The sequence below is a fragment of the Vibrio sp. 10N.286.48.C11 genome (assembly GCF_041469805.1).
Classification (GTDB): domain Bacteria; phylum Pseudomonadota; class Gammaproteobacteria; order Enterobacterales; family Vibrionaceae; genus Vibrio; species Vibrio crassostreae_C.
Map to the genome: position 1 here is coordinate 1 of NZ_JBFRLK010000088.1, position 44,536 is coordinate 44,536.

General features: G+C 44.7%; 37 protein-coding genes, 1 tRNA gene and 1 riboswitch. Of the genes, 16 read left to right on the forward strand and 22 right to left on the reverse strand.

The window, feature by feature from the left end:
* Positions 1-25: 25 nt before the first annotated feature.
* Together AB4209_RS19270 and AB4209_RS19275 are read right to left on the reverse strand one after the other, a co-directional pair.
* Positions 26-412 (reverse strand): hypothetical protein, encoded by a 387-nt coding sequence (locus AB4209_RS19270; protein WP_372056943.1) that lies wholly within the window; start codon positions 410-412, stop codon positions 26-28.
* Entirely contained in the window at positions 399-575 is a 177-nt protein-coding gene (locus AB4209_RS19275) for a hypothetical protein (protein ID WP_157937556.1), read from the reverse strand. Before AB4209_RS19275 ends, AB4209_RS19270 begins: the two co-directional genes overlap by 14 nt.
* Before the next feature lie 61 nt (positions 576-636).
* Here AB4209_RS19275 and AB4209_RS19280 point away from each other — a divergent pair, with 61 nt between their 5' ends.
* Positions 637-969, forward strand: a complete 333-nt coding sequence (locus AB4209_RS19280) for a hypothetical protein (RefSeq protein WP_372056945.1) — start codon at positions 637-639, stop codon at positions 967-969.
* A 114-nt stretch (positions 970-1,083) separates the two neighbouring features.
* Here the strand turns inward: AB4209_RS19280 and AB4209_RS19285 are convergent, their stop codons facing one another.
* From AB4209_RS19285 to AB4209_RS19370, 18 genes are all read right to left on the reverse strand, one after another.
* A complete protein-coding gene (locus tag AB4209_RS19285) occupies positions 1,084-3,246 on the reverse strand; it encodes an AAA family ATPase (protein WP_372056947.1) in 2,163 nt (720 codons plus the stop codon).
* Positions 3,243-3,662 (reverse strand): VPA1267 family protein, encoded by a 420-nt coding sequence (locus tag AB4209_RS19290; RefSeq protein ID WP_372056948.1) that lies wholly within the window; start codon positions 3,660-3,662, stop codon positions 3,243-3,245. Before AB4209_RS19290 ends, AB4209_RS19285 begins: the two co-directional genes overlap by 4 nt.
* A 9-nt stretch (positions 3,663-3,671) precedes the next feature.
* Positions 3,672-4,229, reverse strand: a complete 558-nt coding sequence (locus tag AB4209_RS19295; RefSeq protein ID WP_372056950.1) for a recombinase family protein — start codon at positions 4,227-4,229, stop codon at positions 3,672-3,674.
* Between the two features lie 142 nt (positions 4,230-4,371).
* Complete coding sequence (locus AB4209_RS19300) at positions 4,372-4,797, reverse strand: hypothetical protein (RefSeq protein WP_372056952.1); 426 nt, start codon at positions 4,795-4,797, stop codon at positions 4,372-4,374.
* Between the two features lie 10 nt (positions 4,798-4,807).
* Positions 4,808-7,126: a hypothetical protein gene (locus tag AB4209_RS19305; RefSeq protein ID WP_372056954.1), complete on the reverse strand. Its 2,319-nt coding sequence runs from the start codon at positions 7,124-7,126 to the stop codon at positions 4,808-4,810.
* Positions 7,123-8,769: a hypothetical protein gene (locus AB4209_RS19310; RefSeq protein WP_372056956.1), complete on the reverse strand. Its 1,647-nt coding sequence runs from the start codon at positions 8,767-8,769 to the stop codon at positions 7,123-7,125. The genes AB4209_RS19305 and AB4209_RS19310 overlap by 4 nt, the downstream gene beginning before the upstream one ends.
* The gene (locus tag AB4209_RS19315; RefSeq protein ID WP_372056958.1) at positions 8,766-10,109 is read right to left on the reverse strand and encodes a site-specific integrase; all 1,344 of its coding nucleotides are present in this window, start codon (positions 10,107-10,109) and stop codon (positions 8,766-8,768) included. The genes AB4209_RS19310 and AB4209_RS19315 overlap by 4 nt, the downstream gene beginning before the upstream one ends.
* A 99-nt stretch (positions 10,110-10,208) precedes the next feature.
* Complete coding sequence (gene nth / locus AB4209_RS19320; protein ID WP_372056960.1) at positions 10,209-10,844, reverse strand: endonuclease III; 636 nt, start codon at positions 10,842-10,844, stop codon at positions 10,209-10,211.
* 164 nt (positions 10,845-11,008) lie between these two features.
* Complete coding sequence (locus AB4209_RS19325) at positions 11,009-11,701, reverse strand: electron transport complex subunit E (protein WP_012603531.1); 693 nt, start codon at positions 11,699-11,701, stop codon at positions 11,009-11,011.
* Positions 11,701-12,330 (reverse strand): electron transport complex subunit RsxG, encoded by a 630-nt coding sequence (rsxG, locus tag AB4209_RS19330; RefSeq protein ID WP_372056961.1) that lies wholly within the window; start codon positions 12,328-12,330, stop codon positions 11,701-11,703. The genes AB4209_RS19325 and rsxG overlap by 1 nt, the downstream gene beginning before the upstream one ends.
* A gap of 13 nt (positions 12,331-12,343) precedes the next feature.
* Positions 12,344-13,390: an electron transport complex subunit RsxD gene (rsxD, locus tag AB4209_RS19335; RefSeq protein WP_017063459.1), complete on the reverse strand. Its 1,047-nt coding sequence runs from the start codon at positions 13,388-13,390 to the stop codon at positions 12,344-12,346.
* On the reverse strand, positions 13,390-16,149 hold the full coding sequence (gene rsxC, locus AB4209_RS19340) for an electron transport complex subunit RsxC (RefSeq protein ID WP_372056963.1): 2,760 nt from the start codon (positions 16,147-16,149) through the stop codon (positions 13,390-13,392). Before rsxC ends, rsxD begins: the two co-directional genes overlap by 1 nt.
* A 7-nt stretch (positions 16,150-16,156) precedes the next feature.
* Positions 16,157-16,750, reverse strand: coding sequence for an electron transport complex subunit RsxB (gene rsxB, locus AB4209_RS19345; RefSeq protein WP_004734040.1), 594 nt, complete (start codon positions 16,748-16,750; stop codon positions 16,157-16,159).
* Positions 16,751-16,752: 2 nt separating this feature from the next.
* On the reverse strand, positions 16,753-17,331 hold the full coding sequence (rsxA, locus tag AB4209_RS19350; protein WP_004734039.1) for an electron transport complex subunit RsxA: 579 nt from the start codon (positions 17,329-17,331) through the stop codon (positions 16,753-16,755).
* Positions 17,332-17,600: 269 nt separating this feature from the next.
* Complete coding sequence (locus AB4209_RS19355; protein ID WP_136973536.1) at positions 17,601-18,605, reverse strand: substrate-binding domain-containing protein; 1,005 nt, start codon at positions 18,603-18,605, stop codon at positions 17,601-17,603.
* Between the two features lie 299 nt (positions 18,606-18,904).
* Positions 18,905-22,006, reverse strand: coding sequence for a beta-galactosidase (locus AB4209_RS19360; RefSeq protein ID WP_372056965.1), 3,102 nt, complete (start codon positions 22,004-22,006; stop codon positions 18,905-18,907).
* A 121-nt stretch (positions 22,007-22,127) separates the two neighbouring features.
* Positions 22,128-23,030: a MalM family protein gene (locus AB4209_RS19365; RefSeq protein ID WP_372056967.1), complete on the reverse strand. Its 903-nt coding sequence runs from the start codon at positions 23,028-23,030 to the stop codon at positions 22,128-22,130.
* 107 nt (positions 23,031-23,137) lie between these two features.
* Positions 23,138-24,382, reverse strand: a complete 1,245-nt coding sequence (locus tag AB4209_RS19370; RefSeq protein WP_136973539.1) for a carbohydrate porin — start codon at positions 24,380-24,382, stop codon at positions 23,138-23,140.
* 831 nt (positions 24,383-25,213) lie between these two features.
* On the opposite strand from AB4209_RS19370, the gene AB4209_RS19375 reads away from it, so the two are divergent.
* Together AB4209_RS19375 and melB are read left to right on the forward strand one after the other, a co-directional pair.
* Positions 25,214-27,331, forward strand: a complete 2,118-nt coding sequence (locus AB4209_RS19375) for an alpha-galactosidase (RefSeq protein ID WP_102321133.1) — start codon at positions 25,214-25,216, stop codon at positions 27,329-27,331.
* 475 nt (positions 27,332-27,806) lie between these two features.
* A complete protein-coding gene (gene melB, locus AB4209_RS19380) occupies positions 27,807-29,180 on the forward strand; it encodes a melibiose:sodium transporter MelB (protein ID WP_102394332.1) in 1,374 nt (457 codons plus the stop codon).
* Between the two features lie 289 nt (positions 29,181-29,469).
* Here melB and AB4209_RS19385 read toward each other — a convergent pair.
* Positions 29,470-29,545: transfer RNA gene (locus AB4209_RS19385), tRNA-Asn, on the reverse strand.
* A 508-nt stretch (positions 29,546-30,053) separates the two neighbouring features.
* On the opposite strand from AB4209_RS19385, the gene uvrB reads away from it, so the two are divergent.
* The 3 genes from uvrB (at position 30,054) to luxU (ending at position 34,146) form a co-directional block, all read left to right on the forward strand.
* Positions 30,054-32,084: an excinuclease ABC subunit UvrB gene (gene uvrB, locus AB4209_RS19390; protein WP_017062180.1), complete on the forward strand. Its 2,031-nt coding sequence runs from the start codon at positions 30,054-30,056 to the stop codon at positions 32,082-32,084.
* 304 nt (positions 32,085-32,388) lie between these two features.
* Positions 32,389-33,777, forward strand: a complete 1,389-nt coding sequence (luxO, locus tag AB4209_RS19395) for a quorum-sensing sigma-54 dependent transcriptional regulator LuxO (protein WP_004734031.1) — start codon at positions 32,389-32,391, stop codon at positions 33,775-33,777.
* A gap of 24 nt (positions 33,778-33,801) precedes the next feature.
* On the forward strand, positions 33,802-34,146 hold the full coding sequence (gene luxU / locus AB4209_RS19400) for a quorum-sensing phosphorelay protein LuxU (protein ID WP_017062179.1): 345 nt from the start codon (positions 33,802-33,804) through the stop codon (positions 34,144-34,146).
* Positions 34,147-34,220: 74 nt separating this feature from the next.
* Here luxU and AB4209_RS19405 read toward each other — a convergent pair whose 3' ends face one another.
* Positions 34,221-35,108, reverse strand: a complete 888-nt coding sequence (locus AB4209_RS19405) for a YvcK family protein (protein WP_017062178.1) — start codon at positions 35,106-35,108, stop codon at positions 34,221-34,223.
* Between the two features lie 194 nt (positions 35,109-35,302).
* A riboswitch (molybdenum cofactor riboswitch) is annotated at positions 35,303-35,455 on the forward strand.
* Here AB4209_RS19405 and moaA point away from each other — a divergent pair.
* The 10 genes from moaA to oppF all read left to right on the forward strand — a co-directional run bounded on the left by moaA (position 35,444) and on the right by oppF (position 44,456).
* Complete coding sequence (moaA, locus tag AB4209_RS19410; protein WP_009848642.1) at positions 35,444-36,433, forward strand: GTP 3',8-cyclase MoaA; 990 nt, start codon at positions 35,444-35,446, stop codon at positions 36,431-36,433. Its footprint overlaps the riboswitch before it by 12 nt.
* An 86-nt stretch (positions 36,434-36,519) precedes the next feature.
* Positions 36,520-37,032: a molybdenum cofactor biosynthesis protein B gene (moaB, locus tag AB4209_RS19415; RefSeq protein ID WP_004734027.1), complete on the forward strand. Its 513-nt coding sequence runs from the start codon at positions 36,520-36,522 to the stop codon at positions 37,030-37,032.
* 12 nt (positions 37,033-37,044) lie between these two features.
* On the forward strand, positions 37,045-37,524 hold the full coding sequence (gene moaC, locus AB4209_RS19420) for a cyclic pyranopterin monophosphate synthase MoaC (protein ID WP_004734026.1): 480 nt from the start codon (positions 37,045-37,047) through the stop codon (positions 37,522-37,524).
* Entirely contained in the window at positions 37,521-37,766 is a 246-nt protein-coding gene (gene moaD / locus AB4209_RS19425) for a molybdopterin synthase sulfur carrier subunit (protein ID WP_055319720.1), read from the forward strand. Before moaC ends, moaD begins: the two co-directional genes overlap by 4 nt.
* A 2-nt stretch (positions 37,767-37,768) precedes the next feature.
* On the forward strand, positions 37,769-38,224 hold the full coding sequence (gene moaE, locus AB4209_RS19430; protein ID WP_102321131.1) for a molybdopterin synthase catalytic subunit MoaE: 456 nt from the start codon (positions 37,769-37,771) through the stop codon (positions 38,222-38,224).
* A gap of 652 nt (positions 38,225-38,876) precedes the next feature.
* On the forward strand, positions 38,877-40,508 hold the full coding sequence (locus AB4209_RS19435) for an ABC transporter substrate-binding protein (protein WP_017063466.1): 1,632 nt from the start codon (positions 38,877-38,879) through the stop codon (positions 40,506-40,508).
* 112 nt (positions 40,509-40,620) lie between these two features.
* On the forward strand, positions 40,621-41,541 hold the full coding sequence (gene oppB, locus AB4209_RS19440) for an oligopeptide ABC transporter permease OppB (protein ID WP_017062174.1): 921 nt from the start codon (positions 40,621-40,623) through the stop codon (positions 41,539-41,541).
* Positions 41,542-41,556: 15 nt separating this feature from the next.
* Positions 41,557-42,459 carry an oligopeptide ABC transporter permease OppC gene (gene oppC, locus AB4209_RS19445; RefSeq protein WP_065676819.1) on the forward strand — a complete coding sequence of 301 codons (903 nt, stop codon included), beginning with the start codon at positions 41,557-41,559 and terminating at the stop codon, positions 42,457-42,459.
* Positions 42,460-42,501: 42 nt separating this feature from the next.
* Positions 42,502-43,473, forward strand: a complete 972-nt coding sequence (locus AB4209_RS19450) for an ABC transporter ATP-binding protein (protein WP_012603544.1) — start codon at positions 42,502-42,504, stop codon at positions 43,471-43,473.
* The gene (gene oppF / locus AB4209_RS19455) at positions 43,470-44,456 is read left to right on the forward strand and encodes a murein tripeptide/oligopeptide ABC transporter ATP binding protein OppF (RefSeq protein ID WP_009848634.1); all 987 of its coding nucleotides are present in this window, start codon (positions 43,470-43,472) and stop codon (positions 44,454-44,456) included. Before AB4209_RS19450 ends, oppF begins: the two co-directional genes overlap by 4 nt.
* Positions 44,457-44,536: the final 80 nt, after the last annotated feature.

A 44,536-nucleotide genomic window follows, 5' to 3' on the forward strand; every position in this document is an offset into this window, starting at 1 on the left:
CTCTTTCTACCATAGCGAGGTTTATTCACTCGCTGAGAGCTTCAACGAGCACACTGTTTTCTAGCGCAGCGTCAAAGTTCTTGTATCGCTCACACCATGCCTGATACTTTCCTGCCAAATCTTGGGTAGCGCGAGTCAGCGCTTTGTCTCTTGTGATCAAAATAACGCGAGCTCCCTTTTCTTTGCTAGTGAGTTCAGTCGCAAGGCGAGCAATCATCACGAAGTCTGCGCTGTTGTTGTAAATTTCTACAACCTCCCCGTGCCTTTGTCCCCCTGCGTTAGTTGGTAACTTATAGATGTCGTTCGAAACAGCAATGACAGTTACCCAGCTTTTCGATAGAAGTGCTGATAAGTCGAGGTTCAAACGCGTGTTATCGCAGTCTAGTAGCAGTATTAGATTACTCATCTGCATATTCAAAATCCTCCTTCGACAATGCTAGCAACACTGAAGTCTCATCATCGTCATCGCCCAAATCACCCTGTACGAACCTCATCGCTATAGCATTAAGTATCGCTTCCTTGCTTATTTTAAGGCTTATAGACTTTGCATTAAGTAAATAATCAAAAGTGTTCATGTTAAGCTCCTTAAATGCTGTACACTCATACAGTATAGTCGTATTTTTCAGAGGCGATGCTATGACTGCGATTAGATATCGTCACAACTATCGGTTGGTGACTTTGAACGAAGCAGGGGTAGTTGGCAAACTTTCAGTTGTTGGTGACACTATCCCCGCCCTTTTGAAATCTGGAAAGCTTCACTTTGCGAAATTCGCAGGCTCAATAGACGCAAAGATGAGCGGAGATATGCAAAAGGTGAAGCTGATAAATATTGAGGGATGGTCGGCTTCAGATGGTGTGGACGGAAGTTGGTTCGAAATCCGCAAAGGTCACTATGTGGCTGGAGTGTACTTCAATAGTTGCTACTACATTGTGCTAGAAGACAACGCGCCAGTGACGTTTGAGCTGTGATTTATTTTACTAACTAAGGTTTAGTGACTAAGGTTTAGTGACTAAGGTTTAGTGGTGTGCTAAGAGACAATGGTGAGAGCTGTTGCTTCAATTGCACATCAAACCTTCAGAGTTTTAAGCATTGATCAGATTGGAAAGATACACATTTCTTCTGCTTGCTTTGGTCTCTGAAACTATGGCATCAGCAAAGGATTTCTTGCAACCTATGAAGGTCATTTTGTCTGTCGCTCTTGTGATAGCCGTATAGATCCACGACTTATCCATTAGTCTGTTGGTAAAAATAGGGGCGACTACCGTTGAAAATTGACTACCTTGAGCTTTGTGTAGAGTGATTGCATACGATAACTCAATAGTATCAAGCAGATCGTAATTCACCTCTACGATGCGACCAGTATCAATCTCTACTCTTGCAAGAATCTTGTTGTCTGTATTGTCCCGTAGTCCAACCACAGTTCCAAGAGTGCCGTTTTGTATATCTTCACGATAGTTGTTCTTTGTGAAAATAATTGGATCACCCAGCCTAATCCCAACATCCTCACACTCTCCTTGAGGGTTGACCAGAAGTAGCTTTTTGCCATAGGGGTTTGCTACCGCCTGACAAAGCTCATTTACCTCTTTTGCTATCTTGCGAGTAGGAGAGATTATCTGTACCTCTCCATCAAGCTCCATGTATAAGTCAACCATCTCACTGACAATATTCTTTTTCAATGAGGTGATAAATTGAACATTTTTGTAGGTAAGCTCTTTGGGTACAACCCCTTGGCGGATCTCGTTTGAATAAACAGGAATACCTGTCTCTTCCGATTGTCTTCTCACTATGTCTAAGTGAACTCTAGGAACGCTACCTGAACTGATTAATTCACTAAGAACCAAGCCTGCTCCGATAGGAGGCAATTGCTCATCATCACCTGTGAAAATAATCCTAGCGTGCTTGGGAAGCTTCATTATCAGCTTGTAAAGGGAAGGGATATCGACCATTGAAGCTTCATCAATAACCAGCAAGATGGAACTGTATTCACATACATCTTCGTCTTTAAGCATCAGGAATCGTTGAATAGTTTGTGTTTCAATGAGTATTGATTCTTGTAGTCGTTTAGCAGCTCTTCCACTCAAAGCCACACCAAAGACTTTAAAGCCTAATTGAGTGTATGAGTCGACAATGGCCCTCATAACTGTTGTCTTGCCTGTACCCGCACCGCCTGTCAGCGTAAAAACGTGATGCTCAAGACTTCGGATTATCGCCTCTCCCTGCTTTTCAGTTAGCGGGAATTCAAATTGAGCCACAGACTTACTGTAAGCCTCATCTGCACCAACACACCAACCGTTTTTTAAACTCAAGAGATGCTGGATGCGCTTCGCAATCACCCCCTCCATAATGTACAAACCTGTAGAGTGAATTAGCCCAGAATCCTCGTTGTAGTAGACAGATAGCGAACTATGCGCATTTACAATAGACTCTTCTGCTAGATACTCATCCCCATCAGCACCATCTACCACTAGGTTCCACAGATCATCAATAGGGCAAACCGTATGTCCATCCTTGCAATATTGTTGCATGGCAGATTCGACAAGCGCATTCATTCTTCGAGGATCATAGGGGTCAACAGCAAACTTATTAACAGCTAACGTGTCTACGTCTTTGAACGAGCAGCCAAAGTGTTGAAGGATATAGGGATTTTTCTTAATTTCCTGTACGGATTCTGCTTTGTGAAACTTAAATAATTTCTGCTGAACAACAGGTGGGATACCCATATCAGCAAAGAAAACAGCATGTTGGAGGTTTTCATATTTGCGGAATCCCTCAACTAGTTTTTGCGCTGTCACTGCGGTGAACTTGGATGCTAGCTCCTCCATTTCGCCTCGCGCCAACAGCTCAAATACTCTCAACCCAAAAGTCTCAAAAATCTTTCTAGCTTTGACTTCACCAATCCCCTCGAAGTCTGGCTCCTTTGCTACAAATTGAATAAACTCTTCCGCTGTCTCAGGTAAAATCATTTTTCCGATGGGATCGGCAAAAGCATATTGGGTCGACTCAAATCCATTATGCTCTGTGATCTTAATGTCTGGGCTACCCAATAGTTCCCAGATTTGTCCCACTCTAGGCTCTGCATTGATATGTGACTCAGAAATCTCAACGGTAGCGTAAGACTTTGCTGATACGCGATTTACGTGGTCTTCTCTACGGACAAACATAGCGTTGAATCGATAAAGCCCTCGTCGCAAGCCGTACGTCGTGGTGACTCGGATGTAATAACGTAAAACAGTGGAAGCAGTCATAAAATATTCCCCAAAGCACTGACAACTTCTTCGAGTTCCGAGTAGCGCGAAAGCTTAGCTTTTAGCTCTAGAACCTCAGCTCTCAACTTATTGTTTTCCCGCTCAAGTATTCTTACTTTGCTGGCGTTCATATCTCTCATAGGAGGGGCTTTGTCGGAAGCTTGGCTGGTCGATTGCTTAGACACTTTAGGTAGAATGTCACATTCTCTCAGGTAGGTTTCCAGATCCTCTAAGGCTTCTGCCAATGCTGGATTTTGGTTAAACGCAGACTTGCCAATCCCTGTTTGCTTTGCAAGCTCAGTTCGATGCAGCTTTCCTCGGTAAACCATATTTTTGTAATCATCGTCAGACTTGGTTGCCTTCCAAGCTTCAAACTTATTCAGGTTTTCCTGAGCCACCTGTTGTCCATTTGCCATATAAGCCCCTTAGAGTTCCTTTAACACGCGATAAACAGTCTGTCTTGACACTTCACACTCACTCGCAATCTGTGCTTTAGGAGTGCCTTGAGAAGCTTTTTGACGTATCACTTTAATTACTTCATCGGATAAAGGAGGGCGCCCAACGTGCTTTCCTGCTGCCTTGGCTGCCATCATCCCTTCTCGTTGGCGGATATTGATTAGTTTTCTTTCGAACTCAGCAAACGCACCTAGCATCTGCATTGTCAATTGAGCAAACGGGTCTTCTTTACTTGAAAACTCCAAAGATTCACTCACGAAAATCACAGAAGCACCCTTCGCATTAACTTTATCTATAATGCTTTGTAAATCGAGTAGGTTGCGAGCTAAGCGGTCGATGGAATGCACATACAGTTCATCACCTTGCCGTAGGTAATCAATGCAGTCGTTGAGGATAGGGCGGTTTCGTGTCGATTTGGCTGACATCGATTCTACAAATGTTTTATCAAGTGGCAAGCCAGCAAGTTGTCTATCTACATTTTGCTCAGAACTTGAGACTCTAACGTAACCTACTTTCTGTGTTGTCATTCCCTGACTACCTGTTCGGATATGCAGTAACTTTAACGATAGACCTTTTGTTACTTGGTGTCAATAAAATGATTTAGACCTTTTATTACATGAAAAAACAGCACCCGCAGGGGTGCTGTTGTCGTGTAACAAAAGTATAGGTTTATTTACTTACACCACCTTTAACGCTCTGCATGGTCTTTTGAAACACATCCATGACGCTTGGGTTCGTCTTGGCAATGCTGGATAACTTTTGAATGAAAGCCTGAAGCTTACCAATCTCTGACTGTGCTACCGCAAGTTGCGCCTCCAGTTGTATCACCTTTTGTGCTAAATCCACGTCTTGTTGCAAGTAAGCAATTAATTCCTTGTTTTCAGACGAAACAGGCTTGCCCCTTAATACTTGCTTTTTCTGCTTGTACTCGTGCTTGATATTGGCGTACTTGTCGAGCGTTTGTCTCGTTGTAGCGATACCTAAGCTGGATTCTATTTTTGTGACTAGTAAATCCCACGTTAGTTTACCCTCCCAGCTTCGGATGAGGGCTTGAATGGAGATTTGCTGTTCAGTTTCTAGTGATTTAATTGCCATATTTATTGCCCTAGAGTGAGCCCAAGAAACCCAAGAATTTATCTGTGGCTTCATCTCTTTTATTGTCGTTTTTTGCCTCAATAGCAGCTTGCAGGGCTTGCTCGGCATCAGGTAGCGCTAACTCTGTATCTTCCACTGTTTGGGTCTCTAAATTGGTGATTCTTATGCTGTTTGAACCAGCTAGCAATCGCACCATACGACCTTCTTCTATCGCCTCATCGGACAGCACTTCAATGAGTTTTTTTAGCATACAAGTATTGCGATAATGGGTTCTGTACCACTTGTGCTGCGCTTCACTTGTTTCAAAGTTGATAGACGCCTGAACCCTCTCCAAGTTATGCGTTTGCACTTTCAAATCCTTCTGGAGTAAGTCGATTGCCTCACTATCATGGGTCACATGGCAAGAAGATGAGCATAACGCACATTGCGTTTCAAACTCCGACATATAAGTGCAGGGTGAGAGGGCGAGGTTTTGATCGCAAAACCCTGCCTCATGAACAAAAGTCGGTGTTTCATTGTCGATAGCCTTATTAAATTGATCCATGGTCGCAATACGAAGCTTTAGCTTATTTTCGACATCGCTTTCTAGTTCATTAGAGTAAGAGATATCCCCAATGACAGAAGCGTTTTGAGCGTCAGTGGTATGGATATAGGTCAGTGTTTGCTCGGCGCTCTTTCGGCCTGACAACATAGAAATAAGGTGGTGAGGCAGTCCTTTTTTCGCCAGAAGATCATTTTGCCAATGACGCAGTTGGTGCGGCTTGAGCAAAAAGCTGGATGAGAAGCCGTGTCGCTCAAAGAGCGTGAGCCTATTTTTAGCGCGTTTTATTAGGTCGTCAGAAAAAAATTGACCTAGCGAATGGATAGGCACTAAAAAGAAGGGGTGTGTCACTAAGCCACCCAATTGCTTTTGTGTGTAGGCAAATAATGCTTTCTCAAAACCGACATGCTTAGTTTGAGGCTTATTGTAACCTTTTAGGTGAGATTGATTCATCTCGATGGTGTGATTCTGAAACTCTGCTACGGTGAGTTCTTCCTTGCCTGCTGTATAGTTATCGTTTTGATGCTGCTTGCTGAACTTACATCCTGTGAGTGCAAAAGCGTAAGGGCATTGACTCTTAAACACCAGAGTGTCGAAGGGTTCAAGCTGTGCAATGGGTTTGATGAATCTTGGTTGATGCGGTTTATATGTTCTATCTATTGCCCCCTTCGTATCAGGCGTGACGCGCACACATTTGTCACTACCATCAAAAAAGCCCAGTAGCAAACCAAGATGTAATAGGTTGGTTGATTTACTCATGGAAGGCTTGAGCAGGGCAATATTCTCATCGCTGGGCGTAAATTCACCGAGCACTTCTTTGAGAGGGCGGTTCGGCTTTTGATAGAATCGAGCCAGCGCTCTTGCAGGCTCTGTAGCGAGAATGGTGTAGTGCAACGCTCTGTCTAAGCTATCGACCATTTCGGCATTAATGTGGTTTGCGTAATCCTTGTACCCCTTCGAGCCTCGCCAGTTAAGGTAATGCACCGTTTTTTTCTTGCCATTGACAACTTGTGTATGACGCTTTATGCGTTGCACTGTTAAAAGCACTTGCTCTGCGCCAATTCGATTGGGTGCAGCCATGCCAAGTGCTGCCATTGTGCAACTAAAGCTGTCTCGTTGCTCTTGCGTCGGTAATAAAAGGGGTTGCCAAGCATCAACATCTTCCTTGTCACCATCCTGATAGGCTGGAATAACATCATAGAAGATAGCCCCGAGCGCCAGTAGTGCGTTTTCGGAGGGGAGCTTGTTTTGTTCTGCTTGCAACGCATCATCGCCACTTTTACTGCGAGTTGATTCAACTGTAGTATTTATGTAGGGCTGACAGCTTTTTGCGAGCATTTTATGTTGATGCAGCCAGTTGATAAATGATGGTAAGAGAAGGTTGTTTGTCATCAGGTTGATGGCAGATTGAATCCTTTCAAGGGTGGCGGTCGCGACATTCTCATTTAGGTGACTAAGGAAGATTCTTGCGGCTGTGATTTTATTTTGTTTACTGCTTATAGATATTTTTTCTTTTAATATATCAAGGACATAGGTAAATATTAACTCATGTACCTCAGGTGCTAATCGATCCTCGCCCGTGAAACGCGTACCCATTCTTGGCTGCTTTCTATTTAGATTACAAAAGTAAATATTCTGGGTTCTGTTGTCACTGTCGGTAAATGTGACAGCAATATCTTCCCAAGATGCCTGCTCACCTTGAGCGTTGGTAAATCCAATCAGAGGCTGTGCTTTCTTTTTGGCGACATAAGCGCGTTGATTATCAATGTAGCGGTTAATCTGACTCATTTTTGCGCCCCCACTTTCATGGTTTGTCGTTCTTCGCACAGCATCATTGTCACTCTGATATAAAGAATAATGGTTTGCAGTCGTTTAACCGTGGCGGGGTGGCCTGATTGACTATTAATCGCCAGTTTACGCTCTGCCTTATCTAAATATTGCTGATGGTTTGCGGTTTCCAAAGGTCGAAAGTTATCACAGGGATAGCACCCCATTGGGGCGGCTCCCTTTGATTGACAGCTTGAGCAGTTGGCTGGGTTAAGTTTGTGCCCCATCTCTTCATCGAACGGGCTTCTCACCTTAAAGTCAGGGTGTTGCTGTAATTCTTTCGAAGATACACTGTCAAAACGTTGTATGACACTGTTGCCCGCATAGGCTTCGTCTATTTTGACTCGCTCAGGCGCTTTTAAATCAAGGTAATCTTGTATTGCCTCTACCGTAACACCTGTAATGGCGGCAATTTGCGCAGGGCTTAACCCCATCCAAGCGGCGAGGGTTAACTGGGTATGACGCCAGCGATTGTTTTTAAATGCAAGAGGCTTGTGCGCTATTCGGTCACTTTTAATACTTAACTTTTTATTGAAGAGGTAAGCAATATTTTTGGCAAGAGCGCCCGCAGAGAGGTGGAAAGCCTCTGATGTGTCGCTCACGGATTGAAAGAGACTCTCTTTTGTATCAAATTTTACGGAGAATAAACTTTGGTCTGGAAACAAGGGGAGTCGTTGCATTAGCTCTTTTGTTTCACTTTCAGAGAGGACAACACCGCTCTTACTCAATGAAGCGCAAAGGACGGTTTCGTGCACTTGGTAATACTGAAGCAACAGTTCAGACAGATTTGGCTCCAAGCGATGTGAACGTGACTCGGCATCGACTCTAAACGCTCCATTTTTACCTTTGAAGGTTCGTAGGTGCAATTGCTCTACATCAGAAAAATGATGCTGCGTTAAAGGCTGCCAATCACGGTTGCTTTCTTTGTGCGACTTAAATGTTTGACCCACCCGCAAAAGGTCACACCATTTAATTTTAACCAGTTGCGTAGGTCTTCTTACAATGGCCACCATCAACTGACAAGCTAGAACGGTTCTAAGGCGAGTGAAAGGTTGTGTTGTTGCAATCTCACTGCTGAGTGCATGGAGGGTTTCAATTCTTAGTGCTTCAAGAAGGTTATCACGCTCGATTTCACTGTAAGCGCCTGTTGTTTCATCAAGGATACTTTTTGAGCCACCACTTCTACCTAAATTTTCATCCTTAACGATGTCATAGAGCGGAGTAAGAAGACTGCTGCGGTATTCATGACTTCGTTTGCAAAACGCGACTAGGCTATGTTTTACAGAGTCTTTATAGTCCGTGAGGGTTAACCACCACGCCTCAAAAGTCGTTGGCTCTAAGTAATCGCAAATGGTTTTTAAGATGCTGACATTGCTCTTTATGGTTGAATGAGCATAATGTTTAGCAACGTGCGCGATAGCCAGTCGTAGGTCGAGAAAGGTTTCGCTATCTAGCTCATTCATCCAGTCAAGGTAAAGGGTTTTCTTGTAGCCAAGCAACCATTCATCAGAAAAGAGATCGAACTCGTAACCCGTTTCTTTTGCTTGAAAGGTTCGTTTTCCTTGATAGCTATTTTTTAAGCTTTTAAGTTCAATGCTGTTCATTTGCTATCTCTCAGGTTGGGTACGGATTGGCTCTGGTTCTTGGATGAAATTTCAGCTACCGTCACGGCTAATTGGAACTCGTTGTAAACTGATGCCATTTTTGAGTCTTCTACCCAGCCCATTGCATATTTGCGAAGGTCTTCGATTTTATCTGGTGAGAACCCTTTGGCTTTGGCTTTGTCTTCAAAGATTTCATTCCACTTATGACGAAGTAGATGTGGATGTAGTGCTATCCCGACACAACCTCCAATTGTCTTAATGACCTTGTACATTGCGTTGTAAGACATTGGCTTGCCGATAGTTCTTCCTTTTTCTGAGATGAAAAGGAAGTCATGTTCATGAGAGTTTGGTTTACTTTTGCGCACTGTTTCGATGTAGAGCTTAATCAGCTTCATTAAATCGTGAGGGATTGAAACAGATAATGCTTTTGTTTTGTTTGCAGCGGGAAGACGCCTTGTGTCCGTTGGGTCATCGGGGGTTCGGGTGAGCAGGAATCTAGGATTGTCCCAATCGTCCACTAAATCACTCACTTTCAATTTCAGAACAGCCCCAACACGAACACCTGTATCAACCAATATTTGGGTGATAATTTGATTTCGAAGCTTGCTCGACTTGAATGGGTTGTTTGGCGAGTGCTCTTGAATAACCTCTAATAAATTAAAAAATTTATCGGATGGAATGACCGATTCAAGGGGATCTTTTGTGATGGTATTGTCTTTTCGGGAGCTAGAGATTGCTGTGCTGATGTAGAGTTTGAATTTATTAAACTGGTCATCCGTGGAGATTTGCTGCTCAGTCTCAGCTTTATCGTAGTGATGGCATACATATAAAAATTCAATGTAGGCTTTAAGACGGTTGAGGCGTTGATAAAAAGTATGTGCTGAGACTTCTGGTTGACTGTTGGATGTCGCATGGATTGCATCCCTGATTCTTTTATCGGTAAGGCTAACGACAGTGCCGCTTTCGCTCCCATCCTCAGTGTCCACATAGAATTTACAAGCACGAATATAATCGTCTATTTCCTCGATAGATAGAAAAGTGCCACTTGCTACACGCTCGACAAGGTCAATGTTCTTTTGCATGAAGAAGCAGTACAAAAACTTCAACTCATAAGCATATTTCTTTCGAGTGTAGAATGATGGTGACTGTTTTGATTTCCCCTTTTTTGACTTCACCTTTGAAAGTGGGGACTTATGATTGCTATTAAGATAAGCGTTAAGGTACAAGCAGCAAGGCAGACCACTCCGCTGAGCAACTACGGGAAAAGAAGCGTTATTTATATCCTTGTATATCCTAACTTGAATACTTTCACTTAAATCAATCATTACAAAACTGACCATTAGTTATACATAAATACACCATATATGCACTTTTAATATTTGTAAAGCAAAAAAAAAGGACTCCAACTGGAATCCCTAACTTTATCACATGCACTTTCTTTACGTTTTTTTTGGTGGAGTGTATTCACAGAGGTCTTCAATGATACAGCTGCCACAGCGTGGTTTACGTGCGACACAGGTGTAACGTCCATGAAGAATGAGCCAATGGTGGACATCCAGTTTGAATTCTTTTGGGATAACTTTAAGTAGTTTTGCTTCGACATCGTCGACGGTTTTACCCATCGCTAGCTTAGTGCGGTTTGATACACGATAGATGTGAGTATCAACGGCAATCGTTGGCCAACCGAATGCGGTATTTAACACTACGTTTGCTGTTTTGCGACCAACACCTGGAAGGGCTTCTAATGCAGCGCGATCTTCCGGTACTTCACCATTATGTAGGTCAAGCAGCATACGACACGTTTTGATGGTGTTTTCTGCTTTTGAGTTAAATAGGCCGATGGTCTTGATATACTCTTTTAAGCCATCAACACCTAGGTCGAAAATTGCTTGCGGAGTGTTGGCTAAAGGGTACAGCTTATCCGTCGCCTTGTTCACGCTGACATCGGTTGCTTGTGCAGACAATAGAACGGCAATCAGCAGCTCGAATGGGCTGTTCCAGTTAAGCTCAGTCTCTGGCTTTGGATTGTTTTCTCTTAAACGCTCAAGTATTTCTACTCGTTTTACATTGTTCATAGCGACATTACTTTCAAATAGTTAGGGCATGAAGCTTGGATTGCTTCTGCTTTATCATCGGTTACGCGCTCTTATGAGCGTCATTATTATATGTACTGTTTAGATCTGATTTCCCCCGCTGAGTGGTTGAGCTAATTCAGCGAGGTTTAAGCTAATTTAACTTATTAGGCATTGGTAACGCGAGCGCGTTCAATGACTGGTTTTTCTTGTTTTGGTTGTCTAGATTTTGCTTGGTTATCGATGATATTTTTCAAAGCAATTAAGAAACCAACACCAATGAAGGCACCCGGTGGAAGCAGGGCTAACAAGAAGCTGTTATCAAATTGGAATATCTGGATTCGTAACACCGAAGCCCAGTCACCAAGCAGCAGGTCTGCGCCATCAAATAGGGTCCCGTTACCAATAATCTCACGCATCGCACCTAACACGACCAATACTGATGTCATGCCTAGACCCATCCAGAAACCATCTTGAGCCGCTGGTAGCACTTCATTTTTTGAAGCGAAGGCTTCCGCACGACCAATGATGATGCAGTTGGTTACGATCAGCGGGATGAAGATACCCAAAGAGAGGTAAAGCCCATAGGCGTAAGCGTTCATCAGCAATTGAACACAGGTTACTAGCGAGGCAATGATCATTACGAATACTGGGATACGTACTTCTTTTGGCACATGATTACGAACCAAAGAAACAGAAACGTTTGAGCCGACCAGTACAAGCAAGGTAGCAATGCCTAGCCCAAGTGCGTTAGTGACTGTTGACGATACAGCCAGCAGCGGACATAACCCAAGAAGTTGCACTAGGGCAGGGTTATTGGCCCACATGCCATTTTTGATCAATGTTTTATGGTCACTCATTATTCACCACCACAATTTAGAGGTTGAGCAAGCAATGCTTGGTTGTTTTGGTTAACGTACTGGACCGCTTGTTTGACTGACTTCACGACTGCTCTTGGCGTGATAGTAGCGCCAGTAAACTGGTCAAAATCACCACCGTCTTTACGAACCTTCCAACGGTCTAGATTAGAATCCGTCACTTGCTTACCTGCAAACGAAAGAATCCAATCACTCACACGCAGATCAATCTTATCACCCAAGCCCGGAGTCTCTTGGTGAGAAAGCACGCGAGTACCTAAAATAGTACCGTCAGTTTTCATTCCAACAATGACTTTAATCGCGCCATTGTAGCCGTCTGGTGCAATCGCTTCGATCGCAATCGCGCTTGGCTCACCATTAAGCTTAGCAATGTAAGCCGGCATCGCTTGCTCAGTACCAAGCTCTCCTGCTTGAACCAAAGTACAAGACGAAAACAGCTCGTTGTCGTGCTGATCGTGTGGGATCACTTGGTTAAGAACAGACAGTAACTGAGCCTGTTCTTGTTGTTTGATCTGATCTTTGGTCAGGTAGTGAGTTACCGCGACCAAACCCGTCGAAGCACACGCAAAAATCGCGAGTACAAGGCCGTTTTTCTTAATTGCATTTAGCATGGTATCCGCTCCCTTAGTGACCGTATGTGCGAGGTTTGGTGTAGTAGTCAATCAGTGGAACACACATGTTGGCTAACAATACAGCAAACGCCACGCCATCAGGGAAACCACCCCAACTGCGGATGATAAAGACTAAACCGCCGATCAGAGCGCCAAACACTAAGCGACCTTTGACTGTCGTGGATGCTGAAACTGGGTCGGTTGCAATAAAGAATGCACCAAGCATAGTCGCGCCAGACAGAAGGTGAATGGTTGGAGAAGCGGTTTCACCAGGAGTGAGCACTAAGAACACTAAGCTAAACAGAGTAAGACTGCCGATGAAAGCCACAGGGATATACCATTGAATAACACGTTGCTTAATCAGCACTAAACCGCCGATTAGGTAAGCAAGGTTTACCCACTCCCAACCCACGCCAGCTAACCAGCTAAATTGAGGTTGAGACAGAGCTTCAGAAGCGGTATTGCCTGCCGTTAATGCCGTTTTGAATGCATCAAGCGGCGTCGCCATTGTGGTGCCATCAATGCCAAGGCGTGCTTGTTGCAGAGACAAACCTTCGTTATTGAAGCCAGTAAAGATCATCAAGAATGAGTCAATAAAGCTTGTTGCTTCTGCTGTCAGGCTCGCGGGAGCATTCCAACTGGTCATTTGAACTGGGAATGAAATCAGCAAAACAACGTAAGCGACCATCGCAGGGTTAAATGGGTTCTGCCCTAGGCCGCCGTATAAGTGTTTCGCGATAATAATAGCGAAGAACATACCAATGACGAGGATCCACCACGGAGAGTGTGGGGGAATCGCGACACTCAGTAGCCAAGCGGTTACAACAGCACTGTAATCACGCAGTGCCATTACTGGCGGGCGTTTTCTCAATAGCATGACGGCTGCTTCAAAGGTAACAGCAAGTGCAATAGCAAATACTAACTGGATGAGGGTACCCCATCCAAAGAAGTAGGTTTGAGCTAGTAGACCTGGCAATGCACAAATAGCCACCCATTTCATTAGATCTGGGGTGCTTCTACGGCTATGCGCGTGCGGTGAGCTGGCGATAAAGAAGGCCACTACTCTTTCTCCTCATTGTTCTTTTTATCTAGCTCTTGCTGTGCTTTTCTTGCTTTAGCACGAGCAATAGCGGCAGCAACGGCTGCTTTTTTAGGATCGACGGGTTCTGATTGAGTTTCAGCCTTTACTTCAACTGCAGGTTCAACCACAGATTCAGGCGTTTCTGCTGATTCTTCCTGTTTCGCTTGTTGTGCCTTTCTTGCTTTAGCGCGAGCAATCGCGGCGGCAACTGCAGCTTTCTTAGGATCGACTGACTCTTGTTGAGTTTCAGCTTCAACTTCAATCACTGGCTCAGGCGTTTCTGCCGTTTCGTCTTGCTTAGCTTGTTGAGCTTTCTTGGCTTTAGCGCGAGCGATGGCTGCAGCAACAGCGGCTTTCTTAGGGTCGCCAGAGCTTTCAGCCGGAGCTTCACTTTCGGTTTGAACAGCTGATTCCGCTTGTTGAGCTTTCTTCGCTTTAGCGCGAGCAATAGCCGCAGCAACTGCATCTTTCTTGGCATCGTCAGTACTTTCAGTCGGAGCATCAGAAGCTGATTCTGCTTGTTGAGCCTTCTTGGCTTTAGCGCGAGCTATAGCCGCAGCAACTGCATCTTTCTTAGTATCACCTGATTTTTCAGCTGGAGCTTCAGAAACTGACTCTGTTTGTTGTGCTTTTTTCGCTTTAGCGCGAGCGATAGCTGCAGCAACGGCGTCTTTTTTAGCATCACCAGTACTTTTAGCCGGAGCCTCGGAAGCTGAACCTGCTTGTTGTGCTTTTTTGGCTTTAGCACGAGCGATAGCGGCAGTAACAGCATCTTTCTTGGCATCGCCTGAGCTTTCAGCTGGAGCGTCGGAAGTAGATTCAGCTTGTTGAGCTTTCTTGGCTTTAGCACGAGCAATGGCCGCAGCGACAGCATCTTTCTTAGCATCGCCAGAGCTTTCAACAGGAGCATCCGAAGCAGATTCCGCTTGCTGTGCTTTCTTCGCTTTAGCGCGAGCAATCGCAGCAGCAACGGCGTCTTTCTTCGTATCGCCTGAGCTTTCTGCAGGAGTATCGGCTGCTGCTTGTTGTGCCTTGCGCTCTCTCGCTTGACGCTTGCGCTCTTCACGCAGTTTAGACATTTCAGAGTTGTCTGGTTCAGCGCCTTCCGCTTTTTGAGCTGCAGCTTGTTTCGCTTTTGCCTTCGCAATAGCGGCAGCAACCGCAGGTTTCACTGCTGGTTCTTCATTCGGAGCCTGATCCGCAGCGGCTTTTTGTGCTTTAACACGAGCAATCGCAGCAGCAATAGCATCATCACCGCCGGATGTTTTCATATCTTTACGGCGGTTATCTGCGGCTTTTTTAAAGCGGTTTTCACGTTCGGCTTTATCACGCTCCATACGAGCGTTCTTCTCTTCAAAACGAATCTTGGCGCGTTCTGCAGCAGCGGCTTCATCTTTTCGAGTTTTGATTTCAGCTTTTGCTTGGCGATAGTACTGAACAAGAGGGATTTCGCTTGGGCAGACAAATGCACATGCACCACATTCAATACAGTCTTTAATATTTAGCTCTTCACACTTATCCAACTCGTTGGCTTTGGCGTGCCATTGCAGTTGTTGAGGAAGTAGAGACGCAGGGCAAGCTTCAGCACATGCGCTGCAACGGATACATTCCATCTCGTAAGTGCTTGGTGAGATCTCACGACGCGTTGGCGCCAAAATACAGTTCGACGTTTTGGTGATTGGCACATTGGCATGCGGCAAGGTAAAGCCCATCATCGGGCCGCCCAAAATTAAACGCGGCAGTTTTTTATCTGCTTTGTAGCCAAACTCTTCAAGTAACTCATGTACTGGTGTGCCTAATAGCGCCCAAACGTTACGAGGTTGCTTAAAGGTTTTACCGGTTAATGTCACAACGCGGTTAACCACAGGTTCGCCGTCAATTACCGCTCGCTTAATCGAGTAAAGAGAGCCGACGTTCTGAACCAAAACACCAATGTCTGCAGGAATGCCGCCAGCTGGAACCTCTTTGTTGGTGAGGATCTTGATAAGTTGCTTCTCACCACCAGAAGGGTATTTGGTTGGGATAACGCGAATGACGATATCTTTGTCTTTCGCTGCAATCTCAAGTGCTTTTATCGCATCTGGTTTGTTGTCTTCAATGCCGATAACCGTCAGCTTTGGTTGAAGAATGTGTTCAACCACTTCGATGCCTTTTAATACTTCGTCGGCATGTTCTTGAAGCAACTTGTCATCAGAGGTGATGTAAGGTTCACATTCCGCAGCGTTGACGATCAAAATGTCGGTACGACCTAAGCCTGATTGAAGCTTCTTAGCCGTAGGGAAACCTGCGCCGCCCATGCCTGAAATACCAGCTTGGCGAATCACATCAAGCAGTTCGTCAGAAGTCTTTGTCGAAAAATCTTCAACTGGATTTTTTTCAATCCAAGTGTCTAGGCCATCAGGTTTAATAACCACGCATATTTCGCTCAAGCCTGAAGGGTGAGCGGTAGTTCGCGGTTCGATAGCGGTAATCACACCCGATGTTGGTGCGTGTACTGGCAAAGTAAAACCTGTGTCTAAGGCCGTAAGTTGCTGACCTTTTAACACAGTGTCGCCAGCAGCAACCAATAGGTTCCCCGGCTTACCGATGTGCTGTTTCACTGGAAGAACGATTTCTTCAGGAAGCCTTGCATGGGTGATATCGGTAGTATTTGACTGTTTTTTGTTTTCAGCAGGATGCACGCCGCCCGGGAAATCCCAAATAGAGCCCGTGCGAATTTGTTCAATTAAAGAGATCATACTAACCCTATGCTTTAGGCTCTGACGCAGTCGCATCAGTCGCTTGGTTAGTGATATCAGTAACAGGGATGATGTTCATCTGCCATTTCCAATTTTCAGTCGTTGTTGCCACTGGAATCATTTCAATACAGTCAGTAGGGCACGGTGCGACACATAGATCACAACCTGTACATTCATCTTTAATTACTGTGTGCAGTGCCTTGGTGCCACCAACAATGGCGTCAACAGGGCAGGCTTGAATACACTTGGTACAGCCGATACACATATCTTCGTGAATGAAGGCAACGGTTTTTACTTTGTTATCTAAGTCATGAGCGGAGTCTTCAACTTCTACGCCCATTAAATCTGCTAGCTTCTCAATGGTTGCTTGGCCGCCCGGAGGACATTTGTTGATCTTGTCTCCGTTAGCGATCGCCTCTGCGTATGGGCGACAGCCAGGGTAGCCACACTGGCCACATTGAGTTTGCGGTAAAATGGTGTCGATTTGATCGACGATAGGATCAGCTTCAACTTTAAAACGGATAGAAGCAAAGCCCAAAATAGCGCCAAAAACAGCGGCTAAAACGGCTAGCGCAATGATCGCAATTAAAATGGTACTCATGTTTATTTCACCAACCCAGTAAAGCCCATGAATGCCAGAGACATTAGGCCTGCTGTGATCATCGCAATCGATGCGCCTTTGAATGGCATTGGAACATCAGCAACCGCAATACGTTCACGCATTGCAGCAAATAAGATCAATACAAGAGAGAAACCCACCGCTGCGCCGAAACCATAGATGATCGACTGAATGAAGTTGTGGTTTTCATTGATGTTCAGAAGTGCCACACCTAATACCGCACAGTTGGTGGTGATAAGAGGCAGAAAGATACCCAGCAGGCGATAAAGAGTCGGGCTGGTTTTGTGAACGACCATTTCCGTAAATTGAACAACCACCGCGATAACCAAGATGAAACTCATGGTACGCAGGTATTCAATACCCAGAGGGGTAAGGATGTAGGTTTCTACTAGGTATGCAGAGACCGACGCTAACGTTAGAACGAAAGTCGTCGCGAGGCCCATGCCAATCGCAGTCTCCAGTTTCTTGGAGACTCCCATAAATGGACATAGTCCTAAAAACTTCACTAGCACAAAGTTATTGACCAGCACTGTGCCAACCAACAACAAAAGGTATTCGGTCATAATGGATTAATTCTTGAGATTCCGATCCCGATATTATCCTGCTTTGCTCACCTAATAACAACCAAGGATCACTAGGGATTTAGACACTTGGTGAAAAAATCAACGGGTAACCGTTTGATTAAGATGGATCAGGTTAAGTATAGGTGGGTATTTGCGGGGAATGAAAAATAAGATTAACTCAATGATAACTCATCGAATCAATCCTATTTTCTTTGTTGTAAAAAGTGTCGAGGAACGAAATGACTTAGTCTTTATGAACCTGAGCTTTCTCAATTAATGTTTCGAACAGAGGCTCTGCGCACCAAAATTGGCATAAATAGCTTATGTTCCGTGTGTTCTTTTGGCTCGTCACTTGCGAGTTGCAGAGAGAGCTTAACCGCTTGATTAGCCATGACTTGAATTGGGTAACGAATGGTGGTCAATCGAGGGTAGATGAAGCGAGCAATGTGGCCGTCATCAAACCCAATAACTGATATATCTTCTGGAATACGAACGCCATTTTCTTGTAATAACGCCAAACAGCCTGCTGCCATGTAGTCGTTATACGTTGCAATGGCTGTGATATCTGTGTTTTTTGCCATTAAGTTAACCATGGCTTGCTCACCGCCTAGCTCGTCAGGTTCACCATATTCGATGTACTCATCGTTCGATTCAATACCGTGATCTTTCAATGCATCCAAATAGCCACCTAAGCGGTCGTGAGCATCTTCAATATCGTGACTCGAGCAGATGTAGCCAATGTGCTTGTGGCCGTTTTTAATCAAATACTCAGTCGCGATGTAAGAGCCGCGGCGGTTGTCGAGAGCAATACAGCGGTGTTCGATATCGGGAACAATTCGGTTGATGAGAACTAAGCCGGGCACTTCATTGGCTAGCTTAACCAATTCTTCGTCGCTAATGCCTTTGCTATGAACCACGAGTGATTCGCAGCGGCTGTTGATCAGCAAGTTAATCGCATTACGCTCTTTGGTCGCGTCATGGTAGCCGCTGCCAATCAGTAGCTGCTTTTCTTGCTCACTTGCCACGGTATCAATGGCTTTGATCATCGAGCCGAAGAACGGGGCAGAAACATCATTAACCAGTACACCAATCGCGTTTGAAGATTTGCTGACCAATGCACGGGCGTTGGCATTTGGGCGATAGCCGAGTTTTTCCATAGCGGCTTTTACCGCCGCAATTGCGGTTTCACTGGTGTGAGGTGCATTGTTGATTACTCGAGAGGTGGTCGCGATTGATACGCCTGCTTCCTTCGCAACATCTTTAATGGTAGCCATTCCGCTCTCTTATTCTGAATATAATGCTGTGTGCTGGTGGTTGGACATTTAACAACGGATAGTTAGGCAATTCAAATATTAAACATCAAATATGACGAGGTTTGATGGTTTATTTTTGATTGGCTGACTAGTTTGAAAATAATAAGCCAAGCTCTAGATTTGAGCTCGGCTTTTGAGTCACATTGGCGTGTGGACTGCTGTCGTGTGAGCTGTTGTCGCGTGAAGTAAGGTAATCACAGGTAACCCAAAGTAATAGGGGAACCAAGTGGCTTAGAGCAAGCCGCTTGGTCCGAATCTACTTACGATGCGCTTGTTAGCGTAACCTGATAACGATATTGATTGTCGGTGAGTTGAAACTCTTGGTGAACACTTGGACTCCAAGAATCATCACCACCAACACCCATATGTTGGTGATCTACGCGTACATAGATTTTCTCTTCACGAGTCAGGTCATTGGTATGCTTAGCATCCGTTAATTGTTGCTGGCTGTACTGACTCACACTGAATGAAAAATCGCCTTCGATCCCGATATTTCCTACATTCAAGTTTTTGGTTCCGCAACGTAACCCGCTATCGGTTGGGAATATATACGGCGTATGCATCTGATCCAGTGTCTGTTTGTGTAAACCGAATCGAGCAGCAGCCAAACGGTCTGGATAGTTTTCAAAAGGACCTAATCCCAGCCACGATACTGGAGTTTCATTGGCAGTTTCGAGTGGTAAAGGTAGCTCCATCTCAAGACCAATGCGTGGCATCGGTGGTAAGTGATCGGCTAAGTTGACATCAACCGCGATATTCATTTCGCCTAGGTTATTTAAGGTGTATTGCCATTTGGTAATCGCTTGGATTTGGCCATTAAATTGGTAGGCGAATACTGACGCCACTTGTACTGAGTCTGCGAGCGCTTGCATGACACAACTTGTACACTGACGCTCCCATTGACCAATGCCTGCAAGTTCCCAGCGACAAGTCCATGCATTTGGGTCGATGTTGTCTATCTCACTGATACCAATGTCGTTATCAAGTGGCGCGCGATAGAAGTTATCGACAGGTGCCTTGATAACTTGCGGTTGCCCATCAACGATCCAGTGGGTCAACAATCCACTCTCTGTATCCCATTGCCATTGATGTGTTTCATCTAGGCTAGACACGACCACTTTATTGTCTTGCTGATGTAACTGGGGAGCCAAAGCATTTGCCGTGATCGGGAGTTGCAAGCCAGCATGGTTACGTAAAGCAAATTGCTCCGTCGCACAAACATGGCCTTCTTCTGCCCACTTGGTTGAATGAGTCAGAGTAATATCGGTGTTGAGATGATATTCGGCTTGTGCTTTTGGTGTGAAAGCGAGGTCAATTACCAGCTCTTGTTTACTATCTTCAGCAACGGATAAGACTTGTTGCCCTGATTGAATCACGATGCCATTTTCGAGCAATTGCCAGCGTAAGATTTCATTGTCAGTCGCTCGGAACAGGTTTTCATTGGTTACCGTTAGGCGGCATTGATCTTCAGTTTGCTCTGCTAACGTCACATTGATCATTCTCTGGCAGTATTTCGCCTCTTCCAAGGTCGGGTGTACGCTGCGATCTGGGAAGATCAAACCGTTGATGCAGAACTGACGGTCGTTGATGACATCGCCAAAGTCTCCACCGTAGGCCCAGAAGTGTTCACTGTTTTCATCCCATTGGCTTAGTCCTTGGTCAACCCAATCCCAGATGAAACCGCCTTGTAGGCGAGGATATTCTCGGAATGCATCCCAGTAATCATTAAAGCTACCCAAACTGTTACCCATTGCGTGTGCGTATTCACAAAGAATAAGCGGGCGTTGCTCGTTAGGCAGAGAAACCCATTTCTTGATAGACCATTTTGGAACGGCATCGTCTTCGATAGTGCTGTTAACACGTGCGTACATTGGCGCAATGATATCGGTCGCTGTGGTATTTGAACCACCGCCTTCATACTGTACCGGGCGAGAAGGATCGTACTGTTTCGACCAAGCATACATCGCATTGTGGCTGCTGCCGTGCCCTGACTCGTTGCCCAAAGACCAGATGATGATAGAAGGGTGGTTCTTATCACGCATGACCATTTGCGTATAGCGACTCATATAAGCGTGTGCCCATTGCGGATCCGCAGACAAGCGATTCATAGGCTGCATGCCATGGGTCTCGATGTTCGCTTCATCACACACATATAAACCGTATTCGTCACACAGCTCGTACCATCGTGGGTGGTTAGGGTAGTGAGCGGTGCGCACAGCATTGAAGTTGTACTGCTTCATTAGACAGATATCGCGGATCATGTCTTCTTCTGTCATCACATGCCCCAACTCTGGGTGATGCTCATGACGGTTGACGCCGCGAATCAATAGCGGTTTGCCGTTTAGCTTTAGCTGACCGTCTGTCATTTCGACTTTACGGAATCCAACTTGATAAGCTTCACTTTCTATGTGGTTACCTTGCCTATCAAGCAATGACACGACAATTCGGTAAAGGTTAGGAACTTCTGCGCTCCATTTCTTCGGATCTCGAACATGAAGAGTTTGGAATACCACATCATCGTAGGTGCCACGCTCGTCAATTCGTCGATTATGAGGGCGATCGATAAGCGGTTCAGTCACCGCGTTTTCACCGTCAAACAGTTGAACCTGAACTTGGTAAGTGTCTGGTGCCGTAATTTTGGTGACAATAGACAGTGAACCATCGCGATAGCATGCGTCTAAGTCCGGCGTAACGAACACATCTTCAATGCACTGCTTTGGTTTAGCTAGTAAGGTCACATCACGGAAAATACCGCTTAGCCACCACATATCTTGGTCTTCTAAATAGCTACCATCACACCAACGTATCACCATGACAGAAAGCGTATTGTCGCCAACCGTTAGATACTGAGTTAAGTCGAACTCGGCAGGTAAGCGGCTATCTTGGCTGTAACCAACCCAATTGCCATTACACCAAAGATGAAAAGCGGAATTGACGCCATCAAAGATAATACGTTGGGTGTTCTTTAGGTCATTTTTAGTCAACGTAATTTGAGTGCGGTAACAACCGGTTGGGTTTTCTGCCGGTACAAACGGTGGGTTCACTTCAAATGGGTATTTTACGTTGGCGTAGATAGGTTTATCGTAGCCTTGCATTTGCCAGTTCGATGGTACGGTAATCTCGTCCCATTGTGAGTCATTGAAACTTGTTTCGATAAATTCACCGTCAACTTGTTCAGGTGCATCAAAGTATTTGAACTTCCATTGTCCATTAAGAGATTTACGTTGTGACTCAATGCCGTCTCGAGCGTGCTTAAGGTTGCGGTAGCTTGATAATGGGCTGTGCGCATTAAGGCAGTGGATATTCACAGACTGTGGGTTTTCCCAATCGCGTCTTTGGATGATGTTTGAAAATGCCTTCATGGTATTCCTACTCTTAAAGTGTTCAATATGGGTAATAATTCTATTAAGTCATCGGTCTTTTAAGCCGTGATGACCGTTATCAAATCGTTGGTTATGCGTATTGTTCTGTTGGCTTATTCAGCTATTCAGCGAGCTGTTTTAATAAATAATCTTTTGCTTCGGGTATGCCCTGTTCGGCCGCTTGATTAGCAATAAATGCAGCTTGTTTGATGTCATTGTTGTTTAGGGCTTGGTCAATGTCTTTTTGGATATTCAGCCATTGCGCCTTTTGATTGGTTTCAATTGTCTGATTTGATGGTTGAGAAACTTGCTTTGAACCTAAGGTTTCGGGTTCATTGTCGGATGAAACACCAAGCTCAGCCAATAGAGTCAAAACCGCACTGTTTGTTGATTTGCTCGCCGTAACATCAATGACACCTACGTAGCTCAACGTCGCAGTCAACGGCAGTTGCTTATTGCCAATAACCTGCTGAGATTCTGAATACAGATCTTCAGGATGAATTCGATTGATGGCGCTATCTAACTTAGTGCTATCGGCGCTGACCACAATAAATTGCGCGTTGTCTCGTTGAGGTTCGAGTGCAATTGATGCTTCAATTCTTTCTAACCCTTGCATCGTTGTCGGGTAGTAAGTGAAGTCGTTAGTACTGTATTGACCAAGCAGTCGCCATTGTTTGTCAAAGACATAAATAGACGGTGCGAATAGCGCATCATTTTTAATGTATGAACGAATGAGCAAGGACAGCGATTCTGTCGTGTCACTGATTTGGTACGCGATGGTCGGAAAGCGTTGGCTATCCGCTTGTGTATTGCCATTTAACAATGAAGAGGAAAGGGTCGGTAAATCACCGTCCATGATGACTTGCTGGTGGAATGGAATAGATAATTGAGTGATAGGTAGCGCGCTGAGTTGAGAACAACATGCACTGCTATTGAAATCAGTATTGAGTTCTTGTTCTGGTATCCCGCTGCATGCGCTTACAGTTAATGCCGCGACAATGACTACCAATGATTTTAATTTCATCTGATTACTACCTTTGTAAAGGGGGGAACCATTGGCTTCCCCATTAAATTTGCTATTCCAGTTTCAAGCGCCAACTCAATGGTTGAATTGACGCTTTGTTTCTGTGTTTACCACCAAGTTTCTACGTTGAAACCAAAGGTAATTTCATCGACGGTCTCTGCATTGATGCTCGTCGCCGTGCCATACACTTCGTTACCACGGTCCCATTCGTTGTTGGATTCAGAGTACGTCGCAAAAATACGAATAGATGGACGAGCCCATACCCCTTTTCCAGCTTGGAACATTTGAGCCACGGTCACTTTATACATATCGTTGGTGCCCGAGCCGTTTTGAGCTTCTACCGTTTCGTAACCCACCTCTAATGCTGTCGACATGTAATCTGTCCAAGCATATTGAGGACGAGCTCCGACACTGAACCACTTCTCACCATCGTTGTTATCTAGGTTTTTGTCTTGATAAGCGATGGAGTACATCACTTGAACATCTTCACTGATATTCAAGTCACCGTGGTTAAATAGGCGCCAGCTAGAACCATCGTGTTCCACACCCGTGCTGTATTTTCTGTTTGATCCACCTTCAGCACTCATTAATCCACCTGCCAACGCATCGGTACCATATTGGAAGGCCAAGGTGTTTGAACCGTAGTTCCAAGCTTGACGGTAAAGAGCAGAGAGCATTGCGCCAGAAGTAGTAATGTCTTTATCGTCGTAGCTTGAGTTCTGCGTGGTTACGTAGTTTAGGCCGAGTGTTAGGTCTGCTGTTTCACTTAGCTCAATGCCACTTAAGCGGGCATCGATGTTATGAAGGCTGCGTCCATCGTCACTTGAAGAGTTTGGTGCCATCCAAGCTAAGTGAGCATCAGCAAAGCCGAGATCCCAATCTTCAATACCAAGACCGGTGCTGGATGTATCCCAGTACTTCACATCTATCATGTGGACTTCGTGGCGACGGTAAAAACGTTCACCTGCCCAAATTTTTGCGTTGGGTTGGCCGTCGATAAGCCCATGGCCTGCTGACCAAAGCTGAATCGTACTCACGTCTCCCCAGCTATCTCCACTGCCTAGATAAATCGTGGTGTCAAAATAGGCGTCATTGTCACGCCATACATCGGCTTTCACTCCCGCTTCCCACCAATTTAGTTCATTACCTAAACGGTAGTTACCGTAACCTTGGCCCGCTCGAATAACGTCGTTGCGTTCTCCTTTGCCGTCGTTATGTTGGTCATTATCGGTGTAGATGTTGCCCCATTTTGCATAACCAAAATACGTTACGTTCTCCACTGCAGCGAAGCTGACTAATGGGGCGAGGGACAGAGTGAATCCTAATGCTTTGACTAGCATTTTTTGTTTCATGAAGTGTCTCCATTATTTTTTATTTATGGATATTTTTATGTTTGAGTCCTAACTCGAGCGAGAGTGTAAATAAACTCTGGAAACGTTTTCATGATGAAGTTGGCATTTTTATGCTATTGATGGGTTTGTGATTATTTTGTGTGATTTTGATCTGATTATTGGGCTTGTATAGGTGTTTTTACGCTAGGTTTTGTGATTTTAAAGTGGAATCGTTTTCTTTACTCAGTGCTATGTGGTGGTTTAGAGGGAGTGATTATGCTGTTGGTTGTCTTGGAATTTGAGGTGAAGCGGGTTTGAGGTACTTTGAGTGTCGGGTTGTTCGAGGGCTTTGAGGAAAAGCAGCCCAGTTAATGATAACTGGGCTCGTGAGACAAGGAAGTAAGTATCAAAGCAAATGCAGCAGCAAGGCTACAAGCATCGTGTTCTGTACCGTCAAGCTGGAATGTAAAAGTTAGGACCCAGAGAGACACTTCATAGATGTACTCGAAGATCTAAGAATACGAGTGTGATGTGATCAGTTCAAGAGGAAATGTATTTTAGCCTATGTGTTAATGGGAACTTTGATTTAATATACTGAATTTAAAAGATTAAATTACCATTAATTATCGTTTTATATTGCTTTATTTAGAGTGGAAAGTTCAATTCTACCTAGAGGTAGGCAATATGAGATGGAATGGTGGTCAATCTAAATCTTTGAATTAGGAGCTATTTACCAAAGTTATCAGTCTTGAATATTTACTGGAAACGTTTTCATGATTTCGAGTTTGATCACAGAAACTCTGGGCTTAATAATTATGATACTGGGTAATTAAACGCGTTAAGGTTAAAAAAATGACGAATAAATCCCTAATTGATATTACCGGTCAACACTCGCAACTGATTGTAGAACTTGGCGATTTTGCCGAAATTCTTCATTGGGGAGCTCCCGTTCGTGGTGATTTAGCTAGCTTCCGTGTTTCTCTTGAAAGACCGGTTCCATACGGCCGCCTTGATAATGATGTTGCTATGTCTCTGAGCCCAGAGCTCGGGCGCGGTGTTTTCAGCAGTCCGGCATTAGAAGGGCACCGAGACGGATTGGACTGGGCGCCTGTTTTCTCTATTACGGATGTTCAACAAACACCATCTAGCCTAATCATTGAGAGTGAAGATATACGTGCAGGCTTACGTTTAACAACCGAGTTATGCCTCGATAAACATGATGTTGTGAAATCTCGTCACACCTTAACCAACGTTAAAGCCGGCCTTTATCAGGTGAACCGTCTCGCCAATACTTTGCCATTACCAGCAAGAGCTAATGAGTTGATGACGTACTACGGCCGCTGGGTACATGAGTTCCAAACGGTGCGTCAACCCTTACAGCAAGGGGGCTATCAGCAAGAAAATCGTCGCGGAAGAACGTCTCATGAACATTATCCAGCGATGGTTGTCGGTACCGCTAACTTTAATGAAATGGCAGGTGATGTGTGGGGGATTCACTTCGCTTGGAGTGGTAACCACAGACTGCGCGCGGATGTAAAAGCAGACGGTCGTCGCTACGTGCAAGCGGAAGTTATTTATCTACCGGGTGAGATTACATTGGATGAAGGTGAAAGCTTAACGACACCTTGGTTATATGCCAGTTTCAGTTCGGAAGGCTTAAATGGAATGAGCCATCAGTTCCACTCCCATGTGCGTTGTTCCATCTTGCCGGAGTCTTTCGCACAAAAGCCTCGACCTATCCATCTTAATACTTGGGAAGGCATCTATTTTGACCATGATCCTGATTATATTATGTCGATGGCTAGCCAAGCCGCGGATATGGGAGTAGAGCGTTTTATCATTGACGATGGCTGGTTCAAAGGGCGCTGCGGAGACAAGGCTGCGCTAGGGGATTGGTTCTTAGATGAAGAAAAATACCCAAATGGTTTAGATCCGATAGTTGAGCACGTTAATCAGTTGGGTATGGAGTTTGGATTGTGGTTCGAACCTGAGATGATCAATAAGGATTCTGACTTATACCGAGCCCATCCAGACTGGTTGCTTGCGGTTGACGGCTATGACCAACCAACGGGTCGTAATCAATATGTTATCGATCTTCAGAATCAACAAGCATTCGACTTTTTGTTTGAGCGTCTTGACCACTTCTTAAGTCAGTACAACATTGCTTACATTAAGTGGGATATGAACCGAGAAGTTGTACAACCTGCGCATCTAGGCAGGGCAGCGGCTCATCAACAAACCGCTCGTTATTATGAGTTGGTCGATAAAGTCCGAGAGAAGCACCCAATGGTTGATATTGAATCGTGTGCGGCTGGTGGTGGTCGTATCGATTTTGAGGTTCTTAAGCGTACGCAACGTTTTTGGGCGTCTGATAACAATGACGCGCTGGAAAGACAAACGATTCAGCGTGGGATGAGTTACTTCTTCCCCCCTGAGGTAATGGGAAGCCATATTGGTGCGAGCCACTGCCACAGCACTCGTCGTCGTCATAGTATTGAGTTTCGTGGTCTAACAGCACTGTTTGGTCATATGGGGATTGAATTAGATCCTGTGAAAGAAGTGCAAGAAGAGAAGCAGGGCTTTGAACACTACATCAAGCTACATAAGATGCTGCGCCCGTTACTGCATAGCGGGAGAACTTGGCGAGTTCCAACGGACGATAGTGCCCATCAAATCCATGCGGTCGTCTCCGAAGATGTGTCAGAAGCTGTGGTGATGATTGCACAGCTTGCGATGCCAACCAATTCATTGAGTGGTCATTTGCGTATACCTGGGCTAGATCCACAAAGTTTATACAAGGTATCTGTGATTGATAAACCGTCAAATTACGATGATATTGTGAATTATCAACCGCCATGGACAGAGTCTTGCTGTGAATTATCAGGTGCTTGGTGTGCCGAGGTGGGGCTGACGATGCCAATACTTGACGCAGAAACAGCGATGCTGATTAAGTTTGAACGTATCGAGTAAGTTTTAGCATAGGCTTTATATTTGATGAACCGCGTAGGTGAAATTACGCGGTTTTTTATTGCCTTTAATAATCCGTCATGAACTATCAAATCAATTTGATGTGCCCGTATAGATTGGAGAACTGTAGGTATTCCCAGCGTGATACTGTACTTATGTAATCGTTCTCATGCGTTACTTCACACAATGAACTGTTTTGAGCACTTTAATTAGCGATATTCTCTATCAATTCGAGGGTTTTATTGTTCGATCTCTCACTTTGGACATTTGACTGAAAACGTTTCCATAGGGTGGTTGTTGATCACAGTATCTGTTCGTTGGAATGGTTACATTAGCATCGGACTTGATACTTGAGTGTTTTAAGAAGCGACCACAGAGTGGCTCTAAAACAGAACTTGAGTGGATAAATTATTATAAATAAAAGGTAAGCGTTTCAACGTCTGTTAGGAGATGAAGTTACGCGCCTGAAGGAAATACTATGTCTGATCAAATTACTCTACAAACCAAATTATCGTATGGACTTGGGGCTTTAGGTAAAGACTTTGCCTGTGCTCCAATCTACATCTTCTTAATGTTTTACTTCACCGATGTTGCTGGGCTGTCAGCGGCATTTGTGGGTACTATCTTTTTGGCCGCGCGCATTGTCGACGCGGTGACCGACCCAATGATGGGCGTTATCGTTGATAACACACGCTCTAAGTTTGGTAAATTCCGTCCTTGGATAGTGATTGGAACCCTGTTAAATGCTGTAGTGCTTGTTGGTCTTTTTAGTACGCATATGTTTGAAGGCACTACGTTATACATTTATGCAGCGGCTGCTTATATTCTGTGGGGCCTTACGTACACTATTATGGACATTCCATATTGGTCTTTGATTCCTGCACTATCGAGCTCTCGTCAAGAACGTGAAAAGCTGGTTGTTTGGCCACGATTATTTGCTAGCTTGGCGTGGTTTATTACGGGTACTTACGGGCTACATATTGTCGGTAAACTGGGTGACGGCGACCAAGGACAAGGTTTCTTCAACGTTGCTATGTTGATTGCTGTGCTGTTCGTGATGAGTGCATTCTTGATTGCTCGCAACGTAAAAGAAAAATCGGCACCAGCAAATGCGAAACCAGCTGAGCGTTTCAGCTTTAAAGATGTAATGGTTATCATTGGTAAGAATGACCAACTAAAAGCACTTATTGGTACCGTATTGTCGTTCCAAATAGCAAACTTGTTGGTGGGTGGTTTTGCGATTTACTACTTCTCTTACGCTTTAGGCAACGCTGACTTGTTCCCCGTTTATATGATGGTGGCAGGTATCGCTGAAGTTGCAGGCGTATTCTTGTTCCCTCGTATTGCATCAGTGTTACCACGCAAACACCTATGGGTTATCGCTTGTGGCTTCCCAGTGCTGTCTTGTACCACTCTACTTATCATGGGCTTTATCGCTCCAGGTAACGCGATTCTAATCGGTATCGCAGGTGCTGCTATCAAGTTTGGTGTGGGTATCGCTAACGCACTGCAAACTGTAATGCTTGCCGATGTTGTTGATTACGGTGAACACAAAACGGGTCGTCGCAGTGAGAGTGTTATCTTCTCTGTTCAAACGATGCTTGTTAAGTTTGCAGGCGCGGCTGGTGGTTTTATTGTTGGTATGGGCTTGTCTGTGGTGGGTTATGTACCAAACGTGGAACAGTCTGACAGCACTATCATGGGACTGCAGTTTATGATGGTAGGTTTACCAGCGATTCTAATGACGGTAAGTGCTCTTGTTTATAAGCGCTACTACCACCTGCATGAAGGATTTGATCAAGACCAAGCCGGTAAAGAGACTCAGACAAATGTTGTTACAGCAGAAGCATAACCGCTAAACGACGTCTAATCTAGAATAAAGCTCAGTTTAGTCACTAAGCCCAAACGCCTCCTTGTGAGGCGTTTTTTTATGGATGTGAGTTAATCAAAGCTGTGCCTGTAGGGCTTTTGTTTCGACTAAAACGCAAAAAGCCGCATCGAGTGATGCGGCTTCTTTAAATTTGGCCCCCTTGTCGAGACTTGAACGCGGGCGGCTAGGTTTGTGACATTAACTTGGAACAAGTTAGTCGCAGTTATATACGAAAAAAGCCCAATCTTTCGATTGAGCTTTTTTCTGAATTTGGCTCCCCTTGCAAGACTTGAACTTGCGACATACGGATTAACAGTCCGCCGTTCTACCAACTGAACTAAAGGGGAATTGCTTGTTAGCGACGCGAATTCTAATAATTGTCCGGATTTCTGTCAATAAAAAATATCAGAAAAAAGTAAGATAAAAAACTTTACTTTCTTGAACGCCTTATAGGATTTAGCTTTGCTTTAGTTATCCACCAAAATTGTGGATAAGTGTGTGTGTGAAACTTTAACAACAATAATCGGGATAAATCGAAAAATGTAAAAACCTTATCTAACGTAATGTATTTAAAAGATTTATAGCAAAATGTCGCAATTGTATAACTTTTGTAGATTATAAAACGAACAGTAAAACAAGCGGTATTTTTAGGTTTTTTGGGGAAAAGTAGTGGATTAAAATTCGAGTAATTTAGCTGGGGAAACTTTGCAGGGCACGGATAATACCAAGTTCTAAAAATAAAAGCTATAACTGATCTCTGATCTTAAGATGCATTTCTCTAGATAATTGTTGCAACGACACTCCTCCTAGAGTGACAATGACCTGATTAAAAAAACAGTATGGAAATGGCGACCTATGAGTAAACTCTTTGACTTGGTATCGGACTACAGCCCGTCCGGTGATCAGCCGACAGCGATAACCAAATTACTAGACGGATTAGATTCTGGTTTGGCACATCAAACTCTACTAGGGGTAACGGGCTCAGGTAAAACCTTTACCCTTGCCAACGTCATTTCCCAATCTCAAAGACCTGCGATTCTGTTAGCGCCTAACAAGACATTGGCGGCTCAACTTTACGGTGAGATGAAATCTTTCTTTCCAAACAATGCCGTTGAGTATTTCGTTTCTTACTACGATTACTACCAACCTGAAGCCTACGTTCCAACCACGGACACGTTCATCGAGAAAGATGCGTCTGTGAACGCTCATATCGAACAAATGAGGCTTTCGGCAACCAAAGCCTTATTAGAACGAAAAGACGCCATCATTGTGGCTTCTGTGTCGGCTATCTACGGTCTGGGTGATCCTAAGTCTTATTTGAAGATGATGCTTCATTTGAGTCGTGGCGAGGTGATGGATCAGCGAGACATCCTGCGTCGATTGGCTGAGCTGCAATATTCAAGAAACGATGTCGCCTTTGAACGTGGTCAGTTCCGTGTTCGTGGTGAGGTGATTGATATCTTTCCGGCTGAATCTGACCAAGATGCGGTTCGAATTGAGATGTTCGATGACGAAGTGGACTGCATTAGTATTTTTGATCCTCTGACTGGTGCGGTGAAACAAAGAGACTTGCCGCGCTTTACGGTTTATCCAAAAACTCACTATGTAACGCCAAGAGAAAAAATCCTTGAGGCGATTGAGAACATCAAGGACGAACTGCGCGATCGTGCTCAATACTTAAAAGACAACAATAAGCTTTTGGAAGAGCAGCGTATCTCTCAAAGAACTCAGTTTGATATTGAGATGATGACTGAGCTTGGCTTCTGTTCCGGTATCGAAAACTATTCACGATACTTGAGCGGCCGTGCGGAAGGGGAAGCGCCGCCAACGTTATTTGACTACCTGCCTGATGATGGTTTGCTGATCATCGATGAGTCACACGTGACTGTGCCGCAAATTGGTGCGATGTATAAAGGTGACCGTTCTCGTAAAGAAACCTTGGTCGAGTTTGGTTTTAGACTGCCTTCTGCATTGGATAACCGTCCAATGAAGTTTGAAGAATTTGAGTCTATAGCCCCACAAACGATTTTTGTGTCGGCAACACCAGGTAATTACGAGATTGAAAAATCAGATGGCGAGATTGCTGATCAAGTGGTACGTCCTACTGGTCTGTTAGACCCAATCATCGAAGTAAGACCTGTCGCGACGCAGGTGGATGACTTGCTGTCTGAAATCAGAATCCGTTCAGTGAAAGAAGAGCGTGTTTTGGTTACCACGTTGACCAAGAGAATGGCAGAAGACTTAACCGAATACCTAAGTGAGCACGGCGTTAAAGTGCGTTACTTGCACTCGGATATCGATACCGTTGAGCGTGTAGAGATCATCCGAGACCTACGTTTGGGCGAGTTCGATGTGTTAGTGGGCATTAACTTACTTCGTGAAGGTTTGGATATGCCTGAAGTGTCGCTGGTGGCGATTCTTGATGCAGATAAAGAGGGCTTCTTGCGTTCTGAGCGTTCTCTGATTCAAACCATTGGTCGTGCTGCGCGTAACTTGGAAGGTAGAGCGATCCTTTATGGTGATTCGATTACTAAGTCGATGAGAAAAGCGATTGATGAAACCGATCGTCGTCGCGAGAAACAGCAAGCCTACAACGAAGAGCAAGGTATCACGCCGCAAGCGTTGAAACGCAATATTAAAGACATTATGGAACTGGGTGATCTAACCAAGTCGAAGCAGCAGCGCCAATCGAAGCAAGTTCCTTTATCTAAGGTGGCTGAGCCTTCTGAAAGTTATGCCGTACTTACGCCGCAACAGCTTGATAAAGAGATCAGTAAGCTAGAAGCTGCGATGTATCAGCATGCTCAGAATCTGGAATTTGAATTGGCAGCACAGAAGCGTGATGAAATTGAGCAGCTAAGAAAGCAGTTTATTACCAACAGCTAATCTCACTTTTCATTCGAAGAATTGTTCCCCTCAATACAAGAATTGAGAGTGTTTCAGGCAAAAAAACAGCCAGTAGTAAATGTTCTACTGGCTTACGTTTGTGAACAATCGGTCCACTAACAACGTCAGTTGGCTAGGTGACCCGAAGGTCATTTATACCGTTGCATCGTTCGTGCCAGATAGATAAAACATTGATTGTTTGAAGCAAGTAAAAAAACACACTACAAATACTGTGGCTAATATTTGCATAATGCAAAGCGGAATGCGACTATAATAAGAAATGCAAATTATAAATGGCTAGGATATGCAATCAAAAACGCTAGATAACAAATCGAAGTATTTGTTGATGGTAGAGGATACCGCTTCGGTAGCAGCTTTATATCGCTCGTATCTTACACCGCTCGAAATTGATATCAACATTGTCGGCACTGGCCGCGATGCAATCGAGAGTTTGAATCATCGAATCCCAGACCTTATTTTATTAGATCTACGTCTGCCTGATATGACGGGTATGGACGTACTATTTGCTGTAAAACAAAAATACCCTGAAGTTCCAGTTATCTTCATGACGGCTCACGGCTCTATCGATACCGCTGTAGAAGCGATGCGTCATGGCTCTCAAGATTTCCTTATCAAACCGTGTGAAGCCGACCGACTCCGTATTACGGTGAATAATGCGATCCGCAAAGCCACCAAACTTAAAAATAGCTCGGAACACCCGGGAAACCAGAACTACCAAGGTTTTATCGGCAGCAGCCAAACCATGCAGCAGGTTTACCGAACTATCGATTCTGCTGCATCGAGTAAGGCGAGCATTTTCATTACTGGTGAAAGTGGTACCGGTAAAGAGGTATGTGCAGAAGCCATTCATGCGGCGAGTAAGCGTGGCGATAAGCCGTTCATCGCGATTAACTGTGCCGCTATCCCTAAAGACCTGATTGAAAGTGAGCTGTTTGGCCACGTTAAAGGTGCCTTTACCGGTGCTGCGACCGATCGCCAAGGTGCTGCTGAGCTTGCTGATGGTGGAACACTGTTCCTTGATGAACTGTGCGAAATGGACTTAGAGCTGCAAACCAAGCTGCTGCGCTTTATCCAAACCGGTACTTTCCAAAAAGTCGGCTCTTCGAAGATGAAGAGTGTCGACGTTCGTTTTGTGTGTGCGACCAACCGTGACCCTTGGAAAGAAGTACAAGAAGGTCGCTTTAGAGAAGATTTATACTATCGTTTATACGTGATTCCATTGCACTTGCCGCCATTGCGTGAGCGTGGTGAAGATGTCATCGAGATCGCGTATTCTCTGCTAGGCTATATGTCGGTCGAGGAGGGGAAGGCGTTTGTACGTTTTGCTCAGGAAGTACTTGATCGCTTTAATCAATATGAGTGGCCGGGTAACGTTCGTCAGCTACAAAACGTGTTGCGGAACGTGGTGGTTTTGAATAACGGCAAAGAGATTACTCTCAACATGCTTCCACCACCGTTGAACCAACCGATTGAAAACAGTCTGCGATTGAAAGAGAAGCAGAATGAAGACATCACGGTAAAAGATATTTTCCCATTGTGGATCACTGAGAAAACGGCTATCGAGCAGGCCATTAAAGCGTGTGATGGCAACATCCCTCGTGCGGCAGGTTTCTTAGATGTCAGTCCATCGACGATATACCGTAAGTTGCAAACGTGGAATGCGAAGCAGTAATCAACAAACAATAAGAAAATAATAATGACGAAAGTATTAAATCAGCAAAAAGTTGATGAGCTTGCCGGCGAAATAGGCCAAGAGAATGTCCCGGTTTTACTGGAAATCTTTTTAGGTGAGTTGAAAGGCTACTACGAACACCTAGAGATAAATAAAGAGTCGGATACCTCTAAGTACTTGGCTGATATCAGTCATGCGCTTAAGAGCAGCGCAGCAAGCTTTGGTGCGGATTCTTTGTGTAGTTTTGCGATTAGCTTAGACGCAAAAGTGAAGCAAGCGTTGCCTGTAACCGAGATTGATTTTCAAGATATGCAAGACCTCCTGTTATCGACGTACACTGAATATCAGCAGTTGATGACGGACCTTTAAAACAGCGAGTTATTACTGAGATTAAAAAAGGAGCAGCATGCTCCTTTTTTGTTGTTTGTCGCTTGAACCTATGGCTACGCCAACTGGGCTTCAATGGCTTGTTGAAGCTTCACACGGTCGTGTCGCCAATCTCGGTTTGCCGATGCAAGATCTGTGGTCACACAATTCCATTGCACTTCTAGTTCCGGGTGAGGTTCATTGCCTAACACGATGTCTATTTTCCTTGCCTTACAGGTACGTTCACACCACTCCAATTGCTCTTGAAGCGTCATTTTCCCTGCGGGACCGTGCTCTGGTGAAAGGTTTTCAACGAAGATAACTTTTGCCTTGGTGTTCTCAGAGATTGCTTTGCCAATCTCTGGAAGGAGAAGAGGGGGCATCACACTGGTTAAAAAGCTTCCAGGGCCAAGGACAATGCAGTCTGCTTGCTCAACGGCAGCAACGGCTTCTTTGGTTGCTGGCACTTCTGGAGACAAGTCCATCATGCGCAGCTTTTCCGTCATGTCATCAACGTTGGTTTCGCCGGTAACCCAGCGGCCGTCCATTGATAGAGCCGTGAGGTCTGAAGGATGCTCAGTCATCGGCACGATATTGACATCGACCTTGAGCATATTTCGAATCAGGTTAATTGCTTCCAATGGGCGAACGGAAAGGTTGTCTAACGCCGTCAGCATTAGGTTACCCAAGTTATGACCGTCTAGCTCACCTTGACCACGAAAGCGGTATTCGAACATCATCGAACTGATTGAAGGCTCTGTGATTAATTGGTTGATACAGTTGCGTGTATCTCCCCATGCGATGCCACCTTGGCAATCTCTAATACGTCCGGTGGAACCGCCGTTATCTGTCGTTGCAACAATGCCAGTTGCGTTGTTACCAAAGTCTTTTAATGCAGCTAACATGCGACCTAAGCCATGGCCACCGCCGATTGCTACGACTTTCTTTGAAGAGTAAATATTCATTTATTGTTCTTGTTAGGTTATTACCAACTATAATTTAGGTTAAATGCTTCTCGCTATATACTCAACAAGAGTTATTTTGAGCGTTTGATACGTTTTTTTTGCCGATGTGACCCGTTTTTTACCATCAGAGCTAGATTCACGTACAAATATTAAGTATTTTATTACTCAGCTACTGCGCGTGTGAATATAACGCTCAGTTGCCATAACTCCGAGCTCTCGCATGCTAAGTCGCACAGTGGTATTTGCTGTACCGATACGCATCAAGAGCCAGTGACATGTTGTCACAAGGGCTTAATTGGAAATGATTATGCCTCCCGTGTTTGGAAAGGTGTTCCGTGGCGCAACAATTCGAAGATAGATTCCATCGCAAGTTTTATTACTTGCGCTTGTCGGTTACAGACGTCTGTAACTTTAAATGTACTTACTGCTTGCCAGATGGTTACAAACCGTCAGGGCAAAAAAACTCGTCTTTTTTAAGTGTTCCCGAGATCAAACGCGTTGTTAAAGCGTTTGCAGATTGTGGTACCTCAAAGATCCGCATTACAGGCGGAGAGCCGAGTCTGCGTAAAGACTTTCCTGAAATCATACATACCGTTGCTTCTACTCCAGGCATCGAAAAAGTAGCCACCACAACGAATGGCTACCGCATGGAGAAACAAGTAGGGCAATGGCGTGATGCTGGTTTAACCCATATAAACGTGAGCGTGGATAGTTTAGATTCGCGCATGTTCCATCAGATCACTGGTGAGAATAAGTTTACTGAGGTTATGCGAGGCATTGATAAAGCGTTTGAGGTTGGCTTTGAACAAGTCAAAGTCAACGTCGTATTAATGAAAGACCTCAATAGTCAGGAATTACCAGCCTTCCTTAATTGGATCAAAGACAAACCTATTCAATTACGTTTTATCGAGCTGATGAAAACCGGCGAGATGGACGAGTTGTTCGATAAACATCATGTGTCTGGCGTTGCGATTCGCAACCAGCTTATTGCTAATGGTTGGCTGTTAAAAGTCAAAGCCGTTAACGATGGCCCGGCGCAAGTGTTTGTCCACCCAGACTACAAGGGTGAAATCGGTTTGATCATGCCTTACGAGAAAGACTTTTGTGAGAGTTGTAACCGACTGCGCGTTTCTGCGACCGGTAAACTTCACTTATGTCTGTTTGGCGACCATGGTGTTGAACTGAGAGATCTGATTCAAGAAGATCAACAAGAGCAAGAACTCATTGATCGAATTCAGGCTCAGCTTCAAACCAAGTCCGTTAGCCACTTCTTACACGATGGCAACAGCGGCATGACTCCAAACTTGGCGTCAATCGGCGGTTAACCCGCTACACACTCTAAAGCATTTTATCGCTCAGCTTCTTCAGGCTGGGCGAATCAGTCTAATGAAAAATTTATATAGGTGAACAAATGGGTCACGCAGAAAGCAAATTCCAAGCAGCAAACATCGCAGTACTAACGGTTTCAGATACTCGTACAGAAGAAAACGACACTTCAGGCGGTTACCTAGCAGAGCATGCTAAAGAAGCGGGTCACAACGTGGTTGATAAGCAAATCGTTATTGATGACATGTACAAGATCCGTGCGATCGTATCTAAATGGATCGCTGATGAAAGCGTACAAGCTATCATGATCACGGGTGGTACTGGTTTCACTTCTCGTGACAGCACGCCTGAAGCGCTTAAGCCACTGTTCGACAAAGAAGTAGAAGGCTTTGGTGAGCTATTCCGTCAAGTATCTTACGAAGAGATCGGTACTTCGACAATTCAATCTCGTGCGATTGCGGGTTTTGCTAACCACACGGTTATCTTTGCGATGCCAGGTTCTACAGGCGCTTGCCGCACCGGTTGGACTAAGATCATCAAGCAACAGATGGATGCTAGCCACCGTCCTTGTAACTTCATGCCACACCTTTCTGTATAAGGCGGTTTGAGTATGAGCCAATTTACACACATTAACGCGTCTGGCGAAGCAAACATGGTCGATGTATCGGCTAAAGCGGAAACAGTACGTGAAGCGAGAGCGGAAGCCTTCGTTCAAATGTCTGCTGAAACGCTAGAGCTGATTGTTTCTGGTAGCCACCATAAAGGTGATGTTTTCGCAACGGCACGTATCGCAGGTATTCAAGCGGCTAAGAAGACGTGGGATCTGATTCCACTGTGTCACCCTCTGCTATTAACTAAAGTAGAAGTGCAGCTTGAAGCTATCGAGTCTGAAAACAAGGTTCGCATCGAATCTGTTTGTAAACTTGCTGGTAAGACAGGCGTAGAAATGGAAGCGCTAACGGCTGCTTCTGTTGCTGCGTTAACGATTTACGATATGTGTAAAGCTGTTCAGAAAGACATTGTTATCGAGAATGTACGCCTGTTAGAGAAGACGGGTGGTAAATCTGGTCACTTCAAGGTGGAATCATGATTACAGTACTTTTCTTTGCTCAAACTCGTGAACTTGTTGGTGTGGACAGCGTTGAAGTTGATGCACAGTTCAAAACGATTGAAGCGATTCGCAGCCACCTTGTAGAACAAGAAGGCAAATGGGATATCGCTTTGGAAGAGGGCAAGCTTCTGGCTGCGCTTAACCAATCTATCGTGCCTTTGACGACTGAAGTGAAAGACGGTGATGAAGTTGCTTTCTTCCCACCAGTGACTGGAGGCTAAGCATGGATCCAAGAGTATTAGTGACAGCTGAGGATTTCTATGTAGGCGACGAATACGACTACTTGGCTCAAGGTACAGCTGCCGGAGCGATTGTGACGTTCGTTGGTAAAGTGCGCGACATGAACCTTGGCGACAATGTGATTGGTTTGTCTCTGGAGCACTATCCGGGTATGACAGAAAAATCACTGAGCGAGATCTGTGACCAAGCTGAGGCTCGCTGGCCTATTCAGAAGATGCGTGTTATCCACCGTGTAGGTGACTTAGATATCGGCGACCAGATTGTTTACGTTGGTGTATCCAGTGCACACCGTGGTGCTGCATTTGAAGCCTGTGAATTCGTTATGGACTTCCTGAAAACCAAGGCTCCCTTTTGGAAAAAGGAACGCACGACCGAAACGACGCGTTGGGTTGATTCTCGTGATTCAGACACGAAAGCAGCGGAACGCTGGGAGAAGTAATTTCTCTTAAAGTGATGTTGCTTCAGCATTTACTCATTTGTATATGAGACAGTCAAAAACCGACCACTTAGGTCGGTTTTTTTGTACCTGCTATAAATCTATTTATAGACAATCATTGATTTGACAAATGATAATTCATTGTGGTTGCATATAAATTCAGCGCGTAATTTTGTCTTAATTGGTGCATTGGATAACCCGGTTTGGTGCAGAGCATTATGCTGTCTTGTATAAAGTGATTATCCTCACAAATAGTGTAGACGGTTTAGGTGATATGTGATGTGCAATTAGATTTCATGTGGCATTAATGTTAATTTGCGCTCAGTGTTCTAGCATAAGATGCTAAAAAAAAGTATCAACACAGATACATCAACACTAAAGGCTGTTTTTTAATTAATCCCTCTACGCAAGTCACTACTGATTTGGGGTTTTTTAGATATTTACACTGATACCTTAAGTATTTTGGAGAATTATCCGATTTTTTGCGACTTGTTTGTGGCAAATTACTTCAATGGTTGATAGTGTGTGCCTCAATCTTTGTAAGGTTTTAGATTTTTATGCTTAAATTTTGAGCTAAATAAATCTAAATCACTGCCGTTCAGTGAACCAAGCAAAGAAGTCATGGATGCAATACATAAAACTTGGAGTTTATTAAATGTACAAGAATAAAATCACTCAGGCCCTTCTTCTAGGTGCTGGTTTGGCAGTGGCTGCCTCTTCTACTCTTTCTATCGCTGCTGAAGTTCCAGCAGGCACAGAACTGGCAAAAGTTCAGGAACTTGTTCGCGGTAACGGTACTGAAGTTGCAACTATCGACCCACACAAATCTCAAGGTGTACCAGAATCTCACGTAATTCGTGATCTTCTAGAAGGTCTAGTGAACCAAGACGGCGACGGCAACACTATCCCTGGTGTTGCGGAAAGCTGGGAAACGACAGACAACAAAACATTCACTTTCCACCTACGCAAAGACGCAAAATGGTCTAACGGCGATCCTGTAACAGCTCAAGATTTTGTATACAGCTGGCAACGTGCAGTTGATCCTGCAACGGCTTCTCCATACGCTTGGTACATGGAATACACCAAGATGGCGAATGCGAAAGATATCGTAGCGGGTAAGAAAGACAAGAGTGAACTAGGCGTTAAAGCAGTGGATGCAAACACTCTAGTTGTTGAATTAGAAACAGCGGTACCATACTTCGTAATGATGATGGGCCACACAACAATGAAGCCAGTACACCAGGCAACTGTTGAAAAATACGGTGACCAGTGGACTAAGCCAGAGCACTTTGTTGGCAACGGTGCATTCTCTGTTGATAAATGGGTTGTTAACGAGCGTCTAGTACTCAAGCGTAACGAACAGTACTGGGACAACGATAAAACAGTTCTTAACAAAGTAACGTTCCTACCAATCGAAAACCAAGTAGCGGAAATGAACCGTTTCCTATCTGGTGAAATCGATTTCACAAACGAACTTCCAACTGAGCACTTCAAGCGTCTTCAAAAAGAGTACGCAGAAGATGTATCTGTAGCGGGTAACCTATGTACTTACTACTACATCTTCAATACGAAGAAAGCACCATTTGATGATGTTCGTGTTCGTCAAGCAATCTCTTACGCGATCGACCGTGATATCGTAACAGGTGCTATCCTAGCGCAAGGTCAAAAACCTGCTTACTTCCTAACGCCTGAAATCACTGCTGGCTTCAACCCTGAGCTACCTGCTTACGGTAAGATGTCTCAAAAAGAGCGTAACGCAGAAGCAGAGCGTCTTCTTGCAGAGGCGGGCTACGGTAAAGACAACCCACTTAAATTCAACCTACTTTACAACACTTCAGAGAACCACAAGAAGATTGCTGTAGCACTAGGTTCAATGTGGAAGAAAACACTAGGTCTTTCAGTAACACTTGAAAACCAAGAGTGGAAAACATACCTATCTTCTAAAGACTCTGGTGACTTCGAAGTTGCACGTGCCGGTTGGTGTGGTGACTACAACGAAGCGTCTTCTTTCCTAACACTAATGAAGAGTAACAACACTACTGGTGGTGTTCACTACGATAGCGCGGCTTACGATCAAATCATCGACAAAGCACTTAACTCTACTTCAGAAGAAGAGCGCGAAGCACTTTACCTAGAAGCTGAGAAGTTGATGGCTAACGATATGCCAATCGCTCCTATCTACCAATACGTGAAATCTCGTCTACTTAACCCGCATGTCGGTGGCTTCCCAATCAACAACGCGGAAGACAAGATCTTCTCGAAAGACCTATACATCAAAGCTCAATAATCAGCTTCGATTCAAAAGTTAATATAAATATAACGATACAGGCACTACATGCGCAGGGCGCGCATGTAGCGTCTTTCTAATTTTAATTGTCACAGACTGAAAGAGTGAGTTTATGCTTAAATTCATTATGAAACGGATATTTGAAGCGATTCCAACCATGTTGGTGTTGATCACTATATCTTTCTTTCTTATGCGTTTCGCACCGGGTAACCCGTTTTCAAGCGAGCGTCCATTACCGCCAGAAGTTATGGCTAACATCGAAGCTAAATACGGCTTGGATAAACCAGTATTTGAACAATACACTACGTATTTGACAAATATCTTACAAGGTGACTTCGGTCCCTCTTTTAAATACCAAGATTACACAGTAAATGAGCTGATCGCGGTTGCACTTCCAGTATCTGCGAAGGTAGGTTTCGTTGCCTTTATCTTCACACTATTGATGGGGGTCACCGTCGGGACGATTGCCGCCTTGAAGCACAATACCTGGGTCGACTACACCATAATGTCGACCGCCATGCTCGGGGTGGTGATGCCATCCTTCGTGTTGGCACCGGCGCTTATTTACCTTTTCTCCCTGCACTGGAACATATTCCCAGCAGGTGGTTGGCATGGCGGTACATTTATGTACATCGTGCTGCCTGTTATCGCGATGTCTCTTCTTTACGTAGCAACCTTTGCTCGTATTACTCGCGGTAGCATGATTGAAACGCTAAACAGTAACTTTATCCGAACTGCGCGTGCAAAAGGTCTAAGCTACCGTTATATCATTCTAAAACATGCACTTAAGCCAGCAATGCTACCTGTTGTTTCTTACATGGGACCTGCGTTCGTAGGTATCATCACAGGTTCAGTTGTTGTTGAAACCATCTTCGGCCTACCAGGTATCGGTAAGCTGTTTGTTAACGCCGCGTTTAACCGTGACTACTCGCTAGTAATGGGTGTAACCATCTTGATTGGTTTCCTATTCATCTTGTTCAACGCAATCGTTGATATTTTGCTAGCGCTTATTGACCCGAAAATTCGCTACTAACAGGGACGCATGGTTATGTTGAAGAAAAAAGAAAATTTAGAAGCGATCGAAAAGTTCTCTGAGAGCTTAGAGATTGAAGGTCGTAGTTTGTGGCAGGACGCGCGCATTCGTTTCATGCGAAACAAAGCTGCGATGGTGAGTCTGTTCATTCTTACGCTTATGGTACTGGCAGTTATCTTCTTACCAATGCTGGCTCAGTACACTTATGATGATACTGACTGGTACGCAATGCACGTTGGTCCGAATGCGGATCACTGGTTTGGTACAGATAGCTTAGGTCGTGATTTGTACGTTCGTACTCTTGTCGGTGGCCGCATCTCATTGATGGTTGGTGTGATGGGTGCCTTCGTAGCGGTACTGATTGGTACGCTTTACGGTGCAGCTTCAGGCTTCATCGGCGGTCGTACTGACCGAGTGATGATGCGTATCCTAGAGATCTTGTACGCGGTACCATTTATGTTCCTAGTAATCGTCCTGGTAACGTTCTTTGGTCGTAACATCATCCTAATCTTCGTTGCTATTGGTGCGATTGCTTGGCTAGATATGGCGCGTATTGTACGTGGTCAAACGCTGAGCTTGCGTAGTAAAGAGTTCATTGAAGCCGCACACGTATGTGGTGTAAGCAAATGGAAGATCATTACACGTCACATCGTACCGAACGTACTGGGTATCGTAGCGGTTTATTCTACGCTGCTTATTCCAAGCATGATCCTTACAGAATCATTCTTATCTTTCCTTGGTCTTGGTGTTCAAGAGCCTATGACAAGCTGGGGCGCATTGCTTCAAGAAGGCTCGCAAACAATGGAAGTTGCAATCTGGCAATTAACATTCCCTGCGGCATTCATGGTAGTTACGCTGTTCTGCTTTAACTACGTAGGTGATGGTCTGCGCGACGCGCTTGATCCAAAAGACAGATAACGAAATAGCAATTAAAAGCTATAAAAGATTAAGGAAGCAATAATGAGCTTATTAGATGTCAAAGATCTGCGCGTCGAATTTACCACGCAAGATGGTATCGTAACCGCAGTAAACGACTTGAACTTCTCACTTAACCAAGGCGAAACGCTGGGTATTGTTGGTGAGTCGGGTTCAGGTAAATCACAAACGGTATTTGCACTGATGGGGCTGCTGGCTAAAAACGGCATCATCTCAGGCAGTGCAAAGTTTGAAGGCAATGAAATCCTCAACCTGCCTGAAAAAGCGCTGAACAAGGTTCGTGCTGAACAGATCGCAATGATCTTCCAAGATCCAATGACGTCACTGAACCCTTACATGAAAGTAAGTGATCAGTTGATGGAAGTACTTATGCTGCACAAAGGCATGGGTAAAGCAGAGGCGTTTGAAGAATCAGTACGCATGCTTGAAGCGGTTAAAATCCCTGAAGCACGTAAGCGTATCACCATGTACCCACACGAATTTTCTGGCGGTATGCGTCAGCGTGTGATGATCGCAATGGCACTGCTGTGTCGTCCTAAATTACTTATCGCTGATGAACCAACAACGGCACTGGATGTAACCATTCAAGCGCAAATCATGGAATTGCTGAACGAACTTAAAGATGAGTTCAATACGGCAATCATCATGATCACCCATGACTTGGGTGTTGTTGCTGGCTCATGTGACAAAGTACTTGTGATGTACGCGGGTCGTACAATGGAGTACGGCACGGTTGATGAAATCTTCTACGAGCCAAGCCACCCATACGCGGAAGGCCTGCTTAAAGCGATTCCTCGTTTGGATACCGAAGGTGAAATTCTACCGACGATTCCAGGTAACCCACCTAACTTACTTCGCCTACCAACAGGTTGTCCTTACCAAGACCGTTGTCACCGTGTAATGGACCGTTGTAAGCAAGAAGCACCGATTTTGCAGCCATTTGCTAAAGACCGTCAGCGTGCTTGTTTTTCAGACTGGGAGACTTGGACAAAATGAGTAAAGAATTACTATTAGATATTAAAGACCTGAAAGTTCACTTTAGCATTGCAGCTAAGTCTGCTTGGCCTTGGGCAAAACCATCAAACCTTAAAGCGGTTGATGGGGTTGATGTTCACCTTTACGAAGGCGAAACACTAGGCGTAGTGGGTGAGTCTGGTTGTGGTAAATCAACTTTTGCCCGTGCGATTATCGGCTTGGTTGAAGCGACTGAAGGTCAAGTGATGTGGTTAGGTCAAGACCTAACTAAGATGCAGGAAGTGAAGCGTCGTGAGACTCGTAAAGAGATTCAGATGATCTTCCAAGACCCGCTAGCGTCGCTTAACCCACGTATGTCAGTAGGCGATATCATTGCTGAGCCTCTAGAGACTTTCTTCCCTGAACTTTCTAAACAAGAAGTGAAGGACAGAGTTAAAGAGATGATGGCAAAGGTTGGTCTACTACCAAACGTAATCAACCGTTACCCACATGAATTCTCTGGTGGTCAGTGTCAGCGTATTGGTATTGCACGTGCGCTTATCTTGAAGCCTAAGATGATCATCTGTGATGAACCGGTTTCTGCACTCGATGTATCTATCCAAGCTCAAGTAGTTAACCTTCTGAAAGAGCTACAGAAAGAACTTGGTTTGTCTTTGGTATTCATCGCGCACGATTTGTCAGTGGTTAAACACATTTCTGACCGTGTCTTGGTGATGTACCTAGGTAACGCGGTAGAGCTTGGTGAATCAGATGCCTTATTCTCTGACCCTAAGCACCCGTACACCAAAGCGTTGATGTCTGCCGTTCCGATTCCAGACCCTCGTCTAGAGCGCAACAAAACGATTCAGATGTTGGAAGGTGATTTACCATCGCCAATCAATCCTCCATCAGGTTGTGTGTTCCGTACACGTTGCCCACAAGCAACAGAGGCGTGTGCGCAAACTAAGCCAACTATCCAAGGCGATGACGTACACGCAGTATCTTGCTTGCACGTGCAAGTCTAGAGCCTATTTAAACCGGTTCAGCCTGTGACAGGCTTAAGCGCAACTTGTTTATGAGTTGCGCTTTTTTTGGTGCGCCGAGC

What these genes read in the sequence shown, in the direction of transcription:
- AB4209_RS19270 (WP_372056943.1), bottom strand. Translation starts at nt 412, where the DNA reads ATGCAGATGAGTAATCTAATACTGCTACTAGACTGCGATAACACGCGT.
- AB4209_RS19275 (WP_157937556.1), bottom strand. Translation starts at nt 575, where the DNA reads ATGAACACTTTTGATTATTTACTTAATGCAAAGTCTATAAGCCTTAAA.
- AB4209_RS19280 (WP_372056945.1), top strand. Translation starts at nt 637, where the DNA reads ATGACTGCGATTAGATATCGTCACAACTATCGGTTGGTGACTTTGAAC.
- AB4209_RS19285 (WP_372056947.1), bottom strand. Translation starts at nt 3,246, where the DNA reads ATGACTGCTTCCACTGTTTTACGTTATTACATCCGAGTCACCACGACG.
- AB4209_RS19290 (WP_372056948.1), bottom strand. Translation starts at nt 3,662, where the DNA reads ATGGCAAATGGACAACAGGTGGCTCAGGAAAACCTGAATAAGTTTGAA.
- AB4209_RS19295 (WP_372056950.1), bottom strand. Translation starts at nt 4,229, where the DNA reads ATGACAACACAGAAAGTAGGTTACGTTAGAGTCTCAAGTTCTGAGCAA.
- AB4209_RS19300 (WP_372056952.1), bottom strand. Translation starts at nt 4,797, where the DNA reads ATGGCAATTAAATCACTAGAAACTGAACAGCAAATCTCCATTCAAGCC.
- AB4209_RS19305 (WP_372056954.1), bottom strand. Translation starts at nt 7,126, where the DNA reads ATGAGTCAGATTAACCGCTACATTGATAATCAACGCGCTTATGTCGCC.
- AB4209_RS19310 (WP_372056956.1), bottom strand. Translation starts at nt 8,769, where the DNA reads ATGAACAGCATTGAACTTAAAAGCTTAAAAAATAGCTATCAAGGAAAA.
- AB4209_RS19315 (WP_372056958.1), bottom strand. Translation starts at nt 10,109, where the DNA reads ATGGTCAGTTTTGTAATGATTGATTTAAGTGAAAGTATTCAAGTTAGG.
- nth (WP_372056960.1), bottom strand. Translation starts at nt 10,844, where the DNA reads ATGAACAATGTAAAACGAGTAGAAATACTTGAGCGTTTAAGAGAAAAC.
- AB4209_RS19325 (WP_012603531.1), bottom strand. Translation starts at nt 11,701, where the DNA reads ATGAGTGACCATAAAACATTGATCAAAAATGGCATGTGGGCCAATAAC.
- rsxG (WP_372056961.1), bottom strand. Translation starts at nt 12,330, where the DNA reads ATGCTAAATGCAATTAAGAAAAACGGCCTTGTACTCGCGATTTTTGCG.
- rsxC (WP_372056963.1), bottom strand. Translation starts at nt 16,149, where the DNA reads ATGATCTCTTTAATTGAACAAATTCGCACGGGCTCTATTTGGGATTTC.
- rsxB (WP_004734040.1), bottom strand. Translation starts at nt 16,750, where the DNA reads ATGAGTACCATTTTAATTGCGATCATTGCGCTAGCCGTTTTAGCCGCT.
- rsxA (WP_004734039.1), bottom strand. Translation starts at nt 17,331, where the DNA reads ATGACCGAATACCTTTTGTTGTTGGTTGGCACAGTGCTGGTCAATAAC.
- AB4209_RS19355 (WP_136973536.1), bottom strand. Translation starts at nt 18,605, where the DNA reads ATGGCTACCATTAAAGATGTTGCGAAGGAAGCAGGCGTATCAATCGCG.
- AB4209_RS19360 (WP_372056965.1), bottom strand. Translation starts at nt 22,006, where the DNA reads ATGAAGGCATTTTCAAACATCATCCAAAGACGCGATTGGGAAAACCCA.
- AB4209_RS19365 (WP_372056967.1), bottom strand. Translation starts at nt 23,030, where the DNA reads ATGAAATTAAAATCATTGGTAGTCATTGTCGCGGCATTAACTGTAAGC.
- AB4209_RS19370 (WP_136973539.1), bottom strand. Translation starts at nt 24,382, where the DNA reads ATGAAACAAAAAATGCTAGTCAAAGCATTAGGATTCACTCTGTCCCTC.
- AB4209_RS19375 (WP_102321133.1), top strand. Translation starts at nt 25,214, where the DNA reads ATGACGAATAAATCCCTAATTGATATTACCGGTCAACACTCGCAACTG.
- melB (WP_102394332.1), top strand. Translation starts at nt 27,807, where the DNA reads ATGTCTGATCAAATTACTCTACAAACCAAATTATCGTATGGACTTGGG.
- uvrB (WP_017062180.1), top strand. Translation starts at nt 30,054, where the DNA reads ATGAGTAAACTCTTTGACTTGGTATCGGACTACAGCCCGTCCGGTGAT.
- luxO (WP_004734031.1), top strand. Translation starts at nt 32,389, where the DNA reads ATGCAATCAAAAACGCTAGATAACAAATCGAAGTATTTGTTGATGGTA.
- luxU (WP_017062179.1), top strand. Translation starts at nt 33,802, where the DNA reads ATGACGAAAGTATTAAATCAGCAAAAAGTTGATGAGCTTGCCGGCGAA.
- AB4209_RS19405 (WP_017062178.1), bottom strand. Translation starts at nt 35,108, where the DNA reads ATGAATATTTACTCTTCAAAGAAAGTCGTAGCAATCGGCGGTGGCCAT.
- moaB (WP_004734027.1), top strand. Translation starts at nt 36,520, where the DNA reads ATGGGTCACGCAGAAAGCAAATTCCAAGCAGCAAACATCGCAGTACTA.
- moaC (WP_004734026.1), top strand. Translation starts at nt 37,045, where the DNA reads ATGAGCCAATTTACACACATTAACGCGTCTGGCGAAGCAAACATGGTC.
- moaD (WP_055319720.1), top strand. Translation starts at nt 37,521, where the DNA reads ATGATTACAGTACTTTTCTTTGCTCAAACTCGTGAACTTGTTGGTGTG.
- moaE (WP_102321131.1), top strand. Translation starts at nt 37,769, where the DNA reads ATGGATCCAAGAGTATTAGTGACAGCTGAGGATTTCTATGTAGGCGAC.
- AB4209_RS19435 (WP_017063466.1), top strand. Translation starts at nt 38,877, where the DNA reads ATGTACAAGAATAAAATCACTCAGGCCCTTCTTCTAGGTGCTGGTTTG.
- oppB (WP_017062174.1), top strand. Translation starts at nt 40,621, where the DNA reads ATGCTTAAATTCATTATGAAACGGATATTTGAAGCGATTCCAACCATG.
- oppC (WP_065676819.1), top strand. Translation starts at nt 41,557, where the DNA reads ATGTTGAAGAAAAAAGAAAATTTAGAAGCGATCGAAAAGTTCTCTGAG.
- AB4209_RS19450 (WP_012603544.1), top strand. Translation starts at nt 42,502, where the DNA reads ATGAGCTTATTAGATGTCAAAGATCTGCGCGTCGAATTTACCACGCAA.
- oppF (WP_009848634.1), top strand. Translation starts at nt 43,470, where the DNA reads ATGAGTAAAGAATTACTATTAGATATTAAAGACCTGAAAGTTCACTTT.